The sequence below is a fragment of the Nakamurella lactea DSM 19367 genome, from assembly GCF_000426645.1.
In the GTDB taxonomy this organism is placed as follows: Bacteria; Actinomycetota; Actinomycetes; order Mycobacteriales; family Nakamurellaceae; genus Nakamurella; species Nakamurella lactea.
In genome coordinates, this window is sequence record NZ_AUFT01000015.1 from 57,672 (window position 1) to 115,342 (window position 57,671).

General features: G+C 69.3%; 51 protein-coding genes and 1 pseudogene (2 of these 52 cut by a window edge). 16 read left to right on the forward strand and 36 right to left on the reverse strand.

All coding sequences use genetic code 11. The features are described from left to right. From K340_RS30235 to mmsB, 5 genes and pseudogenes are all read right to left on the reverse strand, one after another. On the reverse strand, positions 1–772 hold the 5' portion of the coding sequence (locus K340_RS30235) for a replication-associated recombination protein A (protein WP_084614500.1). The gene continues 521 nt to the left of window position 1, outside the view; the window shows 772 of its 1,293 coding nt (coding positions 1–772); the start codon lies at positions 770–772; its stop codon lies off the left edge, out of view. Between the two features lie 134 nt (positions 773–906). Beyond that, entirely contained in the window at positions 907–1,473 is a 567-nt protein-coding gene (locus K340_RS0114645; protein WP_029137264.1) for a GNAT family N-acetyltransferase, read from the reverse strand. A gap of 83 nt (positions 1,474–1,556) precedes the next feature. After that, on the reverse strand, positions 1,557–3,065 hold the full coding sequence (locus tag K340_RS0114650) for an aldehyde dehydrogenase family protein (protein WP_051266384.1): 1,509 nt from the start codon (positions 3,063–3,065) through the stop codon (positions 1,557–1,559). Positions 3,066–3,104: 39 nt separating this feature from the next. After that, a complete protein-coding gene (locus K340_RS0114655; protein ID WP_084614482.1) occupies positions 3,105–4,583 on the reverse strand; it encodes an MFS transporter in 1,479 nt (492 codons plus the stop codon). After that, positions 4,580–5,503, reverse strand: a pseudogene (gene mmsB, locus K340_RS0114660) (3-hydroxyisobutyrate dehydrogenase); the annotation flags it as partial. The pseudogene mmsB and the gene K340_RS0114655, both read right to left, overlap by 4 nt. Before the next feature lie 157 nt (positions 5,504–5,660). Here mmsB and K340_RS0114665 point away from each other — a divergent pair. Further along, a complete protein-coding gene (locus K340_RS0114665) occupies positions 5,661–6,566 on the forward strand; it encodes a LysR family transcriptional regulator (RefSeq protein WP_211229448.1) in 906 nt (301 codons plus the stop codon). A 13-nt stretch (positions 6,567–6,579) separates the two neighbouring features. Here K340_RS0114665 and K340_RS0114670 read toward each other — a convergent pair whose 3' ends face one another. Continuing rightward, on the reverse strand, positions 6,580–7,011 hold the full coding sequence (locus K340_RS0114670; RefSeq protein WP_154674273.1) for a hypothetical protein: 432 nt from the start codon (positions 7,009–7,011) through the stop codon (positions 6,580–6,582). Positions 7,012–7,035: 24 nt separating this feature from the next. Continuing rightward, a complete protein-coding gene (gene aspS, locus K340_RS0114675) occupies positions 7,036–8,862 on the reverse strand; it encodes an aspartate--tRNA ligase (protein ID WP_029137270.1) in 1,827 nt (608 codons plus the stop codon). 156 nt (positions 8,863–9,018) lie between these two features. On the opposite strand from aspS, the gene K340_RS30240 reads away from it, so the two are divergent. Continuing rightward, entirely contained in the window at positions 9,019–9,624 is a 606-nt protein-coding gene (locus K340_RS30240; protein ID WP_037364929.1) for a GNAT family N-acetyltransferase, read from the forward strand. A 7-nt stretch (positions 9,625–9,631) separates the two neighbouring features. Here K340_RS30240 and K340_RS0114685 read toward each other — a convergent pair whose 3' ends face one another. Then, on the reverse strand, positions 9,632–10,129 hold the full coding sequence (locus tag K340_RS0114685) for a beta-class carbonic anhydrase (protein WP_029137271.1): 498 nt from the start codon (positions 10,127–10,129) through the stop codon (positions 9,632–9,634). Between the two features lie 42 nt (positions 10,130–10,171). After that, positions 10,172–11,296: an alcohol dehydrogenase catalytic domain-containing protein gene (locus K340_RS0114690; protein WP_029137272.1), complete on the reverse strand. Its 1,125-nt coding sequence runs from the start codon at positions 11,294–11,296 to the stop codon at positions 10,172–10,174. Positions 11,297–11,776: 480 nt separating this feature from the next. On the opposite strand from K340_RS0114690, the gene K340_RS30245 reads away from it, so the two are divergent. Continuing rightward, the gene (locus K340_RS30245; protein ID WP_084614483.1) at positions 11,777–13,573 is read left to right on the forward strand and encodes a DEAD/DEAH box helicase; all 1,797 of its coding nucleotides are present in this window, start codon (positions 11,777–11,779) and stop codon (positions 13,571–13,573) included. 99 nt (positions 13,574–13,672) lie between these two features. Here the strand turns inward: K340_RS30245 and K340_RS0114700 are convergent, their stop codons facing one another. The 8 genes from K340_RS0114700 to K340_RS0114735 all read right to left on the reverse strand — a co-directional run bounded on the left by K340_RS0114700 (position 13,673) and on the right by K340_RS0114735 (position 22,498). After that, positions 13,673–15,202 carry a glycoside hydrolase family 3 protein gene (locus K340_RS0114700; RefSeq protein WP_029137273.1) on the reverse strand — a complete coding sequence of 510 codons (1,530 nt, stop codon included), beginning with the start codon at positions 15,200–15,202 and terminating at the stop codon, positions 13,673–13,675. A gap of 122 nt (positions 15,203–15,324) precedes the next feature. Next, entirely contained in the window at positions 15,325–16,161 is an 837-nt protein-coding gene (locus K340_RS0114705; RefSeq protein ID WP_245599568.1) for a carbohydrate ABC transporter permease, read from the reverse strand. Further along, complete coding sequence (locus K340_RS0114710; RefSeq protein WP_084614484.1) at positions 16,158–17,153, reverse strand: carbohydrate ABC transporter permease; 996 nt, start codon at positions 17,151–17,153, stop codon at positions 16,158–16,160. Before K340_RS0114710 ends, K340_RS0114705 begins: the two co-directional genes overlap by 4 nt. Positions 17,154–17,161: 8 nt before the next feature. Then, a complete protein-coding gene (locus K340_RS30250; protein WP_084614485.1) occupies positions 17,162–18,628 on the reverse strand; it encodes a sugar ABC transporter substrate-binding protein in 1,467 nt (488 codons plus the stop codon). Between the two features lie 135 nt (positions 18,629–18,763). Beyond that, complete coding sequence (locus K340_RS35955) at positions 18,764–19,129, reverse strand: putative glycolipid-binding domain-containing protein (protein WP_154674274.1); 366 nt, start codon at positions 19,127–19,129, stop codon at positions 18,764–18,766. Positions 19,130–19,144: 15 nt separating this feature from the next. Continuing rightward, a complete protein-coding gene (locus K340_RS0114725) occupies positions 19,145–20,236 on the reverse strand; it encodes an Rv2578c family radical SAM protein (protein ID WP_029137277.1) in 1,092 nt (363 codons plus the stop codon). Between the two features lie 133 nt (positions 20,237–20,369). Beyond that, positions 20,370–21,716, reverse strand: coding sequence for a histidine--tRNA ligase (gene hisS / locus K340_RS0114730; RefSeq protein ID WP_029137278.1), 1,347 nt, complete (start codon positions 21,714–21,716; stop codon positions 20,370–20,372). Positions 21,717–21,820: 104 nt separating this feature from the next. Then, complete coding sequence (locus tag K340_RS0114735) at positions 21,821–22,498, reverse strand: MBL fold metallo-hydrolase (protein ID WP_029137279.1); 678 nt, start codon at positions 22,496–22,498, stop codon at positions 21,821–21,823. 171 nt (positions 22,499–22,669) lie between these two features. Between K340_RS0114735 and K340_RS30255 the strand changes: the two genes are divergently transcribed. Then, entirely contained in the window at positions 22,670–23,650 is a 981-nt protein-coding gene (locus tag K340_RS30255) for a peptidylprolyl isomerase (RefSeq protein ID WP_051266388.1), read from the forward strand. Positions 23,651–23,745: 95 nt separating this feature from the next. Here the strand turns inward: K340_RS30255 and K340_RS0114745 are convergent, their stop codons facing one another. The 9 genes from K340_RS0114745 to K340_RS0114785 all read right to left on the reverse strand — a co-directional run bounded on the left by K340_RS0114745 (position 23,746) and on the right by K340_RS0114785 (position 33,792). Next, positions 23,746–26,058, reverse strand: coding sequence for a RelA/SpoT family protein (locus tag K340_RS0114745; RefSeq protein WP_029137280.1), 2,313 nt, complete (start codon positions 26,056–26,058; stop codon positions 23,746–23,748). A gap of 209 nt (positions 26,059–26,267) precedes the next feature. Continuing rightward, complete coding sequence (gene secF / locus K340_RS0114750) at positions 26,268–27,551, reverse strand: protein translocase subunit SecF (protein ID WP_029137281.1); 1,284 nt, start codon at positions 27,549–27,551, stop codon at positions 26,268–26,270. A gap of 1 nt (position 27,552) precedes the next feature. Then, positions 27,553–29,490, reverse strand: coding sequence for a protein translocase subunit SecD (gene secD / locus K340_RS0114755; RefSeq protein ID WP_029137282.1), 1,938 nt, complete (start codon positions 29,488–29,490; stop codon positions 27,553–27,555). Positions 29,491–29,618: 128 nt separating this feature from the next. Beyond that, positions 29,619–30,029 carry a preprotein translocase subunit YajC gene (yajC, locus tag K340_RS0114760; protein WP_029137283.1) on the reverse strand — a complete coding sequence of 137 codons (411 nt, stop codon included), beginning with the start codon at positions 30,027–30,029 and terminating at the stop codon, positions 29,619–29,621. 135 nt (positions 30,030–30,164) lie between these two features. After that, a complete protein-coding gene (ruvB, locus tag K340_RS0114765; RefSeq protein ID WP_029137284.1) occupies positions 30,165–31,301 on the reverse strand; it encodes a Holliday junction branch migration DNA helicase RuvB in 1,137 nt (378 codons plus the stop codon). Next, entirely contained in the window at positions 31,298–31,930 is a 633-nt protein-coding gene (gene ruvA, locus K340_RS0114770; protein WP_029137285.1) for a Holliday junction branch migration protein RuvA, read from the reverse strand. Before ruvA ends, ruvB begins: the two co-directional genes overlap by 4 nt. Then, positions 31,927–32,454: a crossover junction endodeoxyribonuclease RuvC gene (gene ruvC, locus K340_RS0114775; RefSeq protein WP_029137286.1), complete on the reverse strand. Its 528-nt coding sequence runs from the start codon at positions 32,452–32,454 to the stop codon at positions 31,927–31,929. Before ruvC ends, ruvA begins: the two co-directional genes overlap by 4 nt. A gap of 143 nt (positions 32,455–32,597) precedes the next feature. After that, entirely contained in the window at positions 32,598–33,356 is a 759-nt protein-coding gene (locus tag K340_RS0114780) for a YebC/PmpR family DNA-binding transcriptional regulator (protein WP_029137287.1), read from the reverse strand. 10 nt (positions 33,357–33,366) lie between these two features. Then, positions 33,367–33,792 carry a DUF2269 family protein gene (locus K340_RS0114785; RefSeq protein ID WP_245599569.1) on the reverse strand — a complete coding sequence of 142 codons (426 nt, stop codon included), beginning with the start codon at positions 33,790–33,792 and terminating at the stop codon, positions 33,367–33,369. A 98-nt stretch (positions 33,793–33,890) separates the two neighbouring features. On the opposite strand from K340_RS0114785, the gene K340_RS30260 reads away from it, so the two are divergent. After that, the gene (locus K340_RS30260) at positions 33,891–35,129 is read left to right on the forward strand and encodes an inorganic phosphate transporter (RefSeq protein WP_051266390.1); all 1,239 of its coding nucleotides are present in this window, start codon (positions 33,891–33,893) and stop codon (positions 35,127–35,129) included. Further along, positions 35,126–35,380, forward strand: coding sequence for a hypothetical protein (locus tag K340_RS0114795; protein WP_029137289.1), 255 nt, complete (start codon positions 35,126–35,128; stop codon positions 35,378–35,380). Before K340_RS30260 ends, K340_RS0114795 begins: the two co-directional genes overlap by 4 nt. Here K340_RS0114795 and yczE read toward each other — a convergent pair. After that, a complete protein-coding gene (yczE, locus tag K340_RS30265; protein ID WP_084614502.1) occupies positions 35,300–35,914 on the reverse strand; it encodes a membrane protein YczE in 615 nt (204 codons plus the stop codon). The genes K340_RS0114795 and yczE overlap by 81 nt on opposite strands. A 212-nt stretch (positions 35,915–36,126) precedes the next feature. Between yczE and yczR the strand changes: the two genes are divergently transcribed. Further along, complete coding sequence (yczR, locus tag K340_RS30270; protein ID WP_051266391.1) at positions 36,127–37,635, forward strand: MocR-like transcription factor YczR; 1,509 nt, start codon at positions 36,127–36,129, stop codon at positions 37,633–37,635. A 62-nt stretch (positions 37,636–37,697) separates the two neighbouring features. Further along, positions 37,698–39,089, forward strand: a complete 1,392-nt coding sequence (locus K340_RS0114810) for a M20 family metallopeptidase (RefSeq protein WP_029137290.1) — start codon at positions 37,698–37,700, stop codon at positions 39,087–39,089. 10 nt (positions 39,090–39,099) lie between these two features. Here K340_RS0114810 and K340_RS30275 read toward each other — a convergent pair whose 3' ends face one another. From K340_RS30275 to K340_RS30300, 9 genes are all read right to left on the reverse strand, one after another. Beyond that, positions 39,100–40,206, reverse strand: coding sequence for a DUF3048 domain-containing protein (locus K340_RS30275; protein ID WP_154674275.1), 1,107 nt, complete (start codon positions 40,204–40,206; stop codon positions 39,100–39,102). Between the two features lie 123 nt (positions 40,207–40,329). Continuing rightward, positions 40,330–41,616, reverse strand: coding sequence for a DUF3048 domain-containing protein (locus K340_RS30280; RefSeq protein WP_051266394.1), 1,287 nt, complete (start codon positions 41,614–41,616; stop codon positions 40,330–40,332). Between the two features lie 80 nt (positions 41,617–41,696). Next, on the reverse strand, positions 41,697–42,794 hold the full coding sequence (locus K340_RS0114825; RefSeq protein WP_029137291.1) for an NUDIX hydrolase: 1,098 nt from the start codon (positions 42,792–42,794) through the stop codon (positions 41,697–41,699). A 67-nt stretch (positions 42,795–42,861) separates the two neighbouring features. After that, on the reverse strand, positions 42,862–43,992 hold the full coding sequence (locus K340_RS0114830) for a glycosyltransferase family 4 protein (protein ID WP_029137292.1): 1,131 nt from the start codon (positions 43,990–43,992) through the stop codon (positions 42,862–42,864). After that, entirely contained in the window at positions 43,989–44,960 is a 972-nt protein-coding gene (locus K340_RS30290; RefSeq protein ID WP_051266396.1) for a phosphatidylinositol mannoside acyltransferase, read from the reverse strand. The genes K340_RS0114830 and K340_RS30290 overlap by 4 nt, the downstream gene beginning before the upstream one ends. Continuing rightward, positions 44,957–45,616, reverse strand: a complete 660-nt coding sequence (pgsA, locus tag K340_RS0114840; protein ID WP_029137293.1) for a phosphatidylinositol phosphate synthase — start codon at positions 45,614–45,616, stop codon at positions 44,957–44,959. Before pgsA ends, K340_RS30290 begins: the two co-directional genes overlap by 4 nt. Before the next feature lie 6 nt (positions 45,617–45,622). Next, complete coding sequence (locus tag K340_RS0114845; RefSeq protein ID WP_037364852.1) at positions 45,623–46,186, reverse strand: HIT family protein; 564 nt, start codon at positions 46,184–46,186, stop codon at positions 45,623–45,625. Next, entirely contained in the window at positions 46,183–48,309 is a 2,127-nt protein-coding gene (thrS, locus tag K340_RS30295) for a threonine--tRNA ligase (protein ID WP_084614487.1), read from the reverse strand. The genes K340_RS0114845 and thrS overlap by 4 nt, the downstream gene beginning before the upstream one ends. 56 nt (positions 48,310–48,365) lie before the next feature. Beyond that, complete coding sequence (locus K340_RS30300; RefSeq protein WP_051266464.1) at positions 48,366–49,664, reverse strand: low temperature requirement protein A; 1,299 nt, start codon at positions 49,662–49,664, stop codon at positions 48,366–48,368. A 170-nt stretch (positions 49,665–49,834) separates the two neighbouring features. Between K340_RS30300 and K340_RS36260 the strand changes: the two genes are divergently transcribed. The 8 genes from K340_RS36260 to K340_RS0114895 all read left to right on the forward strand — a co-directional run. Next, positions 49,835–50,749 carry an acyltransferase domain-containing protein gene (locus K340_RS36260; RefSeq protein WP_029137295.1) on the forward strand — a complete coding sequence of 305 codons (915 nt, stop codon included), beginning with the start codon at positions 49,835–49,837 and terminating at the stop codon, positions 50,747–50,749. Positions 50,750–50,822: 73 nt separating this feature from the next. Next, positions 50,823–51,428 carry a TetR family transcriptional regulator gene (locus K340_RS35210; protein WP_211229450.1) on the forward strand — a complete coding sequence of 202 codons (606 nt, stop codon included), beginning with the start codon at positions 50,823–50,825 and terminating at the stop codon, positions 51,426–51,428. A gap of 83 nt (positions 51,429–51,511) precedes the next feature. Further along, positions 51,512–53,269: an MDR family MFS transporter gene (locus K340_RS30310; protein ID WP_084614489.1), complete on the forward strand. Its 1,758-nt coding sequence runs from the start codon at positions 51,512–51,514 to the stop codon at positions 53,267–53,269. A gap of 10 nt (positions 53,270–53,279) precedes the next feature. After that, a complete protein-coding gene (locus K340_RS0114875) occupies positions 53,280–53,750 on the forward strand; it encodes a hypothetical protein (protein ID WP_029137296.1) in 471 nt (156 codons plus the stop codon). Between the two features lie 105 nt (positions 53,751–53,855). Continuing rightward, the gene (locus K340_RS34380) at positions 53,856–54,713 is read left to right on the forward strand and encodes a hypothetical protein (RefSeq protein WP_029137297.1); all 858 of its coding nucleotides are present in this window, start codon (positions 53,856–53,858) and stop codon (positions 54,711–54,713) included. A gap of 80 nt (positions 54,714–54,793) precedes the next feature. Further along, positions 54,794–55,573 (forward strand): MerR family transcriptional regulator, encoded by a 780-nt coding sequence (locus K340_RS0114885; RefSeq protein WP_037364862.1) that lies wholly within the window; start codon positions 54,794–54,796, stop codon positions 55,571–55,573. Positions 55,574–55,696: 123 nt separating this feature from the next. Beyond that, complete coding sequence (locus tag K340_RS30325; protein WP_051266400.1) at positions 55,697–57,484, forward strand: aminotransferase class V-fold PLP-dependent enzyme; 1,788 nt, start codon at positions 55,697–55,699, stop codon at positions 57,482–57,484. Between the two features lie 109 nt (positions 57,485–57,593). Beyond that, positions 57,594–57,671 carry the beginning of a dihydrofolate reductase family protein gene (locus tag K340_RS0114895; RefSeq protein WP_029137299.1) on the forward strand. The gene runs 507 nt beyond the window's last position, so the window shows 78 of its 585 coding nt (coding positions 1–78); its start codon is at positions 57,594–57,596; its stop codon lies beyond the right edge, outside the window.

The following is a 57,671-nucleotide window of genomic DNA, read 5'->3' on the forward strand; positions in this document are numbered from 1 at the left end:
CGTCGACGTCGCTCCCCCGGATCGACTTGATGAAGGCACTGATCACGTCGTAGTGCTGGTCGCCGTCCCGGTCGTAGCGCACCGCCGCGCGGTCGACCGCGCGCTCAACGGCGGCCAGGTCGATGATGCCGTCGTCGGCCGGAGCGGCGCCGTCACGTGGGTCGAGAACGCTGTCGGCGGCCGCCTCCAGCGCGGTCAGCGACCGGCGGGCGTCACCTCCGCCGAGCGCCACCAGGTGCGCCTTCGCATCGTCGGCGATGCCCACCTTCCCGGCCAGGCCGCGCGGGTCCGCCAGCGCCCGGTCGATCAGCGCCTCGACGTCGGCGTCGCCGAGCGGCCGCAACTGCAACACCAGCGACCGGGACAGCAGTGGCGAGACGACCGAGAAGTACGGGTTCTCGGTGGTGGCGCCGATCAGGATGACGGTGCGGTCCTCGACCGCGCCCAGCAATGAATCCTGCTGGGTCTTGGAGAACCGGTGCACCTCGTCGATGAACAGCACGGTTTGTTCACCGGTGCGCCGCAGCGAATCCCGGGCCTCGGCGATCACCGCGCGCACTTCCTTCACCCCGGCGTTCAGTGCGGACAGCTGGGCGAACCGGCGGCCGGTGGCACCGGCCACCAGGGTGGCCAGGGTGGTCTTGCCGGTCCCCGGCGGGCCGTACAGCAGCATCGAGGCCGGCGCCCCGCCCTGCACCAGCCGACGCAGCGGGGCGCCAGGGCCGAGCAGGTGATCCTGCCCCAGCACCTCGTCGAGAGTGGCCGGCCGCATCCGGACGGCCAGCGGCGCGTTGGGGTCCACCGGGTCGGTCGGCAACCGGGTCGCCCTGGCACCCGATGTAGCCCCGCCGCTGTCGGTCGCCGGCTCGGCGAACAGTCCCGGATCGTTGCTCACGTTTCCCGACGCTACCGGCTGGCTGCCGGCGACCGGAGCCGCAGTTGCACCATCGCCGCATCCTCCGGGTCGATCCCTTCGTCCACGAAGCCGGCGCGCCGCGCCACATGCCGGGCGACCGCGTTCTGCGGACGGGTCCTGACCACCAGATCGGTGCCGGTCAGGTTCACCGCGGCCCATTCCACCGCGGCGTCGACCAGCCGGCCGGCCAGCCGCCGCCCCTGGACCGGCGGGGCCAGCCGGTAATACACATTGAGCACCTGCACGCCGGCGCACCGATGGAACCGGATCCCGCCCATACCGGCGACCACCCGGCCGGCATCCGCCGGCCCGCTGCCCGGCGGACCGGCTGGCCACCAGTCGAGCGGAACCAGCACGGTCCAGTAGCCGAAGCCGTGGTCGGTCCAGTGCTGCAGGATCGGCTGCAGCCAGCGTTCGGTGTAGCCGAGATCGACGTGCCGCTCCTGTGGATCGAAGAGGTAGGCCAGCGGATCCCCGTGCACGGCCAGCAGTCCTGGCGCGTCCGACAGGCTCGGCCGGCGCAGCAGGACGTCATCGCCCGGGGTCAGCGATTCCATCCAGGTCCCTTCGCCATCCCCGGCCCCGGTGCACCGAAAGCGCTGTTGTCGCTCGCTTTCGGTGCACCGCTACACATGCGCAACTAGCCGATCTTGACGTTGATCTGCTTGACCTGGGTGAAGCCGTCCATCGCACCTTCCAGGGAAACCTCGCGGCCGATTCCGGAGGTCTTGTAGCCCCCATAGGCCTGCCCGATCACCTGGCCGCCGCCCTGGTTCACCTGTACCCAGCCGGATTCGATCCGGTGCGCTGTGTCCAGCGCCTCGGTCAGATCGTTGGACCAGACGAAAGCAGCCAACCCGTAGTGCGAGTCGTTGGCCATCCGGATCGCCTCGTCCCGATCGGAGAACGGGATCGCCACCAGCACCGGGCCGAAGATCTCCTCGCGGGCGATCCGCCAGGAGTTGTCGCCCATCGAGAAGATGGTCGGCCCCTGATAGAAGCCGTCCAGTCCGTCCGGGATGTCCAGCGCACAGTCCAGGGCGAGCTCGACGCCCTTCTGGCTCTTGCCGTCGGCGATGTAGTTGTTGATCTGGTCGAACTGCTTCTGGTTGATGATCGCGCCCATGTCGGTGGACTCGTCCAACGGGTTGCCGACCTTCATCGCCTTGGCCTTGGCGGCGACCGCGGCCAGTACGTCGTCGTACACGTCGGTGTGCACGAACAGCCGGGAGCCGGCCGTGCACGACTGGCCCTGCCGGGCGAACCTGGTGGACAGCAACAGGTTCGATGCCAGCGCGTCGACCTGGTCGGCGTCCCTGGCGGCAGACGGGAAGACGATCGACGGGCTCTTGCCGCCCAGCTCGAGCGAAATGTGGCTGATCCGCTCGCCCGCTGTCGAGGCGACGTGTTTGCCCACCCTGGTCGATCCGGTGAACGACACCTTGTCGACGTCCGGGTGCTGGACCAGTGCCTCGCCGACCTCGGTGCCGTAGCCGGTGACCACGTTCAGCACACCGTCCGGCAGGAACTGCTGGCAGATCTCGGCCATCTTCAGGATGGTCAGCGGCGCGTCCTCGGCCGCCTTGAGCACCACCGTGTTGCCGGCCGCCAGCGCCGCCGGGGTCTTGAATCCGGCGATCATCAGCGGCGAGTTCCACGGCAGGATCCCGGCCACCACGCCGAGCGGCTCCCGCCGGGTGTACTGCAGTTGCCCGTCGCCGGCCGGCAGGTTGACGCCCTTGAACTCGCCGGCCACCCCACCGAAGTAGCGGAACAGGTCGACCAGGGTCTGCGACTCCGGGCGGGCCTGGGTGCGGATCGCGTTGCCGGTGTCCTTGGCGGTGAGCACCGCCAGTTCCTCGGCGGCGTCGGCCAGCGCGTCGGCGATCTTCAACAACGCCTGCTGACGTTCCTTGAAGTGCACCGCGCGCCAGCCGGGGAAGGCCGCCCTGGCGGCCTTGACGGCCCGGTCCGCGTCGGCCTCCCGCCCGCGCGGCACCCTGGCCAGGGTCGCCGACCGTTCGCCCGCCGAGACCACGTCGATCCACTCGCCGGCCACCGCCGGCACCCACTGCCCGCCGATCAACATCGGTGCCTCAGCCACCTCGGTGGCGGTGGCGGTCGTGCTCTGCTCAGTCGTTGAACTCATTGCTCTTCCCTCGATCTCGTGATCTCGGCCGCCGCACCGTCACGGTTCGGGGACCGGGACCAACTCGTAGCGGCGGTCGTTGGCGTCCAGTTCGGCCAGGTCGTTGCCCTTGGTCTCTTTGTACAGAATGGCACCGATGAACGAGACGAGGCCCATCGCGGCGATGTAGACCGCCACCCAGCCCCAGCCGGAGTTCGCCGAGGTGATGTCGGCGACCGGGGTGTCCTTGGCGGCGACGTTGGTCAGCAGTGCGACACCGATCAACGGTGCGACGGACCCGGAGACCACACTCGTCAGCTGGGCGCCGATGGATACCGCGGTGTAGCGCATCTTGGTCGGGAACATCTCGCTCATGATCGCCGGCTGCACCGAGTACATCAGGCCGTGGACGAACACACCGACCACCAGTCCGAGGGTGAACCACAACGACGATCCGCCGTTGCGACTGCCATCGAACAGCAGGAAACCGACCCAGGCGTACACGACCATCAGTGCCGAGCCCACCAGGTAGATCGGCCGACGGCCGATCTTGTCCGCCCAGCCGGCGACGTACGGGATCCAGAACATCTCCAGGAAATGGGCGATCAGCATGAAGCCGAGAATCGGTACGGCCTTGATGCCGATGCCGGTGAGGTAGGTGATCGAGAAGGTGACGACGATGTAGTAGAGGACGTTCTCGCCGGCCCGGATCATCATCGACACGATGATCTCCCGGGGGTAGAGCCGGAACACGTCGATGAAGGCCGGCCGGGTGCTGACCATCTCCTCCTCGCGCTCGGTCGCCTCCTTGAAGATCGGCGCGTCCTCGACGCTGCGCCGGATGTACCAGCCGACCAGCACGATCACCGCGGAGAGCCAGAACGCGACCCGCCAGCCCCAGGTGAAGAAGTCTTCCTTGGACAGGGTGGCGTTCAGCACCAGCATCACTGCCGTGGCGATCAGGTTGCCCAGCGGCACACCGACCTGCGGCCAGCTGCCCCAGAAGGCCCGCCGATCATTCGGCGAGTGCTCGGAGATCAGCAACACCGCGCCGCCCCACTCGCCGCCGACCGCGAAACCCTGGATGAAGCGCAGGATCACCAGCAGCAGCGGCGCACCGAAGCCGATCACCGCGTGTGACGGGATGCACCCCATCAGGAACGTGGCGACACCGACGATGACGATCGACAATTGCAAAAGCCTTTTGCGGCCGAACTTGTCGCCGAAATGACCGAACACCAGACCGCCGAGCGGGCGGGCGATGAAGCCGATGGCGTAGGTCGAGAAGGCGTAGATGAGACCGGTCTTCGCGGTCTCACCGGGGAAGAACACCGCGCCGAAGACCCCGAGCGCGGTCGCGGTGCCGTAGACGAAGAATTCGTACCACTCCACCACCGTGCCGGCCATCGAGGCGGCGACCACCTTGCGCAGCGTCTTCCAGCCGACGACCTCCTTCGGCTCACCGCCCGCCGGTTCTGCGTTCTTGGACAGCTCAGGCGGATTCCCCGCCGAGGCACCGGTTCCTGGGATGTCGCTCATCCGTCAACTCCCTTGCGAGCGGATTCGGAGTCGACGCCGTCCTGCAGCAGGGTGACCAGGATCGAGCAGTCACGCTCGGACAGGCCCCGTTCGACCAGCGTGTCCAGCCGCTTCGCGACGCCGGCCGCGAAACTCACATCGGTGCCGGTGCTTTCGCCCGCCTGCAACGCCAGGCCGAGGTCCTTGCGCAGCAGTGCGGTGGAGAACCCGTCGGCGAAATCACGGTTCACCGCGGCGGTCTCCACCACGCCGGGGATCGGGTACCAGGTGCGCAGAGCCCAGCTGTCGCCAGACGACACGGTGGCCAGCTGCTGGAAGGTGGCGCTGTCCAGACCGAGCCGCTCGGCCAGCACCGCGCCCTCGCAGGTGGCCTGCAGGCAGATCGCCAGCATCATGTTGTTGGTGATCTTCGCCGCCTGACCGTTGCCGGGTCCGCCGCAGTGGAAGATCCTGCCCGCCATCACCTCGATCACCTCGCGAACGCGCTCCAGGATCTCCGGCTCACCGCCGACCATGAAGGTCAGCGTGCCGGCTGCCGCACCGGACACCCCGCCGGACACCGGAGCATCCAGGAACGCGAAACCCGCGGCCTCGGCGGTGGTGTGCAGCTCCCGGGCGGTGTCGATGTCGATGGTGGAGGAATCGATCACCACGGCGGTCTTCGGCGCGTTGGCCAGCACGCCGTCGTCGCCGGTGATCACCGCCTTGGCGTGGCTTCCGGCCGGCAGCATGGTGAACACCACGTCGGCCCCGTCCACCGCCTCGGCGATCGAGCCGACAACGGTGACCCCGTGCTCGGCTGCCGCGGCCGTCGCCGGCTCGCTCAGATCGAAACCTTTGACCTGATGCCCCGCCTTGACCAGGTTGGTCGTCATCGGGTCACCCATGTGCCCGAGGCCTATCCATCCAACGTTCATCGTCGAACGCTCCCTTGCTCGTCAGTCCGGATGTTGCCGCCTGCCCTCCGACAGGGAACCGCCCCATCTTGCGCCGCCGTGACCCGACATGCCAGAACCGAACACGCACACTGTCTGTGCAGATTTGCACAACCGGAGGCGGCCGGCGGATGCTGTCGTCATGGTGAAGGCGGACGATCTGCTCATCTTGCTGGAAGTGGCGCGTTCCGGCACCTTGATCGGGGCGGCAGCCAGCATCGGACTTGATCACACCACGATCTCGCGGCGGATCAGCGCCCTGGAGGTGGCGGTCGGATCTCCGGTGATGGTGCGTTCGGCCCGGGGTTGCGAACTGACCGAATTGGGTAGATCGCTGTTGGCCGCGTCCGAATCCGTGGAGCGGGCCATCGGGCAAGTACGCACTCTCGCACAACCAGGAGGCGTCAGCGAGCTGTCCGGACTGGTGCGGATCGCCGCCCCGGACGCGTTCGCCGCCGAGTTCGTCGGGCCGGCGATGGCCCGGATGGTCCGGACCCACCCGAAGGTCACCCTCGAGTTGACCTCGGCCACCCGGCCGGTGGTCCAGGGACACGGCGCCGACATCGAGATCGGCGTCGGATCCTCGGTGCCGCGCTGGGAGACCGTGGTGCTGAGCCCGTACGTGCTGGGTCTGTATGCCAGCAGCGACTACCTCGCCGACCACGGAGCCCCGACGTCGATCGACGAGCTCCGCGAGCACCGGCTGGTCTACTACGTCGAGTCACTGCTGCGGGTGGCAGACCTGGACGTGTTCGAGGGCCTGTTCGGCGGTCGTCCGGTTCAGGTGAGCTCGACCAGCGTCCACGCCCAGCTGCGGGCGACCGTGGCCGGAGCCGGCATCGGACTGCTGCCGGCCTTCCTCGCCGACGCCCAGGTCACCCTGCGACGGGTGCTGCGCGCCGAGGTGGACGTGAGCAACGACTACGTCGCCGCCCTGGCGCCGCGGGCGCTGCGCCGCCCGGCCACCACCGTGGTGATGCAGGAATTGCGGGCCGAGGTGCGCTCGCGCGAGCACGAGCTACTCGGCCGCAGCTCCCCCGCCGGCTGACCCGGCCGGCTGCTCAACCGACAGCGGCCAGGAACTCCGGATCGGGCAGACGTACCACCCGTCCGGGCGCGGCAACGTAGGTTCCGAGCAGTCGCGCGCCGACCCCGCGGCTGGCATCGACAAACGTTTGGTGCCAGGCGCGATCGGTGTCGGTCACCAGGGAGCCGGCGCGGGCGAAGGCGACGATCAAGCTTCCGTCGAACATGGCCGTTGCCGTCAACAGATTCGCCGCCATCACCATCCGATCCTGCGCCGGGCACGCCCACTGCATCTCGTCGACCAGCACGGGTTGCACCATGCGGCCCGCGGAGTCGCAGATCAGCACTGCGAGAGCGCCGTCGTTCCTGACGTCCTCGCAGCAAAACAGGTCGACGACGTCGGCGGCCAGCACCGGGTCGTCGAGCGACAGGTCACGGATGTTGTCCGGCAGGTCTCGAAAGGTCATGCCGCCGAGCATGGCCGAACGGGCTCAGCTCGCCGTCGAGTTGTCCACAACGGCTGACGCCGGAACGGAGTTGTCCACCACGGGCTTGCCGGGCTTGACATCCACGCCGGCCTCCTTGCGCTGCTCCGGCGTGATCGGCGCGGGCGCCGAGGTCAGTGGGTCGAAGCCGCCGCCGGACTTCGGGAAGGCGATCACCTCGCGCAGCGACGGTGCACCGGCCAGCAGCATCACGATCCGGTCCCAGCCGAAGGCGATCCCGCCGTGCGGCGGCGCACCGAAGGCGAAGGCGTCCAACAGGAATCCGAACTTCTCCCTGGCCTCGTCCTGGCTCAGGCCCATCACCTTGAACACCCGCTCCTGCACGTCGGCGCGGTGGATACGGATCGAACCGCCGCCGATCTCGTTGCCGTTGCAGACGATGTCGTAGGCGTAGGCCAGCGCATGCTCGGGATCGGTGTCGAAGGTGTCCATGCTGTCCGGCTTGGGCGAGGTGAACGCGTGGTGCACCGCCGTCCAGGCCCCAGATCCGACGGCGACGTCTCCGGCCGCCGTGGCGTCTGCCGACCGCTCGAACAGCGGCGCGTCCACCACCCAGACGAACGACCACTGCGATTCGTCGATCAGGTTGTCCCGCTTGGCGATCTCGTTGCGGGCGGCGCCGAGCAGCTCCTGGCTCGCCTTGCGGGCACCGGCGGCGAAGAACACCGCGTCGCCCGGCTTGGCACCGACCGCGGCGGCCAGGCCGGCCCTTTCGTCATCCGAGATGTTCTTGGAAACCGGCCCGCCCAGGGTGCCGTCTTCGGCGACGGTGACGTAGGCCAATCCCTTGGCACCACGCTGTTTTGCCCACTCCTGCCAGGCGTCGAAGCCGCGGCGCGGGGTGGCGGCACCGCCGGGCTGCACGACGGCGCCGACGTAGGGCGCCTGGAAGACCCGGAACGGGGTCGAGGCGAAGAAGTCGGTGAGCTCGGTGAGCGGCAGCCCGAATCGCAGGTCCGGCTTGTCGCTGCCATAGGCGTCCATCGCCTCGCGGAAAGTGATCCGCGGGATGGGGGTGACGATGTCGTGCCCGATCAGCTTCCAGATGGCAACCAGCACCTCTTCGGCGAGGGCGATGACATCATCCTGGTCGACGAAGCTCATCTCGACGTCGAGCTGGGTGAACTCCGGCTGCCGGTCGGCCCGGAAGTCCTCGTCCCGGTAGCAGCGGGCGATCTGGTAGTACCGCTCGAGGCCGGCCACCATCAGTAACTGCTTGAACAGTTGCGGCGACTGCGGCAGCGCATACCAGCTGCCCGGGTGCAGCCTGGCCGGCACCAGGAAGTCGCGGGCGCCCTCCGGGGTGGACCTGGTGAGCGTCGGGGTCTCGATCTCGACGAAGTCGTGCGCATCCAGGGTGCTGCGGGCCGCCCGGTTCACCTGCGAGCGCAGCCGCATCGCGGCGGCCGCCTTCGGCCGACGCAGGTCCAGATAGCGGTACTTCAGCCGGGTCTCCTCGCCGACGGCGACGTCGTCGTCGAGTTGGAACGGCAGCGGCGCCGACTCGTTGAGCACCTCGAACGCGGTGACGGAGACCTCGATCTGCCCGGTCGGCAGCTCGGCGTTCTCGTTGCCGTCGGGGCGGCGCTCCACCACGCCGGTGATCTGCAGGCAGAACTCGCTGCGCAGCCGGTGTGCCCGCTCGGCCACCTCGCCCTCGCGGAAGACCACCTGCACCAGGCCGGAGGCGTCCCGGAAGTCGATGAAGATGACCCCGCCGTGATCACGCCGGCGGGAGACCCAGCCGGCCAACTGCACAGTGGCGCCCTCGTCGGCGATGGTCAGGGTTCCGGCGTCACGGTCACGCAGCACGAGAGAAAGTCCTTGTCGTTCGAGGTTGCGGGGCATTCGAAGGTAGGGCCCAGCGGGCAGCTGCCCGCGCAGCTGATCCTACGGCGAGCAGCGCCGACCGGTTTCAACAGGGAAATGGGGGTGACCGGGATGGCGGGACAGGGCAAGCTGAGGACGATGATTTCCCCTGTTGTGCTGCGCCGCGAGTCGCTCTCGGACGCCGGCGCCGTCGAGCAGATCGTCGGCGCGGCCTTCGGCGCTGACGAGCCGATGCTGCCCACCCTGGTCAGGGCGCTCCGGCCGTACAGCCGCTTCGCCGCACAGAGTCCGCCCGGGTCGGATCCGTTGGCGCTGGTCGCCGAGCTCGACGGCGCCGCGGTCGGGCACGTGATGCTGACCGTCGGCCACATCGACGCCTGGGAATCGATGGTGCCGGTCCTGGTGCTGTCGCCGCTGGCGGTGCTGCCGGATCACCAGGGCGCCGGCATCGGGACCGACCTGGTCGCCGGCGCCGTCGAGCTGGCGGCGTCTACCGGGGCACCGGCGGTGTTCCTCGAGGGCTCGCCGACGTATTACGGGGCGAGAGGATTCACCGCCGCCGAGCCGCTGGGATTTCGCCGACCGTCCCTGCGGATTCCGGCTCCGGCGTTCCAGGTGGCGTTGCTGCCCGGCTACCGCCCCTGGATGACGGGAACTCTGGTGTACCCAGCGCCGTTCTGGGAGCTGGATTGTGTCGGGCTCCGGGACCGAGCGTTGGTGCAGCAGATCGAGGCAGCCGGCTGACGACCGGTCAGCAGACCTGATCGAGCAGGCCGGTGTCGACGTCGTAGAGGAAGCCGCCGACGCTCACCCGATCACCCAGCAGGGGGTGGTGGCGCACCTTGGACACCTCGTCGAGGATGTCGGCCCGCTGGTCGGTGATCACGCCGAACGTCATCCAGGAGGCATCCTCGCCGCTGGCGGCGGCGACCTTCGCCCGCAGCTCGGCCTCATCGGCGCCGGCCATCGCGCACCTGGTGTGTTCGACCACCAGCACCCGTTCGACGTTCAGCAGGTTCACCCCCAGCACCAGGGCAACCAGCACCTGGTCGGTGACCCGGCCACCGGGGTTGCGCAGGATCTTGGCGTCACCGGCCTGCAGACCGATCATCCGCAGCGGATCGATCCGGGAGTCCATGCAGGTCACCATGGCTACCCCGGCCCTGGCGACACCGTCGAAGCCGGCCAGTTCGAACGAGTCGGCGAATTCACGATTGGCGGCGATCAGATCGTCGAAGGCACTGGGCACTCCCTCACCGTAGCGTCGGGCCGGCCGGCGGCGGCCAGCGGCTCAGCCGGTGCCGTCCGACTCGTCGAAGACGATCACCTGACGCAGCGCCAGCCCGTCGGACAGCGCGTCCATCGCCTCGTTCACCTGATCCAGCCCGATCCTGGACGAGATCAGCTTCTCGACCGGAAGTTTGCCGTCCCGCCAGAGCTCCACGTACTTCGGAATGTCCCGCTCCGGCACCGCGGAGCCGAGGTAGCTGCCGGTGATGGTGCGGGCGCCTGCCACCAGGCCGAGCGGCGCGATCTGCGCCCGCGCGTCCGGCGAGGGCAGTCCGACCGTGACCATGATGCCGCCCGGAGCCGTTGCGGCAACCGCGGTCTCGAAGGCGCGAGCGTTGCCGGCCGCCTCGATCACCACCGGCGCGCTGATGCCCTTTTCGACCAGCTCCGCCGGTGTGTAGACGGCGGTGGCACCCAACTCTCTTGCGGTGGCCAGCTTCTCCGGCACCGCGTCGACTCCGATCACCTCGCCGAGGCCCAGCGATACGGCGGTCAGTACAGCGGCCATCCCGACGCCTCCGAGCCCGACCACCATCACCGCGTCACCCTGCTCGGGTTTGCCGGCGTTGAGCACGGCGCCGCCGCCGGTCAGCACGGCGCAGCCGAGGACCGCTGCCACGTCGGCCGGCACGTCGGCCGGCACGGCGACAACGGACTTGCGGTTCACCACCGCATGAGTGGCGAAGCCGGAGACACCCAGGTGATGATTGACGTCATTGCCGTTGCGGTGCAGTCGCATCCCGCCGTCCAGCAGGGTTCCGTCGTTGTTCGCCGTTGTGCCGGTCTCGCAGGGCAGCCGGCCGTCGGTGGCGCAGCCCGCGCACTCGCCGCAGCGCGGCAGGAACGTCATCACCACCCGGTCGCCGATCTCCAGGTCGTCGACTCCGTCACCGAGTTGTTCGACGATGCCCGCGGCCTCGTGACCCAGCAGCATCGGCACCGGCCGGACCCGGTTGCCGTCGACCACCGACAGGTCCGAGTGGCACAGACCGGCCGCCTCGATCCGCACCAGCAGTTCGCCCCGCCCCGGCCCGTCCAGGTCCAGCTCGGAGATGCTGATGGGTGTCGATTCGGCGAACGGCCGCGGCCGGCCGATCTCCTCCAATACCGCGCCACGGATCTTCATAGACCTCGTCCTTCCTGTTGGTGCTGGAACTGAATTTCAGTCTGCCACCGGCCCTGCCGCCGCCCCTGACCCTCCCCCAGATCCAGCTCCCAGATCCAGCTCCCAGATCCAGCTCCCAGATCCAGCTTTGTGATGGCAATCGGTGGTTGGGCGGCATCACAACCACGGATTGCCAGCTCAATGCAGACGCAGGTGTGGCCAGCTCAACGCATGCGCACGGCCAGCTCAACGCATGCGCCTGGCCAGCTCAACGCAGACGCACGGGGGCGGCGGTGTGGGTGAACTCACCGGCAAACCGGTCGGCGCCGGTCCCAGCATCGGTTACGCTGAGTGGGAACTTGGAGTGCGTTCGCTCGGCTCGACAAGGAATGTCGGCCGTCAAAGTCGTTTATCGGAAGTCTCGATCTCAGGCGGCAGCGATCGATGCCGCCAAACCTGGCGCCCATCACGTCTCCTGCCTCGAGCACCGATTGGTATCCCATGGCGTCCGCCCCTGCCCTGCTGTCTTCTGCTGCCCTTGATACGGACAGCTCCGATTCCCCGTCTTCCGACTCGCCCCGCGCCGACGTCACCAGCACGTTTGCCGACCTGGCACTGCCGGCTCCGCTGCAGCGAGCCATCGACGGGCTCGGCTTCGTCACCCCGTCACCGATCCAGGAGCGTGCGATCCCGGCGCTGCTGGACGGCCGCGACATCACCGGCGTCGCGCAGACCGGCACCGGCAAGACCGCCGCCTTCGGCGTCCCGCTGCTGGCCGCTGTCGATCCGTCCGAGCGTCGCGTGCAGGCGTTGGTGCTGACCCCGACCCGCGAACTGGCCATGCAGGTGGCCGCCGCGATCACCAGCTTTGCGGTGCATCTGCCTGGCCTGCAGGTGGTTTCGGTCTACGGCGGCGCACCGTTCCTGCCGCAGAAGTCGGCGCTGGCACGCGGCGCACAGGTCGTGGTCGGCACCCCCGGACGGATCATCGATCACCTGGAGCGCAAGACCCTCGACCTGCACGGCGTCAAATTCCTGGTACTGGACGAGGCCGACGAAATGCTCCGGATGGGCTTCGCCGAGGACGTCGACCGGATCCTGTCCGACGCGCCGCAGCAGCGGCAGACCGCGCTGTTCTCCGCGACCATGCCGGCCGCCATCCGTCGGGTCGCCCAGACCCACCTGACCGACCCGGTCGACATCACCGTCAAGGCGAAGGCCAAGACCACCGCAGCGATCTCGCAGTCCTACGCGGTGGTGCCGTTCCGGCAGAAGGTCGACGCGCTGTGCCGGGTGCTGGAGATGAGCACCGGCGACGCCACCATCGTGTTCGTCCGGACCAAGTCCGCCTGCGACGAGGTCGGCGCCGCCCTGGCCGCCCGCGGCGTCTCTGCCGCCGCCCTCAACGGTGACGTACCGCAGAAGGACCGCGAGCGGATCGTCGAGAAGCTGCGATCCGGCGCCATCGACGTGCTGGTCGCCACCGACGTCGCCGCCCGCGGGCTCGACGTCGAACGCATCGACCTGGTGGTCAACTTCGACGCGCCGCGCGAGACCGAGAGCTACACCCACCGGATCGGCCGCACCGGCCGGGCCGGCCGCACCGGCCGTGCGCTGACCTTCTTCACCCCGCGGGAGATCTTCCAGGTCAGGGTGATCGAGCGGGCCACCGGCTCCACCATGGAGAAGATCAGCCCGCCGACCGCGGCCGACGTCGCCAAGCACCGGATGACGACGGTCCTTGCGGCAGCAGCGAAGCGGGTCGCCAGGCCGCGGCTCGACGACTTCCGCAGCTCGCTGGTGAGCTTCGCCGAGGAGAACTCGCTGAGCATCTACGACGTGGCGGCGGCCGTACTGGCCAACGCTTCCGGGGATGACGGCGCTCCCGCCGAGCGCGAGATCGACACCGAGGCATTCACCCGGCAACAGCACCGCGCCGACCGATCTGACCGTGGCGCAACGGCTTCCGGCCGCGGCGACACCCGGCGCGACAAGTTCGGTGCCCGCGACTCCCGTGACGACCGAACCCGGCCAGAACCGCGCCGGCGCAAGAGCGAAGGCCCGGCCGGCCCGCGCTGGCGGGTGGCGGTCGGCCGCAACCACGGCGTGCGTCCCGCCGGCATCGTCGGTGCGATCACCGGCGAGGGCGGCATCGCCGGCCGCGATCTGGGCCGGATCGACATCTTCGACACCTACAGCGTGGTCGAGATCGCCGCCAACCTGTCCCCCGCCGCCGTCGGCAAGATCGCGTCGGCGACCGTCAGCGGCCAGAAGCTGCGGATCCGCCGCGAGGCCTGACCTTCCCGGTTCACCAACCTCACAGTGACACTGGCGGCCGGCGCGCTGCTTCTCACGACACGGAACCCGCGAACTCTTGGTTCGCGGGTTCCGCTGTCGTTATCGACCGAGCCCGGTGAGTCGTTCACAGACGAGCCGGATGTTCACCGCTGCGCTGCCGTAGCTGAACACCGTCCGTCGATGACCGGTCGGCGTCGGCCATCCGGTGTCGATCACCACGGCGTCCGGTCGCAGGCGCAGCAGTGCATCGAGGGCTTTCCCACCGGCCGAGTCGCGAACCGGCGAGCGGACCAGAATCAGCACCGGTCGCGGGTCCGCAGGCAGCAAGGCGGGCGCATCGGGCCCGCCGATCGAGGTGGAGCCCGGCCAGGTCCGCTGCAGCGCGTCGGTCAGCCGGGCCGAGGTCGGACCGGCCGCCATCGTCCTGCCGTGCCGCAGGTCGACGATCACCGGTCGGCTGTCGGCCGGCAGCGGCGACAGCTCGGGCGGCCAGCCGGGGCCGATCGCCAGTTCCGCCGCCTTCCGCCCGATGCTCCGCAGGTCGGCCACCGCGGAGGCGATGTCGACGACCGGGGTGACGTCGACGGCGGCCATCGCCGTCACCCGGCGTGTAGCCGAGTCCTGCAGCTGCTGCTCGCTGATCAGGCCGTCCCGCACCGCGGCCACGATCGCGTCCAGACAGCTGGTGAACATCAGTTCGTCGTCGATACCCCTGGTGTTGCCAAGGCACAGCAGATCGATGCCGGCCTGCAGGCCGCGCACCGCCGCCCCCGGCACACCGTAGGTCGCGGCGACGGCCGCCATGTCGAGCGCATCGCTGATCACCAGAGCGTCGAAACCCAGTTCCGCGCGCAGGATCTGGATCCATCGCCGGCTGATCGACGCCGGTAGCTCGTCCACCGCCGGCACCACCAGATGTCCGGGCATCACCGCTGCCACCCCGGCGTCGATGGCCGCCCGGAACGGCACCAGCTCGCGGCCGGCCAGGTCCTCGAGCGTCTCGTCGAGGTACGGCAGGGCGTGGTGGGAGTCGACCGCCGAGTCCCCATGACCCGGAAAGTGCTTGACGCAGGCCATGATCCCGGCGTCCTGCAGGCCGGCCGAGTACGCCACCACCTGCTGTGCGACGCCGACGGCATCGGCACCGAAGGAACGGACGCCGATCACCGGGTTGCCCGGATTGGAGTTCACGTCCGCCACCGGCGCCAGCGCGCAGTCGATGCCCAGCGCACGCAACAGGCGACCGTGCGCCGCGGCCACATCGGCGGTCAGCCCGACGTCGCCGATCGCGCCGAGTGCCGCGGCCCCCGGCAGCGAGGAACCGCCGGTCACCTCGATCCGGCTGACGTCGCCGCCCTCCTCGTCGGAGGCGATCAGTAGGTCGACGCGCTCGGCGCGCAATTGCGTTGTCAGCCCGGCGATCCGGCTGAAGTGCTCGACCGGCTCGCCGGGCCCGATCTGCTCGTCCGGCTCGATGGGCGCTTCCCCGTCGAACTGCAGGTTGTGGCCGAAGAGCACCACCGAACCGAGCCCGCCGTCGATCGCCGAGCGGAGCCAGGCCGGAACCGCGGTCCCGTTGAATCCGGGCGCCAGCACGCCGGCGACCAGCCGCCGCAGCCGATCCGTCATTCCGCTCCTGCCCTTCCGCGTTGCTCATGGTGTTCAGCCCGCTCTTGCTGGACATTTGTCCGGTACACCGTGCAGTGCCCCACGATCATCGGGAGTGGGCGCGACATCGGGAGCGGGGCCCGTCAGCCCTTGACCGCGCCGGAGGTCAGCCCCTGGGCGAGCCGGCGCTGCACCACGGTGAAGAAGATGACCACCGGCAGGCTGAGCAGGGTGGAGGCGGCCATGATCGGTCCCCACTCGGCGGTGTTCTGGCCGAAGAACTTCTGCAGGCCGACGGTCGCGGTGTACTTGCTGTCGTCGGACATGAAGGTGAGCGCGAAGATGAACTCGTTCCAGGCGGTGATGAACGAGAACACGCTGGTGGCCACCAGTCCGGGCGCGACCAACGGGAGCAGCACGGAGAAGAACATCCGCCACCAGCCGGCCCCGTCGACGTAGGCCGCTTCCTCGATCTCCTTCGGCACCGCGGCGACGAAACCGCGCATCATCCAGATCCCGAACGGCAGCGAGAAGGCCAGGTACACCACGCTGAGCGCCAGCAGGCTGTTCAATGCGTGGTACTGCCGCATCTGCAGGAACAATGGGATGACGAGTGCCTCCAGCGGCACCATCTGCACGATCAGGATCATCACCACGACCGAGGTGCGGAAGCGGAACCGGAAGCGGGCCACCGCCACCGATGCCAGCAGGGCGACCATCGCGCTGAGCACCACCGTGATCACCGCCACCAGCAGCGAGTTCCGCAGGTAATGACCGAAGCCGCCGTCGTTGATCACCGTGGAGAAATTCTTCAGCGTGAGCGACTGCGGAAGCAGTTGCGAGCCACGGGATGCGGCCTTACCGTCCAGCGCGGTCGAGACCATCCAGTAGGCCGGGAAAAGGGCGAAGATCAGCAGCGCGATCACCGCGACCGTGATGCCCACCTTCGCAGCCGGCGTGCGCCGGATTGCGCGGCTCACAGCTCACGCTCCTTGAACAGGGTGCGCAGGTACACGCCGGTGATCAACAACAGGATCACCGTCAGCAGCACCGCGATCGCCGAACCCTTCCCGTAGGAGCCTTGAGCGAACGACTCCAGGTACGACCAGACGCCGAGATTGAGCACGTCGTCGTTGCCGCCACTGCCTCCCGGCATCAGATAGATCTGGGTGAACACCTTGAAGTCCCAGATCGTCGACAGGATGGTGACGACCGCGAACACCGGACGCAGCATCGGCACCGTGATCGACCAGAACCGTTTGCCGGCACCGGCTCCGTCGATCTCGGCCGCCTCGTGCAGTTCGCGCGGGATCGTCGTCAGCCCTGCCATGATGGTGATCGCGACGAACGGGAACCCCTGATGGATCACGTTCAGGGCGGCGATCGAATAGAAACCGACCCGGTCGGTGAACCAGTTCGAGGTCGCCGGATCGATCAGCCCCAGGCCGGCGAAGACCTTGCTCATCAGCCCGTCGAACGGATCGAAAAGCCAGACCCAGACATAGGTTCCGGTCAATGCCGGCACGGCCCAGGCGATCATCACCGCGGTCGAACAGATCCACTTCCAGGCCGGGCCGAGCAGGTTCAACAGCAGGGCGACCAAGGTGCCGAGCGCGACCGTGCCGACCACACAGACCAACGCGAAGACGACGGTGTTGGGCAGCACCGTCCGCCACAACAGCGGGTCCGAGAGCAGTTCGGTGTAATTCTCGAAGCCGATGTAATTGTCCTTGCCGGAGACGATCTGCTCCAGCCCGTAGTCCTGCAGCGACAGCTGGCCGACCCGGATCAGCGGCCAGACCAGCAGCAGGGCAAGGACGATCAGCGCCGGAGCCAGCAACAACCAGGGGCGGACGCCCCGGCCGAAACTGACACCCAGGGGTACGCGCCGCGGCGCCCGTGAGCTGCCAGGAATCCCGCCTCCGGGACGAGCAGCGGCGGGCGCCGCGACGATCTGGTGCGGGTCGGGCATCGAGTTCGTCAGCCGCCGAAGGAGTCGTTCATCTCGCCGGCAGCCGTCTTGGTGGCATCGGCAACGGAGGCCTTCCCGGTCAAGACGCTCTGCAGCATTTTCGTCAGCACCTTGGCGCCCTCGATCTTGCCCCAATCCGGGGTCACCGGCATGCTCTTACCGGCCTCGACCATCTGCTTGGCGAACGGGGCGATCAGCGGGTCGGCACTCTTGGCGGTTTCGTCCAGCAGCGACTTGATGCCCGGGAAGAAGTTCGACGACTGCGCCCACTGCTGCGCGTACTTGTCGCTGGACATCAGCTCGATGAACTTCCAGGCGAGCTCCTTGTTCTGGCTGGCCTTGAAGATGCCGAGGTGCGAACCACCGAGGAACGACGGTGACAGCTTGTCGGCGGTCTTGCCCGGGATCGCGAAGGCACCGAGATTGCCCTTCATGTCCGGGGCGTCGGTGGTGATCTTGGTGATCGTCCAGTTGCCGGTGATCACCATCGCGAGCTTGCCGGACTCGAAGTTCTTCAGCAGGTCGGTCTCCTTCCAGGTGGCCGCCGCCGGGGTCGACAAGCCCTGCTTCAGCGCGAGGTCGGTGTAGAAGGTCAGGCCCGCCTGCGATTCCGGAGAGTCGATCGTCGAGGTCCACTTACCGTCCTGCTGAGTAGCGACGTCGCCGCCGGCGCCCCAGATGAACGGCATCATGCAGTAGGAGCAGTCACCGGCCACCGCGAACGGCACCACGTCGGGAACCGCACTCTTGATCTTCTCGCCGGCCGCGACCAGCTCGTCCCAGGTGGTCGGCGGCTGCACGCCGGCCTTCTCGAACACGTCCTTGTTGTAGACGAACGAGCGAACACCCGCGTACCAGGGCATGCCGTAGAGCTTGCCGTCCATGGTCCCGGCATCCACCAGGCCCTGGACCAGGTTGTCCTTCATCGGCGCCACCTGTTGGGTGAGGTCCTCCAGTGCGCCGGCCTGGGCGAACTCCGGCGTCCAGGTGGTGCCGATCTCCGCCACGTCCGGAGTGGTGCCGCCGGCGATCGCGGTGGTGAACTTGTCGTGCGCGTCGGCCCACGGCTGGAACTGCACGTCCAGGTCGGCCCCGGTCTGCGCCTTGAAGTCCTTCGCCACGTCGGCGAAGAACGGGGTGGCATCCGGGTTGGTGCCCTCCATGATCCAGACGGTCAGCTTCTTGCCGGCGAAGTCCTGCGAGCCGGACTCAGCCGGAGCGGAACCCGCGGTGTCCGAACCGGCGGTGTCGGAGCCGGCGGTGTCCGAACCCGCCGTGCCCGAAGCCGCGGTGTCCGAGCCTGCGGTGTCCGCACCCGTCGTTTCCGCGCCGGCCGCGGAACTTCCGGCGGCGGCCGCAGTGTCGGCGGCACTGGTCCCTTCGCCGTTGTTGTCCGAGCCGCAGGCTCCGAGCGTGAGCAGCAGGGCGATCCCGGCCGCCGTCACCGCCGTGGTTCTGCGCGTTCTGATCCTCATCGTGCCGCCTTTCCTAGGAGGTGCCCGATCGACGGTCTGTGCGTCACGATCCGCGACACCGTCGGCGTGGAATTTTCACTTGAACGGACGTTAGCAGGGACTTTTCCCACAGAACAGGGCCGACGCACCGTAATTTCAATCGTGACCTTCGACCGGCGGGACGATCCGATGAGCCAGTCCCGGATAGTCGATCACCACGCCGTTCGGATCGACCGTCAACACCGCCGTGACGTCACGATGTTCACCGGTATAGCGGACCCGGAAGCCCTCGCCGGTCGCCGAGAGCAACCGGTAGAGCTGCCCGCTGGTCTGCAACCGCCGGGTGACGAACCCCTGCACCGTGTCGAGTTGCCAACGCAGCCGGTAGTCGGGGTGACGCTCTCCCCCTCGGCCGCGAACGGCTCGGCCGAGCCCGGCTCGATCGCGAAGGTCGCCCGATCGATGCGGTCCGGGTCGTCGATGCCCTGCCACCACACGGTGCTCATGCCAGACGGTGCTCATGCCAGCGATCCTCCGTCAGATGAGCCTGAGTTGCTCGCCGGCCGAGGCAGCGCGGTCGGGTTCGGTGGGCGGGGCGACCGTCGGCAGGCTGCCGGCCGGGAACGAGGCCCGAGCATCCCCCGGCACTCCCCCTCGGCCCTGCATGGCTGCGCCGAAGCCGCCCAGTCCGGCAGCGCGACGGGCCGTGCGGATCCGGTCGGAGACGATGTCCCGATAGTCCCTGGGGAGGTAGGCGCCGCGCCGGTAGAGTCGCTCGTACACCGGCAGCAGCTCAGCTCGTTCGCCGGAGAGCCATTGCAGGAACCACTCTTTGGTGCCGGGGCGCAGGTGGAGCGGAATGCCGCTGACGCCCGTCGCCCCGGCCGCCGCGAGCTCACCGCACAACTCGGTGATCTGCTCGAGCGAGTCGGTCAGGTGCGGCAGCAGTGGGGCGACGAACACCCCGCAGGGCAGCCCGGCATCGCGCACCCGGCGGATCAGGTTGAGCCTGGCCTTCGGTGACGGGGTGCCGGGTTCCAGGTTCGCCTGCAGCTCCGGATCCAGCAACGCCAATGAGATCCCTATCCCCACCGGCACTTTCGTCGCCGCCCGCGCCAGCCGGTCGAGGTCGCGACTGAGCACGGTGCCCTTGGTGAGGATCGAGAACGGAGTGCCGGAGTCGGCCAGCGCATCGATGATCCTCGGCATCAACGCATAGCGACCCTCGGCGCGTTGGTAGGGATCGGTGTTGGTGCCCAAGGCGACGTGTTCCCGCTGCCACCCCGGCCTCGCCAGTTCCCGGCGCAGGACCTGCCCGACGTTGGTCTTGACGACGATCTGGGAGTCGAAGTCGTGCCCGGCGTCCAGCTCCAGGTAGGTGTGGGTGTTGCGGGCGAAGCAATATGCACAGGCGTGGGTGCAGCCCCGGTACGGATTGACGGTCCAGCCGAACGGCATGGCCGATGATCCGGGCACCTTGTTCAGCGCCGACTTGGCCAACACCTCGTGGAAGGTGACGCCGGCGAACTCCGGCGGCCGGACCGAGCGGACGAGTCCCGCCAGCAATGGCATCCCCGGCAACGTCGGTTCGTCGTCCTGCCGATCCGCTCGTTGCGCGTCCCATCGCATCCATTCATCGAACGCCTGTTCGATAGCTTGGTCAAGTCGATCTACCCAAAACGTTCGTTCACACTGCCAGGTCGTACTGATCGAGGACAGGCGATCTGTGTCGAGCCGGCACGGGGCTGACGGGACAACCCCGCTACGCCCGCGGTGAGGTGTGCACCACCGGACGCAGGTCGGCGGCCGGTGGCTGCCAGCTCGATGCCGAAACCGGCAGCTGTTCTCCACTGCGGATGTCCTTGACCTCACCGGCGAGCGCGTCGCCGGTGTCGCCGGGGAACCAGACGAACGGAATCCCGCGCCGCTCCGCATACCGGATCTGTTTGCCGAACTTCGCCGCAGCCGGTGCCACCTCGCAGGCGATCCCCCTGTCCCGCAGGGCTTTCGCCACGGCTGACGAGTTGCTTCGCTGGTCTTCCGACACCAGAGCGACCAGTACGCAGGCCGGGGTCGACCGGGATGACGTCACCAGCCCCTTGCCGATCAGCAGCCCGAGCAGCCGCGACACCCCGATCGAGATGCCGACCCCCGGATAGGTGTGACGGCCGTCGGAGGCCAGCGCGTCGTACCGGCCGCCGGAGCAGAAGCTGCCCCACGACTCGTATCCGATCAGCTGCGTCTCGTAGACGGTGCCGGTGTAGTAGTCCAGCCCGCGGGCGATCCGCAGGTCGGCGACGATCCGCCCGGGTGCGTTCGCGGCCCCCGCCTCGATCACCGCGGACAATGCCGTCAGCCCGTCATCCAGGGTCGGGTGTGACACCCCCAGTTCCCGGACCCGGTCGACGAAAGAGGTGTCGGCGGTGCGGATCCCGGCCAGCGCCAGGCACTGCGCGGCCTGCTGGTCGGTGGCCCCGGCCGCCACCAGCATGGTGCGCACCGCGTCCGGCCCGACCTTGTCCAGCTTGTCGACGATCCGCAGGGTTCCCGGCACGTCGTCGAGCCCGATGCCCAGGTAGAAGCCCTCGGGGATCTTGCGGTTGTTCACCTGAATCACGTACTCGCCGATCGGCAACTTGCCGAAGGCATCTGCCACCACCAGTGGCATCTCCGCCTCGAAGTGCGGCGACAGCTCGCCGACGTCGACCACGTCGATGTCGGCCTGGGTGAACTCGCGGTAGCGACCCTCCTGCGGCCGCTCCCCCCGCCAGGCCTTCTGGATCTGGTAGCGACGGAACGGGAAGTTGAGCTTGCCGGCATTCTCCAGCACGTAACGGGCGAAGGGCACCGTCATGTCGAAGTGCAGCCCCAGGCTCGGTTCGCGGCTGTTGTCGCCGCCACCGGCCAGCCGGGAGATCGCATAGATCTCCTTGTCGGTGTCCTCACCCTGGGCCGAGAGCCGCTCGATCGGCTCCACCGATCGAGTCTCGATCGAGCAGAACCCGTGCAGCTCAAAGGTTTCCCGAATCACGTCCAGAAAGTGCTGCTCGACGATCCGGTCGGCAGGCAGGAACTCGGGGAACCCGCTGATCGGGCTGACTCTGCTCAATTGTTCGCCTCCGCGGTCGTTCCGGGCCGTCCGGCGTATCTCGTCCCTCGACGCACCAGACGTTTCCTCGCTCCCTGTCGGCTCATCCTCATCCTCTAATACTCTCAGCCGATCAGGAACGGGTTGCCGCCGCGTTCGGTCCCGATGGTGCTGCTCGGCCCGTGACCGGGCAGCACCACTGCGTCGTCCGCCCGGGTCAACAGCACCGATCTGAGCGAGTGCCGCAGCTCGTCCCAGGAGCCGCCGGGCAGATCGGTACGGCCGACGGAGCCGGCGAACAGGGTGTCGCCGGTGAACAGCAGTTCCGGCCGTCCGCCGTTCGGATCGACCGCTGCTGCCAACCGGAACACCACCGAGCCGGGGGTGTGGCCGGGCACCGGATCGACCGCGACCCGCAGGCCGGCCAGCTCGAGGGTCGCTGAGTCGTCGAACGAACGGACCTCCGGCGGCCGCAGCCCGGTCAGGTCCATCCCGGCCAGCTGTCGGCGCAGCGGCTCGCTCAGGCCGGCCAACGGGTCGTCCAGCAGGTGCTGGTCGGCCGCGTGCAGGTAGGCCGGGACGCCGGCGGACCGACACAGTTCGTTCGCTCCCGCGACGTGGTCGAGGTGCCCGTGGGTGAGCAGCACGGCCGCCGGGGTCAGCCGATGCTGCCGCAGCACCTCGGCCAGCGGTTCGGCGGAGTTCTCCCCCGGATCGATCACCGCGCATTCCCCGCCGGGCTCGGCTGCGATGACGTAGCAATTGGCCTGGAACGAACCGGCCGGGAACCCTGCGATCAGCACCCGGTCACCCTAGCGGCCGGCCGGTCGCGATCCACCGGGATCGGCTGCACAGGGTTTTCTCAGACGATCCTCGCATCATTGGCCGGCGGCGGTCACCTAGACTCGGCCGCCGGGGCCCGACATCGTTTCCGTTGGACCCGCGAGCGCTCACGACCCCCAGGAGGACACCCGGTGCCGAGCAATCAGCAGCGACGCGAGGCGGCCAAGCGGAAGCTGCAGCGTCAGCTCGCCCGTCGCGAGCAGGAGCGCACCCGTCGGCGCCGCAACACCCTGATTGCCGGCGCCGTCGCCGTGGTACTCGTCGCCGCCGGTGTCGTCTGGCTGGTCACCGCGAACAAGAACAGCACCACCACCGCGGCCCCTGACGCCAACGCCACCGCGTCTGACGCCACCGGGACCGACAGCACCGCGACCTCCACCGCGCCGGCCACCCCGTGCACCTACCCGGCCAGTGGCACTGCCGCGAAGAAGGTCGACCCGCCATCGAACATCTCCCCGGCCAAGACCGGCAAGGTGGACGCCACCATCGCCCTGAACGGCGAGTCGGTGCCGGTGACGCTGGACCGCAGCCTCGCCCCCTGCTCGGTGAACTCGTTCCTGTCGCTGGCCGCGCAGGGCTTCTACGACAACACCAACTGCCACCGGCTGACCAAGAGCGCCGAGCTGAACATCCTGCAGTGCGGGGATCCGTCCGGCAAGGGCAACGGCGGACCCGGCTACGAGTACGCCACCCAGGTGGCCGACCAGGCCAAGTACCCGGTCGGCACGCTGGCCATGGCCAACACCGGTACCACCGGCGAGGGTTCGCAGTTCTTCATCGTCTACGGCAAGACCACGATTGCGCCGAGCTACACCATCATCGGCACGGTGTCCGACGCCGGCATGAAGGTGGTCCAGTCGATCGCCGAGAAGGGCGTCAAGGACGACCGGCAGGACGGCGCGCCGAATGCCGCCGCCAAGATCGAGTCGGTCAAGGTGCCGGCCGAGGCCGTCGTGGCCTCCACCGCGTGGCCGAGTTCGTCGGCCGACAGCGGCGCGGCGCCGACCGACGAGCTGCCTGCCGACACCGGCGCGGCCGACACCGGCGCAGCGGACACCGGTGCGGCCCCGACCAGCGAGTCGGCGCCGGTGTCCAAGACGACCACCAACTGACGCCTGGCGCTGCGGCGTGCGGCGCCAGCCCACCTGACCAACCCGGACACCTCCGCGCCCCGACACACCAGCCGGCCGATCCGCGAAACTGCCGGTCAGGCGCTCGTCACCCGGTAGACGTCGTAGACGCCGTCAACGGCCCTGACGACCCGTAGCAGGTGCCCGAGGTGCTTCGGGTCGGCCATCTCGAAGCTGAACCGGCTGATCGCCATCCGGTCCTTGGACATCGACAGGTTGGCGGACAGGATGTTGACCTTCTCGTCGGCCAGCATCTTGGTGATGTCCGAGAGCAGCCGGTGCCGATCCAGCGCCTCGACCTGGATGGTGACCAGGAAGACCGAGGCAGAGCTCGGATCCCAGGACACCGGGACCAGCCGGGCCTGCTCGGCCCGCAGCGCGTCGGCGTTGGTGCAGTCGGTGCGGTGCACCGAGATCGCCCCGCCCTTGGTGACGAAGCCGAGGATGTCGTCGCCGGGAACCGGGGTGCAGCACCGGGCGAGCTTGACCTGGACGTCGGAGATGCCCTCGACCAGTACCCCGGAGGATCCCTTCGGGGTGCGCCGCCGGACCACCAGCGGGGTGGCCTTCTCGGCGATCTGCTCGCCGGCCGCCTCGTCGCCGCCGAGGAACCCGACGACCTTGGCGATCACCGTCTTCGCCGACACATGGCTCTCGCCGACGGCCGCGTACAGCGCGGCGATGTCCCGATAGCCCAGGTCGTGCGCAGCCTCCGCCATTGCCTGGTGCGAGATCAGTCGTTGGACCGGAAGTCCTTCCCGCCGAACGGCTTTCGCGATCGCGTCCTTGCCGACCTCGATGGCTTCCTCGCGCCGCTCCTTGGCGAAGTACTGGCGGATCTTGGTCTTCGCCCGCGACGAGGCGACGAAGGAGAGCCAGTCGCGGCTGGGGCCGGCGCCCTGGGCCTTCGAGGTGAAGATCTCGACGATCTGGCCGCTGGCCAGGGTACGTTCCAGCGCGACCAGCCGGCCGTCGACCTTGGCGCCGATGCAGCGGTGGCCGACCTCGGTGTGCACCGAGTAGGCGAAGTCCACCGGGGTGGATCCGACCGGCAGCGTGTGGATGTCGCCCTTCGGCGTGAAGACGAAGATCTCCGACGACGCCATCTCGAACCGCAGGTTGTCCAGGAACTCACCGGGGTCGCCTGCCTCCCGCTGCCAGTCGAGCAGCTGCCGCATCCAGGCCATCTCGTCGACCGTGGTCGCCGACCCGGTGTGGGTGCCCTTGGTCTCCTTGTAGCGCCAGTGCGCGGCGATGCCGTACTCGGCCGTGTGGTGCATCTCCGCCGTCCGGATCTGCACCTCCAGCGGCTTGCCCTCCGGCCCGATCACCGTGGTGTGCAGCGATTGGTAGACGCCGAACCGGGGCTGCGCGATGTAGTCCTTGAACCGGCCGGGCATCGGCGCCCACATGGCGTGCACCACGCCCATCGCCGCGTAACACTCGCGGACCGATCCGACGATGATCCGCACCGCCACCAGGTCGTGGATCTCGTCGAAGTCGCGGCCGCGGACCTGCATCTTCTGGTAGATCGAGTAGTAGTGCTTGCCGCGGCCGACCACCTCGGCCGAGATCTTCGCCGCCGACAGCTCGGCGTCGATCTGCTGGGTGACGGCGGCCAGGTAGGTGTCCCGGGACGGGGCCCGGTCGGCCACCAGCCGAACGATCTCGTCGTAGCGTTTGGCGTGCAGGATGGCGAACGCCAGGTCCTCGAGCTCCCACTTGATCGTCGACATGCCGAGCCGATGCGCAAGCGGCGCAAGGACTTCCAGCGTCTCCCTGGCCTTGCGGGCCTGCTTGTCCGGCGGCAGGAAGCGCATGGTGCGCATGTTGTGCAGCCGGTCGGCGAGCTTGATCACCAGCACCCGCGGGTCCTGTGCCATCGCGATGATCATCTTGCGGATGGTCTCGGCCTCGGTGGCGTCGCCGAACCGGACCTTGTCCAGCTTGGTCACCCCGTCGACCAGGTGCGCCACCTCCGAACCGAACTCCCGCTCGACATCGGCGTAGGTGTACGGGGTGTCCTCGACGGTGTCGTGCAGCAGCGCGGCGACCAGCGTGGTCGAGTCCATCCCCAGGTCGGCCAGGATGGTGGCCACCGCCAGCGGGTGGGTGATGTACGGATCGCCGGACTTGCGGAACTGTCCACGGTGGGCCTTCTCGGCCACCTCGTAGGCCCGCTGCAGCAGTTTCAGGTCGGCCTTGGGGTGCAGCGTGCGGTGCGTCGCGAACAGCGGCTCCAGCACCGTGCGCTGCGGCCCGGACTGCCGCTGCCCGCTCATCCGGCGGGCCAGCCTGGCCCGGACCCGTCTGGTCGCCGACGGTGCGACCTCGGCACCTGGCGGCACCACCGGGGCTGACGCGGCGACGGCCGCCGACGACGGCGTCAGCGGAGCCGCCGCCCGATCGGTGTCGGCCGGTTCCGCCGGCTCGGTCGTGACCGAGGCAGCCGGGGCCGCCGGCGTCCCGTCGATGTCGGGAACTGCCACGGCTCACCTCCGGCTGGGTTCGATCGCGGGGTAACCCCCGCCAGGCCCCACGCGACCGCAGGGTCCAGACCCTTCAGCTTAGCCAGCCGGCGGGGCCGGCGAAGACCGCGTCAGCGGCCGCGCTTGCCCGTCGGTCGCGCCGCCTTGCCGGACGGCCGCTTCGGCCTGGCACCGGCCGGACGCACACCGGGTCGCGGGGCCTCCCCCGGCGCCATGTCCGGAACCACCGGGCTGACGGCCGGCTTCGCCGGCTTGACCGGGGCCTCGGCGACGACGGTCGCCGCCGCTCCGCCGGCCTTCGCCAGGGTCTTGTGTGACTTCGCGCCCTTGGCCGCGACCACCGGAGCCCGGCTGCCGATCGGGTCGCCGACGGCGTCAACGATCAGGCCCTCGGCGGCCCGCTTCGCCTCGACCCGCTTGGTGTGGGCCCGCAGCTGCGGCTCGCGGATCCGCAGGTCGACCGCGAGCGGCACCGCGACGAACAGCGACGAGTAGGCGCCGACGAGCATGCCGACCAGCTGTACGAGGGCGAGGTCCTTGAGCGTGCCGGAACCCAGCAGGGCGATGCCGGCGATCAGCAGCCCGGCGACCGGCAGCAGCGCGATCAGCGAGGTGTTGATCGAACGCATCAGCGTCTGGTTGACGGCCAGGTTCGCCGCCTCGGCGTAGGTGCGTCTGGTCAGCGAGGTGAGGCCCCGGGTGTTCTCCTGCACCTTGTCGAACACCACCACGGTGTCGTACAGCGAGAAGCCGAGGATGGTCAGCATGCCGATCACGGTGGCCGGGCTCAGTTCGAAGCCGACCAGCGAATAGATGCCGGCGGTGATGATCAGTACCTGCACCGTCGAGACCACGGCGGCGACGGCGGATCTTCGTTCGTAGCGGATCCAGATGAACAGCGCGACCGCCACCAGGAAGACGATCACCGAGATGATCGCCTGTTTGGACACCTCGGCCCCCCAGGTGCCGGACACCGCGGTGTCGACCACGTTGCCGGGCAGGGCGAACGCCGACTTGAGCGCGGCGGCGGCGGTCTGGATCTGGTTCGGCTGCAGTTCGGCGGAGACCACCTGCAACGACTGGCCGACCCGCTGCACGGTGACGTCGCTGACACCGATCGAATCGGACATCACCTCGCCGACCTGCGCATCGCTCGGCACGCTGGTCGCTGCCGGAGTGAAGGTGAGCTTGGTGCCGCCGGCGAAGTCGATACCCAGGTTGAAGCCGCGGAAGATGATCAGCAGGATCGACGCCACCACCAGCACGATGCCGACGGTGTAGTAGACCTTCCTGGGCCGCAGGATGTCGAAAGCGCCGGTGCCGGTGGACAGCCGGTTGAAGAACCCGGCCTTCTTCGCGGGCTTGTGCTCGGGCTTGCTGAGGCTGGTCGTCATCTCAGGCCTCCTTCGTCGCGAAGCGGGCGGTGGCGGCCCGGTGCTTGGCACCGGCGGCGGCGACCGCACCGAGACCGGAGAGCGCCGGCGACCGGAACGCCTTCGAGTCGGCGGCCAGGGACACCAGCGGGTGCGTCACCAGGAACACCACCACCAGGTCGAGGACGGTGGACAGACCCAGGGTGAACGCGAAGCCCTTGACGTCGCCGACCGCGAAGATGTACAGGATGACGGCGGACATGAAGGTCACCGCGTCGGCCGACAGGATGGTGTGTTTGGCCCGTTCCCAGCCGCGTGGCACCGCGGACCGGAAGGTTCTGCCCTCCCGGACCTCGTCCTTGAGTCTCTCGAAGTAGACGACGAAGGAATCGGCGGTGATGCCGATCGCGATGATCAGACCGGCGATGCCGGCCATGTCCAGCGACAGGTCGATCCAGCGCCCGAGCAGCACCATCACGGCGTAGACGAGCATTCCGGACAGCACCAGCGACAACACGGTGATGGCACCGAGCAGCCGGTAGTAGAACAGGCAGTAGACGACCACCAGCAGCAGCCCGATACCGCCGGCGATCATGCCGGCCTGCAGCGACTCGGCGCCGACCTCGGCGCTGACCGATTCGGTTTTGTCCAGGGTGAACACCAGTGGCAGCGCACCGAACTTCAGCGAGTTGGCCAGCGCGGTCGCCGATTCTTGGTTGAAGGAGCCGGACACCTCGGTGGTCGGGGTGTTGATCGGGCCGCGGATCACCGGAGCCGAGAGCACCTGGCCGTCAAGGGTGAAGGCGGTCTGGGTGCCGACGTGGGCCGCGGTGTAGGCGGCCCAGGTGTTGAAGCCGGTGGTGTCGAACTTGACGTTGACCGCCCAGCCGCCGTCGCTGCCGATGCCGGCGGAGGCGGTGCTGATCTGGTCGCCGGGGATCAGCGTCTTCTCCAGCACGTACATCTCGGTGCCGTCTTCGTTGCACGCCAGCAGCGGCTTCTCGGCCTTGTCCAGGCCCTGGATGTCCTTGCCATTGTGCGTCTTCAGATCGGCGCAGGTCAGGTCGCCGTTCTGGATGCTGGTGGTGGCGGCGGTCTGCCAGGCGGTGAAGGCGGCCTCGTCGTTGCCGGCGGGCTGAGTGGGGATCGTCGGGTCGCTGCCCTCGGGGAAGGTCCCGCCCTTGGCGGCCGCGGCAGTTCCGGTCGCCGTCCCGGTGGCTCCGGTCGCGGTCCCGGCGGTGTCGGTCGCAGTGCCGGTTGCGTCGGTCGCGGAACCGGTGGCCGCGGCGGAACCCGTCGTCGTGCCGGTGGTCTTGGGCGCGGAGCTCGTTGCCGTGGTTCCGGAGGGGGTGCTGGCGGCGGCGCCGGCAGCGCGCAACCCCTGCCCGCTGCTGGTCGCCGAGCCGGTGGTCGCCGCGCTCGTGGTCGCCGAATCGGTGGTCGCCGCATCGCTCTCGGCCGTCCCGCTGCCGGTGTCAACCGGCGAGGGCGGCGTCGCCTGCGTCTCACCGATGGCCGGCGCGGTCGTCAGGGTGGGAGTGGTGGTGGCACCGGTGGTGGCTGTGCCGTCCGACGGAGGCGTGATGCCCACCGCGGAAACCACCGGCCGGATGTTCATCCGGGCGCTGCGGGCCAGATCGCGGAGGTCCTTCTCGCCGGGGAACGTCACCACCAGCTGGCGGGAGCCGTCGATCTGCACCTGGGCGCCGACCACACCGGAGCCGTTGACGCGGGTCTCCATGATGTTGCGGGCCTGCTGCATCGACTCGCGGGACGGCGCGTCGCCGGTCTCGGTCTGCGCGGCCAGGGTGATCCGGGTGCCGCCCTGCAGATCGATGCCCAGCTTGGGGGTGTTTTCACCCGGAGTCAGGAACACCAGCCCGTAGAGCAGGATGACCAGTCCGGCGAACACGCCGATGTGCAACCAGGGCCGGAACTTCCCGGCGTTGGGACTCGCCACGTCTAGCCTTTTCTTCTTGAAACGCGAGTCACCCAGACACGGACGGGCACTCTCGCCACCGGTGGGCGATCAAGTCACCCGGGATGTGCTCCGGCGGCGCAGGGCGCCGCCGGGTGCGATCGAGGAGCCTAGCCGATGTCGCTGCGGCCGGGCTGACGCTTCTCCAGGCTGACCTCGCCGGACTGCTCGTAGGCATCGGCGTCGTAGCTGTCTGCGTCGTCATAGCTGTCCGCGTCATACGCGTCATCGGCGTACTCGGTCTCGTCGAGACCGGGCGCGCTCTCCACCACCACCTCGCGGACGGCGGCTCGCACCCAGGTGGTGCGCACCCCCGGTGCGATCTCGAGCTCGATGGTGTCGTCGGCGACGGCGGTGATCTCACCGTGCAGGCCGGAAGTGGTCATCACCCGGGTGCCCGGGATCAGCTTCTCCTGCATCTTCTGCGTCTCGGCGACCTGGCGCTTCTGCTTGCGCATGCCGAAATACATCATCGCGCCGAGTGCCGCGAACATCAGGATCGGCAGCAACATCTGTTCCATGGGTCTCGCATCTCCTCTTGGGCACGTCTTCCGGGAGGACCCGCCGTTCAGCGGTCCCGGGAGGACGGTCCGCGCCGGCCCTACCACAGCGGGCGTGGCTCAACGACGAACCGAATTCGCGCAAGTCCCCCAAGACTACCGGAGGTGACGGGTGTCTCCCGCATCCCGCGCTGGCGGTCCCGCGGAGTCCTCGTCGGGGCCGCCGAATAGCGACAGGGCGTTCCGACCGCTCGGACGCGCGCCGGGCGTGAGACCCAGGTGATCCCACGCCGCCGGGGTGGCCACCCGGCCGGTCGAAGTGCGGGCCAGCATGCCCGCCCGCACCAGGAACGGCTCGCAAACCTCCTCGACGGTGGTCGGCTCCTCGCCGACGGCGACGGCCAGCGACTTCAGGCCGACCGGGCCGCCGCCGAAGGTCCGGCAGAGCGCGCCGAGCACGGCGCGGTCCAGCCGGTCGAGGCCGAGCTCGTCGACGTCGTAGACCGTGAGCGCCTGCCTGGCCACCGCTCGGGTCACCCTGCCGTCGGCCCGCACCTGGGCGAAGTCCCTGACCCGGCGCAGCAACCGGTTGGCGATCCGCGGGGTTCCCCGCGACCGCCCGGCGATCTCCCGCGCACCGTCCGGAAGCAGATCGACGTCCAGGATCCGGCCGCTGCGGGTGAGCACCGTTGTCAGCTCGTCGGCGGAATAGAACTCCATGTGCGCGGTGAAGCCGAACCGGTCCCGCAGCGGCGAGGTGAGCTGCCCCGATCGGGTGGTGGCACCGACCAGGGTGAACGGGGCGATGTCCAGCGGGATCGAGGTGGCGCCGGGGCCCTTGCCGACGATGATGTCCACCCGGAAGTCCTCCATCGCCAGGTACAGCATCTCCTCCGCCGGGCGGGCGATCCGGTGGATCTCGTCGATGAACAGCACGTCGCCCTCGACCAGGTTGGACAGGATCGCGGCCAGGTCGCCGGCCCGTTCCAGCGCCGGGCCCGAGGTGATCCTGATGGCCGAGCCGAGCTCGCCGGCGATGATCATCGCCAGCGACGTCTTACCCAGCCCGGGCGGACCGGCCAGCAGCACGTGATCGGGCACCGCGCCGCGCAACTTGGCCCCGGTCAGCACCAGCTCGAGTTGCTCCCTGACCCGCTCCTGGCCGACGAACTCGGTCAGCGACTGCGGCCGGAGCGACGCCTCGATGTCGGCATCGCCGAGTGACTCGTCCGGCGAGACCAGATCGTCGGTCGCCGGCTCCGGCCACGGATCGGGCGGTGGGGCGCCGGTCATCGGGACCGGCCGAGGATTGCCAGGGCTCGCCGCAACAACACGGCCACGTCACCGGTGGCCGGCGTCGGATCGGCGGCGTCCTGCATGTCCGCGGCCACCCGGTCGACCGCGTCGGTCGCCTGCTTGGCGGCAAAACCCAAGCCGCCCAACGCATCCACCAGCTGCTCCTGCCAGGGCGCGCCAGCTACAGCGCCGTTCGCTCCCCCACCGCCGGTGGCGCCGGCACCGATCGCACCGACCTTGTCCTTGAGCTCGAGCACCAGCCGCTCGGCACCCTTCTTGCCGATGCCCGGCGCCCTGGTCAGCGCGGTGGTGTCGCCGGCGGACAGCGCCCGGCGCAGGTCGTCCGGCTCCAGGACGGCCAGCAGCGCGAGCGCGATCTTGGGCCCGACGCCGGACACCGACTGCACCAGTTCGAACAGCTGCTTGGCGTCGTCGGAGGCGAAGCCGAACAGCGTCAGCGAATCCTCCCGGACCACCAGTGTGGTGAACAGCCGGGCGGACTCGCCGCGGCGCAGCCCGGCGAGGGTGCCGGGGGCGGCGCGGACCGCCAGCCCCACCCCGCCGACCTCGATCACGGCCTGGTCGAGCGCCACCGTCAGCACGGTGCCGCGCACGGAGGCGATCATCGGCGACCGGCCTTCGCCGCCGCCACCGCGGACGCCAACCGGGAGGCCATCGGCGCCCGCCACAGGTGGCAGATGGCCAGCGCCAGCGCATCGGCGGCGTCGGCCGGTTTCGGTGCGGTGTCCAGTCGCAGCAGCCTGGTCACCATCATCGTCACCTGAGCCTTGTCGGCGGCGCCGTTGCCGGACACCGCGGCTTTCACCTCGGTCGGGGTGTGCCAGGCGACCGGGATGCCGCGTCGGGCGGCGGCCACCGCGACCACACCAGCGGCCTGAGCCGTCCCCATGATGGTGGATACGTTGTGCCGGTTGAACATTCGCTCCAATGCCACCCGATCGGGACGGTAGCTGTCCATCAGCTGCTCGACGTGTTCGGCGACCGCCAGCAGCCGCACGGCGACCTCGTCGGTCGGCGGCGTCCGCACCACGCCGACGTGCACCATGGTCGGCCGGCCGCCGCCGCCGGTGCCGTCGACGATGCCGACGCCGCATCTGGTGAGGCCGGGGTCGACGCCGAGCACCCGCACGTCTGCCCTCCCGCCGTCGGCCGTCGGTCCGAATCACCCGATCCGAACACCTGTACGCCAACGGTACCGGGCGGAGCCACGCTGCCGGCACCGCCACGCCGGGGCCAGGGATCTGGTCGGCTCACCGGGGCCAGGCGGGCGGGTCAGTCTTCCTGGAGCTGCTCCATCACTTCGTCCGGGATGTCGGCGTTGGTGTAGACGTTCTGCACGTCGTCCAGGTCCTCGATGGCGTCGATCAGCTTGAGCACCTTGCGGGCTCCTTCGTCGTCCAACGGGACCGGCACCGAACCGATGAAGCTCTGCTCGGCCGAGTCGTAGTCCAGGCCGGCATCGACAACGGCCGTCCGCACCGCGACCAGGTCGGTCGGCTCGGACACCACCTCGAAGGCCTCACCGAGATCGTTGATCTCGTCCGCCCCGGCATCCATCACCGCCAGCAGCAGGTCGTCCTCCGTCAGCCCGTCGGCCTTCGGCACGATCACCAAACCCTTGCGGGAGAACATGTACGAGACGCTGCCCGGATCGGCCATGTTGCCGCCGTTGCGGGTGACGGCGACCCGGACATCGGTGGCCGCCCGGTTCCGGTTGTCGGTGAGGCACTCGATCATCATCGCGACACCATTCGGGCCGTAGGCCTCGTAGGTGATGGACTGGTAGTCGGCGCCGCCGCCCTCGGTGCCGCCACCGCGCTTGACCGCGCGCTCGATGTTGTCGTTCGGCACCGAGGACTTCTTGGCCTTCTGGACCGCGTCGTACAGCGTCGGGTTACCGGCCAGATCTGCCCCGCCGGTGCGCGCCGCCACCTCGATGTTCTTGATCATCTTGGCGAACAACTTGCCGCGCTTGGCGTCGATCGCCGCCTTCTTGTGCTTGGTCGTCGCCCACTTGGAATGCCCGCTCATGCAGGTAATCCTACGGTTTCGTCACCATCAGGACGACCACGGCCACCAGCAGCAGGGTGGCGACGCCGCTGCCGGCGGCCACCTTCGAGTAGCCGCTCTGCACGCTGTCGGCCGCGCTGCGCAGCCCGTCAGCGGCGGCGCGCATCGTCGGCACCACCAGGCCGAGCATCAGGCCGAGCGCCACCAGGTAGAGCACGATCGACAGCCAGATCCACAGCGATCCGAACGACCAGTCCCGCTGCTCCGGCGCCGTCCCGAGAGCACCGAAGCCGAAGATCACCACCGCCAACGACACCAGCGAGAAGACGAACGTCGACCTGGCCATCGAATCGACCAGTGGCGCCTGCTTCTCCCGGATGCCGCGCAGTGCGATCATCGGCAGGATCGCCATCGGGCCGACGGCGAAGACGGCAACGAGCACGTGGATTGCAGTCATCACATCGAACATTGGTTCAATGTATCCGCCGACCGTCCACACCAGGCGCGGCAGGATCATCATCCGACCCCATTCGGGCCAGATCATGGAAGGACCGGATGACAGCCGCACTGTTCACCGTGATCCTCGTCGTGATCACCGCACTGATCTTCGATTTCACCAACGGCTTCCACGACAGCGCCAACGCCGTCGCCACGGCGGTGGCCACCAAGGCGATGAGCCCGCGGGTCGCGGTGGTGCTGGCAGCGGTGCTGAACGTGACCGGGGCGTTCCTGTCCACCGAGGTGGCCAAGACCATCTCCGGCGGGATCGTCGACGATGCCCTGGTCACGCCGGCGATCGTGTTCGCCGGGCTGGTCGGCGCCATCCTGTGGAATCTGGTCACCTGGCTGCTCGGCCTGCCCTCCAGCTCGTCGCACGCCCTTTTCGGCGGGCTGATCGGGGCGGTGCTGGTCGGCGCCGGGTTCGCCGGTGTCCACTTCGACGTGGTGGTGGCGAAGGTGCTGGTACCGGCGGTCGCCGCGCCGTTGGTCGCCGGCCTGGTGGCAGCCCTGGCCACCCGACTCGGCTACTGGATCTCCGGACGCGGCGACCAGAAGCAGATGAACGTCGGGTTCCGCTACGGGCAGGCGGTCTCGTCGTCACTGGTGGCGCTCGCGCACGGCACCTCCGATGGTCAGAAGACGATGGGGGTGATCACCCTGGTGCTGATCGTCAGCGGCTACCAGGCCTCCGGCACCGGACCCGCCTTCTGGGTGGTGATAACGGCCGGTCTGGCGATCGGGCTCGGCACCGCGTCCGGCGGCTGGCGGATCATGCGCACCCTCGGGCACGGGCTGACGTCGATGGCGCCGCTGCAGGGCTTCGCCGCCTCCACCGCCTCGACCGCGGCGATCCTGTCGTCGGCGCACATGGGCTTCGGCCTGTCCACAACGCAGGTCAGCACGGGGGCGATCGTCGGCGCCGGCCTCGGCCGTCGCGGCGGCAAGGTCAGCTGGAAGACCGCACGCCGGATGGTCTGGGCGTGGCTGGTCACCCTGCCGGCGGCAGCGGCCGTCGGAGCCGTCGCGGCGTTCGTCATTCAGATCGGCACCGCAGGCGTGGTGGCGATGTTCGTGGTGTTGCTGCTGGCCTCGCTGGCGATCTGGCTGATCGCCCGCCGTAACCCGGTGCACGCCGGCAATGTCGGTGAGACCGAGCCGCCGCCGTTGCCGACCATGCCGCCGGCCGCGCCGGCCGCGTTGGTGATGCCCAAGAAGCGGAAGAAAAAGAAGAAGGGCAAGAAGAAGAAGGGCAAGAAAAAAGGCAAGAACCGCAGCGGACCGGGGACCCGATGATCCACTGGAACGCCCTCGCACAGGTCACCATTGCGACCCTGATCAGCACCGTACTGGTGGTGGTCGCGGTGTCGTTCGGGATCCTGGCCCTGAACAGATCGACCGGGAAGACCCTGGACGAAACCGAACCCGGCGAGGTGTCCACCCCAGGCCGGCCGCTCTGGTGGCGGCTAGTGGGCTACGGGTGCCTGACCTTCGCCGGCGCGGTGGTGCTGTTCGGCATCTACCTGATCGTGCCGCAGTTCCACTGACCGGCGGCCCGTTGCCGGCCGCACCGTCATCCGCGGGAGAAGGACGTGCAGCAGCGGGCCGATGCACAGCGCGTACAACACCGTTCCGATCCCGACCGTGCCGCCCAGCAGCCAACCGGCGGCCAGCACGGTCAGTTCGATCCCGGTCCGCACCCACCGGATCGAGCTGACGCCCCGCGCCACCAGGCCGGTCATCAGCCCGTCCCGCGGGCCGGGCCCGAGGCCGGCGCCGATGTAGAGCGCTCCGGCGAACGCGTTGCCGACGATCGCCAGCACCATCATCGGGATCCGCACGGCCAGCGTGTCGACCGGCGGGATCAGCGCCAGGGTGGCGTCGGTGGTCCAGCCGATCACCAGCGCGTTCGCGATGGTGCCGAAGCCCGGCCGCTGGCGCAGCGGGATCCACAGCAGCAGCACCAGCACCGACACCCCGGTGATCACCGTGCCGAAGGACAGCGGCACCACCGACGTCAGTCCCTGGTGGAAGACATCCCACGGGTCGAGGCCGAGGACCGCCCTGACCATCAGGCCCATCGTGATGCCGTAGAGGAAGAGCCCGGCGAACAGCTGACTGAACCGACGCGACCGGCGATCCACCGGAATCGGCGACAGCAGCCGCAACGGCGAGAACCGGTGGTGCGTGGGCAGAGCGCCGGCCTGCGGTGCTGGGGGGATCGAGGTCACCGGACCATCGTCGCCACCGACCGGCCTGGACTTCCATAGCCAATTGAGAGAAAGTGGCCTCTATGACCAGTGCCACTGCCACAACTGGCCGGGTATCGGCGACGAGCCTGGTCCGGCGGCTCGGGCCGGTCACCGGCGAGGGACCGACCTATCGTCGGGTGGCCGACCGGATTCGCGCGGCCACCCTCAACGGCCGGCTGACGGTCGGCATCGGCCTACCCAGCGAGCGCGACCTGGCCATGGCCCTCGGGGTGTCCCGGACGACGGTGGCCGCGGCCTACCAACAACTACGGGATGACGGGTGGCTCAGCTCCCGCCGTGGGTCCGGCAGCCGGCTGGCCATCCCGCGGGAGCACGCGGCCTGGCGCTCGGACATCTTCGGTGCGCCGGCGATCGCTGACGAGCCGGCGCTGATCGACCTCACCACCGCCAGCCTGCCGGCGCCGGCCGAGCCGTTGCAGCGCGCGGTCGAGGCGGCGACGGGCGAGCTGCCCGGCTACGCCGCCGGCAGTGGGTACTTCCCGTTCGGGCTGCCGGTGCTGCGCGACCAGGTCGCCCAGCGGTACTGCGACGCCGGGGTGCCGACCACGGCCGAGCACATCCTGATCACCGGCGGCGCGCAACACGCGTTCGGGCTGGCGTTGAGTTCGTTGACCTCCCCGGGCGACCGGGTGTTGCTTGAGTGCCCGACATACCCGGTGGCACTGGACGCGATCCGGGCCGCCCACCGGGTGCCCACTCCACTGCCGCTCGGCGACAATGCCGACACCGCTTGGGATCTCGAGCTGTTCGGGGCGATTCTGCGCCAGTCGGCCGCGCGGGTGTCGTACCTGATCCCCGACTTCCAGAATCCGACCGGTGCCCTGATGTCGGCCGCCGACCGGGAGCGGGCGGTCGAGCAGGCGAGGCGTACCGGGGGCACCCTGCTGGTCGACGAGTCGTTCCGCGACGTGCCGTTCGGCGTCGCCGGATCGGACCAGCTACCGCCGCCGATGTCCGCGTTCGGTGACGGGGCGACCGGGCGTGGACGGGGCGGGTCGGGGTGTCCGGTGATCAGCCTGGGGTCGGTGTCCAAGGCGTTCTGGGGCGGACTCCGGATCGGCTGGGTGCGGGCCACCCCGGCCATCGTGGAGCGGCTGGCGGTGACCCGCTCGCTCGGCGACATGGCCGGGCCGGTGCTCGACCAGTTGATCGTCAGCCACCTGCTGGCCGATCCGGCCGCCGCCCTCGAGCAGCAGTCCGCCCGGCTCGCGGCCGGAGCTGCCGCCGTCCGGGCGGCGCTGGCCGAATACCTGCCGGACTGGTCGGCCACCGATCCGGCCGGCGGCGCCTCGCTCTGGGTCCGGCTCCCCGGGCCGTACGCCACCGAGCTGGCACGGCTGGCGCCGGCCGCCGGGGTGCGGGTGGTGCCGGGCCCGCGGTTCGGCCCGGACGGCACCATGGAAGCCTGCTTACGACTGCCGTTCACCGCACCACCAGAACAGCTGACGGAGGCCATTCGGCGGCTGTCGCAGATCGACCGGACCGCTGCGCAAGGTGCGGTGACCGCCTTCCCCGGCTGGCTGGCCTAGCCGGGCGTGCCCAGCCGGGCACGGGTACCGACCACAGACCCAGACATGCTTGGAGCCCGAAGTTGAACCGCAGCACCGCGATTGCCGCCGCCACCGAGTACTTCGACTCCGGCCGGTTCCGGCTCGATCTGGAGCGCCGCGTCGCGCATCGGACCGAGAGCCAGGATCCGGCGGCCGGCCCTCGGCTGCGGGCCTACCTCAGCGATGCGATCGTCGCCGACGTCGAGCGGATGGGGTTCACCGCCCGGATCGTCGACAACCCGGTGTCCGCCGCGCACCCGTTCCTGATCGCGCATCGCCACGAGGGTGACGAGCTGCCGACCGTGCTCACCTACGGGCACGGTGACGTCCAGCTCGCGCATCCCGAGCAGTGGCGCGAGGGCCTCGATCCCTGGCGGCTGACCGTCGAGGGCGACCGCTGGTACGGCCGGGGCAGCGCGGACAACAAGGGCCAGCACACGGTCAACCTCGGTGCCCTCGAGCAGGTGCTGACCGTTCGCGCCGGGAAGCTCGGCTACAACGTCACGTTGCTCATCGACATGGGCGAGGAATCCGGCTCACCTGGCCTGAACGAGCTCTGTGCGCAGCATCGCGACGAGCTGGCCGCCGACCTGCTGCTGGCCTCGGACGGTCCACGGCTGTCCGCCGATCTGCCGACCGTCTTCCTCGGCTCCCGAGGCGTCTGCAACTTCGAGCTCAGCTACCGGGCCAGGCCGGAGAGCCACCACTCGGGCAACTGGGGCGGCGTGCTCAGCAATCCGGCGGTGGTCCTCGCCAATGCCCTGGCCGGCATGGTCGACCAGCGGGGCCGGTTGCTGGTCGACGGGCTGCGGCCGGCCGCGATTCCGGACTCCGTCCGCAGCGCGCTGGCACAGCTCTCGGTCGATTCGTCCGCCGGCAGCCCGGCCGTCGATCCCGGCTGGGGCGAGCCCGGCCTGTCCCCCACCGAACGGCTCTTCGGCTGGAACACGCTGGAGATCCTGGCGATGGTCGCCGGGGATCCGGACGGTCCGGTCAACGCCATACCGGCTGACGCCAGGGCCTTCTGCCAGCTCCGGTTCGTGGTCGGCACCGACCCGGCGACGATCGGGACCGTGCTGCGCGGACACCTCGACGCCCACGGATTCGAGATGGTCGCCGTCACCGTCGAGCACGGGATGAACGCCACCCGGCTGGATCCGGACGACCCATGGGTGCGCTGGGCACTGGCGTCGATGCGCGCCACCACGGGTAAGGAGCCTGGGCTGCTACCGAATCTCGGCGGCTCGCTGCCCAACGAGGCGTTCGCCGACGTGCTCGGCCTGCCGACCATCTGGATCCCGCATTCCTACCCCGGCTGCGCCCAGCACGCACCCGACGAACACCTGCTGGCCCCGCTGATGCGGGAGTCGCTGCAGATCATGGCCGGGCTCTTCTGGGACCTCGGCGAACTCCGCGACGGCCGGCCCGAGTAGCGGCGGCAGGTCAGCCGGCGGAACCGGCGACGTCGACCTGGGCGCTCTGCGGCGCCAGCAGCACCCAGGTTTTGCCCGGCTTGAACGGCACCGGCTTGCCGGCCTTGTCCAGGAAGCTGGTCGGATCGGCTGCGGCGGCCCGCTTCCAGGTCCCGGAGATCTGGTGGCCGTCACGGAACAGGGTGAAGCTGCCGGTGCCGATGGTGTGCGACAGATAGGACGGAGAGCCGACCGAGTCCACCGTGCCGTCCGGCTCGTCGGTGACGTGCTGCACCAGCACGTTGTCGGCGAGTACCGCGGTTCCGTCGTGGTCGACGTACGGACTGTCCTTGTGGCTCACCACGTACCGGCCGTCGGTGAACGCGAACCCGGTGCGCCCGGCCTGCATGGTGACCGACACGGCGGGCGCCTTCGGCGCCGCTGCCACCCGCGGATCCGTTGCGGCGAAATGGAATCCGGGCGACTTCGGCGCGCCAAGCTCGCTGATGTTGTCGTTGGCCAGTCTGGCCAGATCGACGTGCAGGTTGTGCGTACCGTCGCCGACGTCCGAGCGCCAGTAGGCGCTGCCCGCCCGGTCGGGCGACAGGTCGACGACCGGCGTCGCGGCCAGCGCGGCCAGCGGACCACCGGCACCCCCGGAGAAGGCGAGACCCGGTGTGCCGTAGCTGGTCAGCAGTTCGGCGTCGGTCGACCGGACGCTCCGGATCGGACCCACCTCGGCGGGCAGCGTCGAGTGGAACACCGCGATCAACCTGGTCAGCCCGCCCTCCACCTGCTCCACGTAGACGATGTCGGCATCGGCGACGCCGAACTGCGGGAAGCCGGCGCTGGTGTTGTCGATCTTGGCGGCGATCACCGGACCGCCGTTCGGCTTGAGTCCGGTCAGCAGGTCCTTGGCCGCGGTCGGCGGGCGGCTGACGGTGCTCTTGGCCACCGGCTTCGGCCGGGTGGTGGCCGTCACCGTCTTGGCCGGTGTCGTCGGGGTCGCCGAGCTGGCGACCGGCGGCGTGCTGGCCGCCACGTTGGTGACCGAGGTAACGGTCTCGGGCGCCGGGGTATCCGAGCTACACGCACTGAGGGACGCGAGCAACCAGGTCACGCCAGCAAGAGCCGTCACGAGACGGACATTCTTCCGAGAAGTCACGGCTCACACGGTAGAGCACCGAACCGAGACTTCCTCGCGAGACGCCCCGTCGCGTGTCGCCGGTTCGGGCGGCGCCGGTTGGGGCGGCGAAGCCGGTCAGCGACCGTTGACCGCGCCGCTCTGCGGGACCAACAGCACCCAGGTCTTGCCCGGGGCAAATTTCACCTGCCGGCCGGCGCTGTCGCGGTAGCCGGTCGGCGATTCCGCGGTACCACGCGACCAACGTCCGGTGGTCGCCCGCCCGTTGCGGTAGAGGACGAACTCGCCGCCGCCGACCGTCCTGGTCAGCATCGAGGGCGACCCGACCGAGTCGACCGTCCCGTCCGGGTCGTCGTGCACCCGCTGCACCAGCACGTTCTGGGCGATCAGTGGAGTGCCGTTCGCGGCAGTGCCCGGAGCGCCGGCGGGCATCACCCGGTACCCCTTGCCGGTCCATTGGAACGCGGTGTGTACGTTGCCGATCCGGACATCGACGGACGGCCCTGAGGTCCACTTCTGGTCCTTCGGAAACCCGGACTGGAACTGCATCCCCGGCGCCTGTAGCGCCGGGTCGTGACCGGCTGCCGCACGGTACGCGGACGCCACCTGCTGCAGGTTGGCGTGCAAGTTGTACGGCGCCGGTTTCGCGCCGGACCGCCAGGTCGCGGCGTACGGCGCCGCATCGGTCACCCGGCTGGCGGCCAGCATGCTCAACGGGCCACCGGCGCCACCCGAATACACCAACAGCGGGCGGCCGTAGGCGGGCAGCAGCTGGGTGTCGGTGCTCCGCACACTGCGGACCGGTCCGACCTCGGTGGGCAGTGTCGTGTGGAACAGCGCGATCAGCCGGGTGAGCCCGCCCTCGACCTCTTCGACGTAGACGATGTCGGCCGAATCGACGCCGAACTGCGGGCGGCCGGCGGACGTGTTGTCCAGCTTGACCGCGATCACGGGGTTCCGGCTGCGGGCCCGACCGGTCAACGGGTCTATCCGCGCGGCCGCCGCCTTGGCGGCCGCCGCGCGGCTGCGCGCGGCCGCGGCTCTGGCCTTCGCCGCAGCGAGCTTCGCGGCCTTCGCCTTCGCCGCCGCTGCCTTCTCGGCCTTCGCCTTCGCGAGCTGGGCGGCCTTCGCCTTCGCCGCGGCCTTCGCCGCCGCCGCCTTGGTGGCCTTCGCCTTCGCTGCCGCCGCCCTGGCCTTTGCCGCGGCGATCGCCCTCGCCGCGGCCTCCTGCCTGGCCGCCAGGGCCGCCCGCGACTGCTCCGCCGCCGACGAGGCCGAGGCGGCAAGTGCGGCGAGGTCGCCGGGTGCGGCGGCCCCGGAACCTCCGGTCGCGGTGGTACATCCGGCCAGTACGGCGACGGCGATCAGCACGATCAGCGCCCGGGCGATCAGACGGCGTTGCACGGTCGGCAGCTCCTGTCCCTCGGCGTGTCAGTTCCCGACCGGAATTCCCGAACTGCCTCCGGTCCGGGGCCCACCGTAGGTCAATCGATGGCCGCAGGGGTGGAGGTACGGACCATCGTCGGCAGCATGTCGGCGACCTCCCCCAGCCGGGCCGGCAGCTCCACCGGGTACACGATCTCGCCGGACTCGACGAGCTCGGCGGCGCTCCACCAGCGGTGGCCGTCGACGGTGTTGCATTCCAGCTCGGTGAATCCGGAGATGTCGATGTCGACCTGGCCGCCGGGCAACCGCAGGGTGAAGAATGTCTCCTCGGAGAACAGCAACTCCCCCATGAACTCGAACTGCACCTTGCGGATCCAGATCGGCCCGCCGAGTTCGGCCGGCTCGACCACGATGCCGGTCTCCTCGCGCAATTCGCGCACCGCGCAGGCCAGTTCGTCCTCGCCCGGTTCGGTGCCGCCCCCGGGGGTCACCCAGAAGCCGGACTCGCCCGGCCGCCCGGGGTCGGTCCCGTGGAACAGCAGCACCCGGCCGGCCTCGTCGAGCACCACGACCCGGCCGGACCGCCGGACGCCGCTGATCGGGTCGATGGTCTGCGGGTCGACTCCCGGCCCGGAAACCGGACCGGTGGACAGCGGTGACGACCCATCGGGCTGCCTGTTGCCGGCGACGCTGGTCTTGCGCAGATCGACGGTCGGGTACTCCGTCACCTGGAAGTACTCGGGCATCGCGGCGCTGCCGGCCAACCGGAACAGCCGGGTGAACCACGCCTCCCGCAATGCCCTGGTGTCGCGGACGGCGTCGTTGTAGAAGCGCTTGGCCAGGGTCATCCGCTCCTGCGCATCGTCGAGTTCGCCGTGCAGGTCGGCCGGTACCGTCGGCGGCAGCTCGGCCAGTGCGTGGGACAGTTCGTTCTCGGCGGCCGCCCGCCTGGCCCGGTCCGCGTCGTCGGCCTGCCGGGCGATGCCGCGCAGCAGCGCCGCCCGCTCCGGCGGCAGGCCGCCGGCGGCGGCCACCGCCCTGGCCGCCACCACCCGGCGGGACAGGGCGCCCTCCAGTGCCGCCCAGGCGGCCTCGGTACGAACGTGCAGCCGGTCGAGTCGGTTGGCCGTGAGCCACAGTCGCAATGCCGCGATCAGCAACAACACGACGACTACGGCGATAATGGTCGTCGTCATCCTGAAAGGATGGCATGGACCGGCGACGTCCGGATCCAACGGCGACGTCAGGATCCAACAGCCGGGGTCAGTCCACTTCCACCACGTGCCGCGGATCGGCGGCGATCACCGTCTCGTAGACCTTGACCACGGTCCTGGCCACCGTCTTCCAGTCGTAGGCCGCGACCACCTCCCGGCCGTGCTCGGCCAACGCCTGTGCCTTGTCGGGCTGGTCGAGCAGGTCGGCCAGGCCGGCGGCCAGGCCGGCAGAGTCGCCCACCGGGGTGAGCAGCCCGGCGCTGCCGCCGTCGAGCACGCTGGCGAAGGCGTCCAGGTCGCTGGCCACCACCGGCGTCCCTGCGCTCATCGCCTCGGTGAGGATGATGCCGAAGCTCTCGCCGCCGGTGTTCGGCGCACAGTAGACATCCACCGAGCGCAGCAGCCTGGCCTTCTCCGCATCGCTCACCCTGCCCAGGTTCACCAGGTGCGGCGCCACCAGCGGCCCGGCAGCCTTGATGAGGTCGTCGTGGTCACCGCTGCCGGCCACCAGCAGTTGCAGGTCGGGATGACGGGGCAGCAGCCGCCGCACCGCCTGCAGCAGGATCGTCATCCCCTTGCGCGGTTCGTCGAACCGGCCGACGAAACCGATGGTGCCGCCGGGCCTGGGATACCCGGGCAGCGGTTCGGCATTGGCGAAGAAGTCGACGTCCACCCCGTTCGGAATGATCACCGCGTCGCCGTCCAGGTGCTCGACCTGGACCTGCCTGGCCAGTTCGCTGACGGCGATCCGACCGGTGATCTTCTCCAGGAAAGGTTGCAGCACCGGCTGGAACGCGGCCAGCATCCGCGACCGCGGGTTCGAGGTGTGGAAGGTGGCGACGATCGGCCCATCGGCGACCATGGTGGCCAGCAACGACAGGCTGGGTGCCACCGGCTCGTGCACGTGCAGCACGTCGAAATCGGCCGCCCTGATCCACCGCCGCACCCTGGCATAGGACACCGGGCCGAAGGCCAGCCTGGCCACCGAGCCGTTGTAGGGAATGCCGACGCTGCGGCCGGCCGGCACGACGAAATCCGGATAGTCACCGTCGTCATCGCCGGGGGCGAGCACCGAGACCTCGTGGCCCATCCCGATGAGAGTCCTCGCCAGGTCGGCGACATGTGCCTGGACGCCGCCGGGAATGTCCAGCGAGTACGGGCAGACCAGCCCGACCCTCACGAGAGCTCTCCGAGCTCACTCGCGACGGCGCCACGGGTTCGTCCGGTCGGCGAGGTCTGCTCCGGAGTTGCCCGCAGATCGGCGGTCCACAGTGGCTGCATCATGTGCCAGTCTGCCGGATACTCGGCGATGGCCGCTTGGAATATGTCGGCCATCGCCTGGGTGGCGCCGGCGACCTTGTCCCGCAGGCGGACCCCGGTCGGCTCCACCGGGGGAAAGACCCGCTGCCGCCACCCCGTTCCGTCGTAACTGAGGTGGACCGGGCACAGCGCCGCACCGGTCAGCGATGCGAGCATGGCCGGCCCGGGCGGCATCCTGGTCCGTTCACCGAAGAAGTCGACGTCGATCCCGCTCCGGGACAGGTCGCGGTCGGCCAGCAGACAGACGATGCCGCCGGCGTTCAGCCGGTCCTTGAGGATCCCGGACACCGAGGCGCCGGCGCCGGTGAGCGGCAGCACCTCCATTCCCAACGACTCCCGGAAATCGACGAACCGGCGGAACAACGACTCCGGCTCCAGCCGTTCGGCGACCGTCGTCATCGCGCCGTGCAACCGGCAGATCATCAGGCCGGCGATGTCCCAGTTTCCGCTGTGCGGCAGCGCCAGAATCACCCCGCGGCCCTGCTCCCTGGCCAGTTCAAGGTGCTCCAGCCCGGTGGTGCCGGCCACCGCCCTGCGGTGCACCTCGTCCAGGTCCATCGATTCCAGCCGCAGGGTCTCCTTCCAATACCGGGCGTAGGAGCGGACGGCCTCGTGCACCACGGCCGAGAGTGTCTCCGGGGTAGCCGCCTCGCCCAGCACCCGGGCGAGATTCTTCGCCAGCTGGATCACCGGAGGTCCCTGCCGCCGGAAGATCCGGTCGGCCGCGGCCCGGAAAACGGTGTCGGCGACCGGTTCCGGCAGCAGTTGGGCCGCTCGCCAGCCGACCGTCAGGCCGGTGCCGACCAGCCGGTCTCGGCCGCTGGTCACGGCTGCTGGCCAGGTGCCCGGTCCGGTGCCGGACCAGTGGCCGCGGTCGATTCCCGGTCCAGGTAGGCCTTCCGCACCTGCAGCAGTCGCTGCACCACGGTGGCGGCGCTGGCCGCGGCCAGGATCCACAGCAGGATCGCCAGGACGTGCGGGATGCCCATGCCGGCGAGACCCGTGCCGAAGAGCGCCAACAGGTTTCGTTCGGCACGTTCGGCCAGTGCGCCGCCGATCTTCAGGTTCACCGAGTCGGCCCTGGCCTTGACGTAGGAAATGACCTGCGCGGTGACCAGGCAGATCAGCGCGGCCACGCCGATCTCCGGTGCGTCGCCCCTGGTGAAGCAGTAGTAGGCGATGGCGCCGAACACGGCGCCATCGGCGATCCGGTCGCAGGTGGCATCCAGCACCACGCCGAAGTCGGTGCCGTGCCCGCGGGCTCTGGCCATCGCGCCGTCGATCAGGTCGAACAGCACGAAGGCGGTGATCACCAGGGTGCCGGCGAGTAGGTGCCCGAGCGGGAACAGCACGACGGCGCCGATCACCACCCCGGCGGTGCCGATCAGGGTGACGGCATCCGGCGTCAGCCCGATCCGCAGGAACGCGCGGCCGATCGGGTCGACCACCTTGGACACCGCGGAGCGGGCAACGGAATTGAGCATCTGCGGCTACCAGGCCTTGGCGAGTTGGTCGCGGGTCTCACCGAGCAGCTGCGGCAACACCTTGGTGTGACCGACCACCGGCATGAAGTTGGCGTCGCCGGACCACCGCGGCACCACGTGCTGGTGCAGGTGCGGCGCGATTCCGGCGCCGCCGGCAGCACCGACGTTGATCCCGATGTTGAAGCCGTCCGGCGCCGACACCGAACGGATCACGGTCAGTGCCCGCCTGGTGAAGTCGGAGAACTCGGCCAGCTCGGCGGCGTCGAGATCGGTGTAGTCCGGGATGTGCCGGTAGGGCACCAGCATCAGGTGACCGGGGTTGTACGGATACAGATTGAGCACCGCGTACACCCGCTGGCCGCGGGCGACGATCAGCGCCTCGGCATCCGGCAGGGACGGGATCTGGCAGAACGGGCAGGCCCTGCCGGCATCGGTGGCGGCCGGCGCCGGGTCGGCGGCACCGCCCTGGATGTACGCCAACCGGTGCGGGGTCCACAGCCTGGCGAACCCGTCGGGTTCGCCGATTCCCTGCTGCGGCACCAGTTCAGGCTTTGCCGGATCGTCCGTCACCCGCGGTGTTGTCCTTCGGCCGCCGGACCGTCCGCCGCGTCAGACGCGGTGGCCGCGGTGGCCGCGAGCGCGTCGAACGCCTCTGCGGTCGGCTCGCGGTTCTCCCGGCGCGCCACCCAGTCGACGATTGCGTCGACGGCAGCGGCGACCGGGATCCCGTTGATCTGGCCGCCGTCGCGGAACCTGAAGGACACCGCCGCTGCTTCGACGTCCTTGGCGCCGGCGAGCAGCTGGAACGGGATCTTCTGCGTGGTGTGGGTACGGATCTTCTTCTGCATCCGCTCGTCCGAGTGATCGACATCCACCCGGATTCCCTTGCCGCGCAGCAGCTCCGCCACCGAGTCGAGGTGTTCGGCGAACTGCTCGGCGACCGGGATGCCGACCACCTGCACCGGCGCCAGCCAGGCCGGGAACGCTCCGGCGTAGTGCTCGGTGAGCACCCCGATGAAGCGCTCGATGGAGCCGAACTTCGCCGAATGGATCATCACCGGTTGTTTCCGGGTGCCATCGGCCGCCTGGTAGGTCAGGTCGAAACCCTGCGGCTGGTTGAAGTCGTACTGCACGGTCGACATCTGCCAGGTCCGGCCGATCGCGTCCCGCGCCTGCACCGAGATCTTCGGCCCGTAGTAGGCGGCGCCGCCCGGATCGGGCACCAGCTCGAGACCGGATTCGCGGGCCACCGACTCCAGCAACGCGGTCGCATCCGCCCACTGCTCGTCGCTGCCGATGAACTTGTTCGAGGTGTCGTCCCTGGTCGACAGCTCCAGGTAGAAGTCGTCGAGACCGAAGTCCCGCAGCAGACTCAACACGAAATTGAGCAGCTTCTTGACCTCGTCGCCGGCCTGTTCGTGCGCGCAGTAGCTGTGCGAGTCGTCCTGCGTCATCCCGCGGACCCTGGTCAGTCCGTGCACCACGCCGGACAGCTCGTTGCGGTAGACGCTGCCGAACTCGAACAGCCGCAGCGGCAGCTCACGGTACGAACGGTTGCGGGAGCGGTAGATCAGGTTGTGCATCGGGCAGTTCATCGCCTTGAGGTAGTACCGGCTGCCCTCCATCTCCATCGGCGGGAACATGCCGTCGGCGTAGTACGGCAGGTGCCCGGAGAGATGGAACAGCCCCTCCTTGGAGATGTGCGGGGTGTTGACGAAGTCGAAACCCTCGTCGATGTGCCGCTGCCGGACGTAACCCTCCAACTCGCGGCGCAGGATTCCGCCTTTCGGATGGAAGACCACCAGGCCGGAGCCCAGCTCGTCCGGGAAGCTGAAGAGGTCGAGCTCGACGCCCAGCTTGCGGTGGTCGCGGCGCTCGGCCTCGGCGAGTCGCTCCAGATGGGCGTCGAGGGCTTCCTGCGACTCCCAGGCGGTTCCGTAGATCCGCTGCAGGTCGGCGTTGTTCTGATCACCCCGCCAGTACGCCGCCGACGAGCGGGTCAACGTGAACGCCGGGATGTATTTGGTCGTTGGCAGGTGCGGTCCGCGGCACAGGTCGCTCCAGACCGTCTCCCCGGTGTGCGCGTGCACGTTGTCGTAGATGGTCAGGTCGGCGCCGCCGACCTCCACCGAGCTGGCGTCGTCCTCCGCAGTGTCCGCCGAAGCGGCGTCGGCCTCGGTGCTGTCGGTGCCCTTGAGGTCGATCAGCTCGAGCTTGTACGGCTCGCCGGCCAGCTCCGCCCGCGCCTGCTCCCTGGAGTCGAACACCCTGCGGGAGAACCGCTGCCCGGACTTGATGATCTTGTTCATCCGCTTCTCGAGGGCGACCAGATCCTCGGGGGTGAACGGCGTTTCGACATCGAAGTCGTAGTAGAAGCCGTCGCGGATCGGCGGCCCGATACCGAGCTTGGCCTCCGGGAACTGCTGTTGCACCGCCTGGGCAAGCACGTGCGCGGTCGAGTGCCTGATCACACTGCGGCCGTCGTCGGTGTCGGCCGCCACCGGTTCGACCTCGGCGTCGGACTCGGGTGTCCAGGCCAGGTCGCGGAGCCGTCCGTCGGCGTCCCTGACCACGACGATCGCCTGCGGGCCGGTCCGCGGCAGCCCGGCCTCCCCGATCGCGGCCGAGGCGGTAGTGCCCGCCGGCACCCTCACGCTGGCAGGCGCGGTGGGCTGGGCTGCGGGCACGGACACGACTGGCTCCTGTTCGACATGCGGCCTGCAGGGGCGCAGGTCGCGGTTCGGTCAGCCTAGCGGGGCGCCGGGCGAGGTTCTGCCGCCGCCGGGCGATCGGCCACCCCGCTCCGAAGCCGTTCGAGCACCCGCTCCTGATGGGCATGGCCGACCGTTTCGTACCCGACGACGGTCACCGCGGGTGCCAGCGCCAGCAGCAACAGACAGATCGGCAGCGGCACACCGGTGGTGGCCAGCAGCACCGCGAGTGCCAGCACGACGACGGTGCCGCCGAGCAGCAGCAGATGGAACCGGTCGAACTGTCCCACCAGGTAGGTGTACAGCCCGTACAGCGCAACGGTGAACACGGCCACCGGGACCGCAACCGCCAGCACCGCAGCGCTGACGCCGACGTGCGCCTCGGCCGCCGCGGCCCCGCCCGCCGCCGCCTCGCCCGCGGCGGTTGGCTGCTCCATCTGCAGGGCGGCAACGTGCAGCCCGGCGCCGGTCGCGGCGATCGCCGCGAACACCAGGATCTGGCCATAGCCCCAGACGAAGCCCTTGCCGCGGGCCACCTGCAGCGCCTCCCCGGACGGCAGGGTGAAGTACGACCACCACATGCCCAGCGTCAGCCCGATCCCGGCCAGGCCCACCGACGCGACCTCCCAGGTCCAGCCGTGCTCGACCTCGATCACCGCGGACAGCGCGGCAGCGGCGCCGACGACGCCCTCACCGAGCGCGATGATCGCCAGCGCGCTGTACCGGTCGGCGATGTGCTCGGCGTGCCACGGGGTCGGTTGCCGGCGTTCGGCGATCACCGGCCCGAGTCCCTCCACGATGTCCAGCGCCAGTGCGCACAGCAGCAGCGGGAGCACCGTGATGTCCAGGAATATCAGTGTTACCCAACCGATCTGGGCCGCCACGATGGCGACCACGTAGGTGAGGGCGGCCCGCCGGTTCGCCGGGCATTGTCGGGCGGCTCGCAGCCACTGGACGACCATCGCGATCCGCATCACCACGTAACCGATCACGATGCCGGTGATGTTGAGATGCGCGCCGGCGACCAATGAGCTGAACAGCGGCGGAATGCCCAGCGCCAGAATCAGCACGCCGACCATCTGCACCATGGTGACGATCCGGTAGAGCCAGTCGTCGGTGTCGAAGGCGGAGGCGAACCAGGAGAAATTGATCCAGGCCCAGCAGGTGGCGAACATGGCGACCGCGAAGCCGATCAACCCGGCGCCGACGTGACCGGTGACGATGGTGTGCGCCAGCTCGTTGCCGGCGAACCCGAAGGCGACCACGAAGGTCAGGTCGAACAGCAGCTCGAGCGGCGTGGCCACCCGGTGCTGCTCATCGGTGCGGCGACCGGACATCCGGATCAGCCGGTGCGTGCCGGCCGGCCGCGACGGCGCAACCGGTGGTGCTGTTTCAGGCATCTGGTCATCTTGCCGGGATCGGGGAGGATTCGGCCGCGACTACCCGGCGGTTTCTCGCCCGATCAGCGACGGGCGGTCGGCGGACGGACGGATGACACACTGCTGAGGTGTCCGACCTACCGCTGCCCACCGGCACCGACCTGGCCGAACGGCTGGCCGAGCTGACCGTGCCGTACGACGCCATCGCCGCCGCGCTGTCCGTGGCCGACCGGCTGGACACCGACCGACGAGAGTTCCTGCGGGCGGCAGCTTCGAGGGTGCGGGACGGGATGGGAGCGGGGCTCGAGGACTTCGACCTGCCGCTGCCGCCGGCCGGCACCGAGTTCGGCCGGCTCGGCTACCTGATCTGCTACGCGGCGCTGCTCCCGTCGATCCGTGACCTGCATCGCCGGTTCGGCGTGCCCGACCGCATCGGACGGGCCACCCTCGCCGACCTCGGCCGCCAGGCCTACGTCTTCGGGAAGCGATACGGCACACCGGGTTTCGACAAGCAGAACTGGCTGACGCTGCACTTCACCGGCCGGCTTTACCAGCTTGGCAGACTGCAGTTCGAACGCTTCTCGGCGGGCGCGGATGTCGCCGCATCGGCCGGCGCCGCAGGCCTGTCCGTGCAGCAGGGCGATCCAGTGCTGTTCGTGCACATCCCCCGGTTCCTCGGTGGGCTCACACCGGCCGCCTGCGACGCGTCGATCCGGGCCGCGCGGGACTTCTTCGCCGCACATTTTCCCGACGAGCGGCATCCGATCGCCGTCTGTGCCTCCTGGCTGTTGGATCCGCAGCTGACCGGGTATCTGGACGAGCGGTCCAACATCGTGGCGTTCCAACGCCGGTTCACCCTCGCCGGCCCGCCACGGGTGGATGACGTCTCGGCGCTGGAATTCACCTTCGACGAGCCCGACCGTCCCCTCGACGAGCTGCCCAGGACGTCCCGCCTGGAACGCGCGATCGCCGACGTGCTCGCGGCCGGCGGGCATTGGCACAGCGCCACCGGCTGGTTCCGCTGGCAGCATCCCGGTAGCTGAGGCCCGTCGCTGTGCGCAGGGACACAGCGGAGAATATTTGCACTCCAATCGCCAGAGTGCAAGACTGCACTTTGTGATCGATAGTGCAATCGCGACCCCTGAGCGCGGTCTTCGCGAGACCAAACGCCGCGAGACCGGCCACCGGATAGCGCTGGCCGCCCTCCGGTTGACCGCCGAACACGGCTTCGACGGCTTCACCGTCGACGAACTGGCGGCCAGCGCCGGGGTCTCCCGCCGCACCTTCTTCAACTACTTCCCGACCAAGGAAGATGCGTTGTTCAACGACCCGGAGACGCCGAGCGCCGAGCTCCGGGCCCGGTTCCTGTCCGGAGGACCGAGCGGCAACCTGATCGAAGATCTGGTCGCGCTGCTGATCGACAGCACGCCGGACGGTCTCGACGTGGAACGGCTTCGGTTGTTCCGGCAGATCGTCGAGACCGAACACCGGCTGATCACGCTGTTCCGCAAGCGGATCGCCGCCCGTTCCGAGGAACTCGCCGAGCTGGTCGCCGAACGCGAGCACCTCGACCGGACTGCTCCACGGGTCCAACTCGCGGTCGACCTGGTGGGCTCGGTGACCGGCCGCAGCTTCCAGCGGTTCGCCGACGAGCACAACGGTGCATCGTTCGCCGATCTGATGGCGCAGAACCTGTCCATCGCCAGGGATCTGCTCGGCTGAGCGGTTCGTCACCGGAATCGCGCCGCGCCCTTTCTTTCCAGTCCGTCACCTCTCCATCACCCGAACTCTGCCAAGGATCTGTCATGACCACCGCTGTCTCCCCCGCCGGCCCCGTGTCGGTGAACAAGGATGCGCCGATGCTGCTGGACAAGCGCCGCATCTGGATCATCTTCTCCGCGCTGCTCGCCGGCATGCTGCTGTCCAGCCTGGACCAGACCATCGTCTCGACCGCGTTGCCGACCATCGTCGGCAAGCTCGGTGGCGTCGAGCATCAGGCCTGGGTCACCACCGCGTACCTGCTGGCCACCACTCTGGTGATGCCGATCTACGGCAAGCTCGGCGATGTGCTCGGCCGCCGCCGGCTGTTCCTGTTCGCGATCGCCATCTTCACCCTCGGCTCGGCCGGCGCCGCCTTCTCCGGCAGCTTCTGGACGTTCATCATCTCCCGGGCCGTCCAGGGCCTCGGCGGTGGCGGCATGATGATCCTGTCCCAGGCGATCATCGCCGACATCGTGCCGGCCAAGGACCGCGGCAAGTACATGGGCCCGCTCGGCGCGCTGTTCGGCATCTCGGCGGTGGCCGGCCCGCTGCTCGGCGGGCTGTTCGTCGACCACCTCACCTGGGAATGGTGCTTCTACATCAACCTGCCGATCGGCGTGATCGCCTTTGCCGTCGCCTATTTCGCGCTGAAGCTGCCGAACAAGCGGCCGGCGCACCGGATCGACTACGCGGGCATCGTGGCGCTGTCGCTGGCCACCACCGGCTTGATCTTCTTCACCGACTTCGGCGGCAACGAAAACTTCGGCTGGGGCAGCCCGGTCACCTGGCTGATCTTCGCCGGGATGTTCATCGCGGCGCTGGCGTTCATCGCCATCGAGCGGCGGGCGGCCGATCCGGTGATCCCGCTGTCGCTGTTCCGCAGCCGGATCTTCGTCAATGCCACCGCGATCGGCTTCGTGTTGGGGCTGGGCATGTTCGCCGCGCTGGCCTTCTTGCCGACCTTCCTGCAGATGTCCTCAGGCACCTCGGCCGCGGCCTCCGGGCTGCTGATGCTGCCGTTGATGGGTGGCCTGATGATCACTGCGATCGGCAGCGGTATCGCGATCAGCCGGACCGGCAGGTACCGGATGTACCCGATCGTCGGGTCCGCCATCACTGCGGTGGCGCTGATCTGGATGACGACGCTGGCGGCCGACACGCCGATCTGGCTGGTCTGCGTGATGATGTTCATCTTCGGCCTCGGCCTGGGGTGCATCATGCAGGTGATCGTGCTGATCGTGCAGAACTCGGTGGGCGCCAAGGACATCGGTTCCGCAACCAGCACGAACAACTACTTCCGAGAGGTCGGCGCATCGCTCGGTGTGGCCATCTTCGGCTCGATCTTCACCACGAACCTGGCGACCAAGTTGCAGCAGGTGTTCGTCGATGCCGGAGCGTCGCCGGAGCAGGCCGGCGCCGCCGGCGCCTCGCTGGATCCGTCCGCACTCAAGACGCTGCCGCAACCGGTCCGCGATGGCATCGTGACCGCCTACGCAGATTCGCTGGCGCCGGTGTTCTGGTACCTGGTGCCGTTCGTGCTGATCGCGTTGGTGCTGGCCTTCTTCATCAAGGAGATCCCGCTGTCCGACGTGTCCGGCATGGTCGCCAGAGGCGAGGCGGTCACCTCGCTGGACGACCTCGACGATCCGGCGGCGACCGCAGCCGCCGCCGCGGGTGTCGGGGTCTCGTCGGATCCGGACGCCGTTCTCACCGGAGTGGCCCCGGACGGCCGTTCGCAGCCGGGGCGTGGGGAGCCGGGGCGGGGGGAGCCGGGGCCCGGCGCACCGGCACCGACCGACTAACGTCGGTCCGATGAGCAGACTCGACGAGGTGGGCGAACGGGACGGCTGGCGGTGTTGGCTGTGCGACGAGCCCGTCGATCCGCAGAAGTCGGTGAACGATGCCCGCGGGCCGAGCGTCGACAGCCTCCAGTCCGATGCCAAGTCGCGCAAGGCGACCAAGGGCAGGGGCGGCGATCAGGATGCCGGCGAGCGGCTGGCGCATCGCGCCTGCAACACCCGCAAGGGTGCAGTGAAACCGGTGGTCCCGTGGCCGACACGGCTGTTCGTCTCCGATCCGGCGCCGCTGATCGCGGTGGCGGATCGGTTGGGCCGCAAGGGCGGACGCGAGGTGGTGGCCCGTTGCCCCAGCCGCGACGATGCCCGGCAGACCGCCGACTGGCTGGTCGACCGGTTCTCCCGACTGGCGCCGCAGCTCGACGTCGACACCGACATCACTCCCGGCGGCGGACAGTTCCTGGTGGCGCTGGTCGCTTCCCGGTAGCCGCCGGCCGGCCGGTGTCGCTGCCGCCGACTGTCGGTGGACCCGGTCAGACTGACAGGGCCGATGGTAGGAACACACCGAACGAACCGTGAAGGGATCCCAGCGATGCCGCGTACCAACCCCGGGCTGACGGACGAGCAGGTTGCGAAGCTCCGGACCGCCGCCGCCGGCCCCCGGAAGCCACGGGTGACGTTGCTGGACACCCAGTTCGGGGCCGACGCCACCGGGCAGGTGGTCACGGTCGGCGACCCGGCCACCGACGGCGACGACTTCATCACCGTCCGGGTCAGGATCGGCGGCGTCGCCGACACCCTCACCTTCGGCCCTGGCGAACTCGCGGTGCCGACCCGGGCGGGCAAGGCCGCCCCGAAGGCCAAGCGGGTCCCCCCGACGGCGCCGACCAGGCAGCCGGCGGCACCGAAGCCGACCGTTGCCGCACCGACCCCGGCCACGCCCGCACCGGCCGCTACCGCACCGGCCGCCACCACCCGGCCCCCGGCGTCTGCCACCCAGCCCCCGGCGACTGCCACCCAGCCGGCGGCCGCCGGCGTCCCGACCGGATCGACGACCCGGCCCACCCGGCAAGCCGTCCGTCAGCCGAAAGCCGTTGCTGCACCGTCGGTCCCGGCTGCTGCTCGTCCGCAGCGTTCAGCGGCCGCCCGGCGACGCGCACCCGCCCAGGTCACCGTCACGGTGACCTCGTCCGGGCATTCCTGGACGATGGCGGCAACCCGCGGCGGCCGGTCGCTGGTCAAATCGGCGCCGGTTCCTGCCGGCGTGATCACGGCGGCCGTCGAGCTGTTCGACGACGCCGCGCTGCGCGAGGCGGTCGCCGAGATCAACGATGTGGCGCTGAGCGAGGCTCAGGAGCGCGCCGACCAACTGCGCGAGGAACTGGCGAAGGTCGAATCCCTGCTCAAGTCGCACCAGCGGCCCGCGCGGCAGCCAGGTCGGCGTTCTTGACGCCGACGCCTGACCTCACCGCTTGACGTGACCAGTCACCGCTTGACCCTCACATCGTGTGAGGCTGCATCGTGGTCGGTATGACGACGACGGAATTCACCGTTGGTGCCCTGGCGGAGCTGTCCGGAGTGTCGGTCCGGCGGCTGCACCACTACGACGAGATCGGGCTGCTGGTGCCAACGGCCCGCAGCTCGGCCGGCTATCGGCTCTATTCGCCGGACGATCTGCAGCGCCTGCAGCGGATCCTGTTCTACCGGGAGCTGGGATTCGAACTGGCGGCGATCGCCACCATCCTGTCCGATCCAGCCACCACTGCGGAGGAACACCTGCAGCGCCAGCACGGGCTACTGACCGAGTCAATCGCCCGCCGCAGGGCCATGCTGGCGCTGATCGAGCGGGAGCTGTCCGCCCGCAGGATGGGGATCTCGTTGACCGCGCAGGAACGCCTCGAGGTGTTCGGCGGCACCCGGCTCGAGGACCATGCGGATCGCGCGGAACAGCAGTGGGGCGGCGACAGCGAGCAGTGGTCGCAGCGGCAGCAGCGCACCGCGCGGTACACCAAGCAGGATTGGCTTGCGCTGCGTTCCGAGCAGGCTGACATCCATCAGCGGCTGCTGGACGCGATGTGCGCCGGCATCCCGCCCGACGACAGCACGGTCACCGATCTGGCCGAGGAGCATCGGCGGCACCTGGAACGCTGGCACCACGACTGCGACTATTCGGTGCACCGCCGGCTCGCAGAGGCCTACCGCAACAACGAGCGAATCGGCCGCAACTTCGACGATATGGCGCCGGGGCTGTCCCGGTATATCCACGATGCGATCGTCGCCAACTGTGAGCTGAGGCGACCAAAGATCTGAACGGCGCTGCCGCGACCGTTGGATGCCACGTTCTGCCCCGGCAATCTACCCATTTGGCCGATTCCGGCCCACACTGTCAGTGAACAGTTCCTCCGATCCTTCGAGGGGTGGGCATCGTCAGCCATGGTCGACAGCGTCGTCAACCGATCCGGCAGCGCAACCGGGACCGAACGCGAGACCGACCCCGAGCCGCCGATCATCAAGCGGATCCGGGAAGCGGTGATCGGCGACGACCAGCCGATGTGGGGCCCGTACGGTCCCCGGCGGGTGACGTACGCCGACTACACCGCGTCCGGCCGCAGTCTGACCTTCATCGAGGACTTCATCCGAGCCGAGGTACTCCCCCGGTACGCCAATACACACACCGAGTCGAGTGGGACCGGCCTGCAGACCACCAGGCTGCGGGAGGACGCCCGACGGATCATCCGGGACGCGCTCGGCGGTGACGACGAGGTCGGCGTCATCTTCTGCGGGTCCGGCTCGACCGGGGCGATCGACAAGATGGTCGGCATTCTCGGGCTGCGGATCCCGTCGGCTCTCGAGGATCGGCACCGGCTGAGCCGGCACATCGCGCCGCAGGAACGGCCGGTGGTCTTCATCGGCCCGTTCGAGCACCACTCCAACGAACTGCCTTGGCGGGAGTCGATCGCCGACGTGGTGACGATCGGCGAGGACGCCGACGGCCGGATCGACATCGACGCGCTGGAACGCGAACTCGACGCCTACGCCGATCGGCCGCTGTTGATCGGGTCCTTCTCGGCGGCCTCCAACGTGACCGGCATCGTGTCGGACACCTCCCGGATCTCGTCGGTGCTGCACGCGCACGGGGCACTGTCGCTGTGGGACTGCGCGGCTGCCGCGCCGTACACCAGGATCCGGATGGGGCGGCCCGGCGGCGACGACGAACACGGGCCGGGCGACTACAAGGACGCGGTGTTCATCTCGCCGCACAAGTTCATCGGCGGGCCGGGGACACCCGGGGTGTTGGCGGTGCGCACAGAGCTGCTGAGCCAACGGGTTCCGGTGGTGCCCGGTGGGGGCACGGTGATGTTCGTCAACTCCGACGAGCATCGATATGTCCAGGACCGGGTGCATCGGGAGGAGGGCGGAACCCCGGCGATCATCGAATCGATCCGCGCCGGACTGGTGTTCCAACTGCAGCAGGCTGTCGGGATCGAGCGGATCCGGGAACGCGAGGCCGGCTTCCTGGCCAGGGCCGTCACTTCGTGGAAAGAGCACCCGAACATCAACATTCTCGGAAACCTGGACGCCGAAAGGCTTTCCATCGTGTCCTTCACCGTCCGCAGTCCGGGCGGCCGGTTCCTGCACCACAACCTGGTGGTGGCGCTGCTCAACGACGTGTTCGGCATCCAAGCCCGCGGCGGCTGCTCCTGCGCGGGTCCGTACGGACATCGGCTGCTGGGCATCGACCTGGCGCAGTCACACGAGTTCGAGGACGAGATCGTCGGCGGCTGCGAGGGAATCAAGCCCGGCTGGGTGCGGGTCAACTTCAACTATTTCCTGTCGGAGGCGGTGTTCGACTACATCGTGCAGGCGGTCGAGCTGATCGCCGACGAGGGCTGGCGGCTGGCCGGCGACTACCTGTTCGATCCGACCAGCGGGCTCTGGCGGCACCGGAACGGACCTGTGGAGCCGCCGCTGCGACTGGCACAACTCGGCTACGACACCGAAGGCCGCCTCAGCTATCCCCGTCACTCGGACCGGGCCACCGAATCCGCGCTCGCCAGCTATCTGCTGCAGGCCCGGCACCTGTTCGACCGGCAGGTCGCGCCGGCCGAGGACGAGCCGCTCGGCGCCCGGGTGTCGGCCAGCTTCGAACACCTGCGCTGGTTCGAGTTGTCCGGCCGCTCGCTGGCCGACGACGAGGAGCCAGCCCCCGGCAACCGGTGAGCGTGGGAGCCCGGGATCCCTTCCGACCCGATGTCGATCCGGGCCACCACCGTTCGTGTAGGTGTCGACGGCCGCGAAACGGTGGCCTCCTTGACGGAAGGAATTCGGCATGCGCACGATCAGCGTCACCATGAACCTCACCCTGGACGGAGTCGTCCAGGGGCCGGGCCGCGCCGACGAGGACACT

Bases quoted from the DNA above. Each gene is read 5' to 3' on its own strand.
- K340_RS0114710 (WP_084614484.1), bottom strand. From the start codon at position 17,153: ATGCCCGACCCGCACCAGATCGTCGCGGCGCCCGCCGCTGCTCGTCCC.
- K340_RS0114785 (WP_245599569.1), bottom strand. From the start codon at position 33,792: ATGACTGCAATCCACGTGCTCGTTGCCGTCTTCGCCGTCGGCCCGATG.
- K340_RS30300 (WP_051266464.1), bottom strand. From the start codon at position 49,664: ATGTCCGGTCGCCGCACCGATGAGCAGCACCGGGTGGCCACGCCGCTC.
- K340_RS0114725 (WP_029137277.1), bottom strand. From the start codon at position 20,236: ATGCGATGGGACGCGCAACGAGCGGATCGGCAGGACGACGAACCGACG.
- K340_RS0114670 (WP_154674273.1), bottom strand. From the start codon at position 7,011: ATGACCTTTCGAGACCTGCCGGACAACATCCGTGACCTGTCGCTCGAC.
- ruvA (WP_029137285.1), bottom strand. From the start codon at position 31,930: ATGATCGCCTCCGTGCGCGGCACCGTGCTGACGGTGGCGCTCGACCAG.
- K340_RS0114645 (WP_029137264.1), bottom strand. From the start codon at position 1,473: ATGGAATCGCTGACCCCGGGCGATGACGTCCTGCTGCGCCGGCCGAGC.
- K340_RS0114875 (WP_029137296.1), top strand. From the start codon at position 53,280: ATGAGCAGACTCGACGAGGTGGGCGAACGGGACGGCTGGCGGTGTTGG.
- secF (WP_029137281.1), bottom strand. From the start codon at position 27,551: ATGACGACCAGCCTCAGCAAGCCCGAGCACAAGCCCGCGAAGAAGGCC.
- K340_RS0114780 (WP_029137287.1), bottom strand. From the start codon at position 33,356: ATGAGCGGGCATTCCAAGTGGGCGACGACCAAGCACAAGAAGGCGGCG.
- K340_RS30310 (WP_084614489.1), top strand. From the start codon at position 51,512: ATGACCACCGCTGTCTCCCCCGCCGGCCCCGTGTCGGTGAACAAGGAT.
- pgsA (WP_029137293.1), bottom strand. From the start codon at position 45,616: ATGCTCAATTCCGTTGCCCGCTCCGCGGTGTCCAAGGTGGTCGACCCG.
- yczR (WP_051266391.1), top strand. From the start codon at position 36,127: ATGACCAGTGCCACTGCCACAACTGGCCGGGTATCGGCGACGAGCCTG.
- K340_RS30260 (WP_051266390.1), top strand. From the start codon at position 33,891: ATGACAGCCGCACTGTTCACCGTGATCCTCGTCGTGATCACCGCACTG.
- K340_RS0114690 (WP_029137272.1), bottom strand. From the start codon at position 11,296: ATGAAGATCCGTGGCGCGGTATTGGAGGAGATCGGCCGGCCGCGGCCG.
- K340_RS34380 (WP_029137297.1), top strand. From the start codon at position 53,856: ATGCCGCGTACCAACCCCGGGCTGACGGACGAGCAGGTTGCGAAGCTC.
- K340_RS0114885 (WP_037364862.1), top strand. From the start codon at position 54,794: ATGACGACGACGGAATTCACCGTTGGTGCCCTGGCGGAGCTGTCCGGA.
- K340_RS0114650 (WP_051266384.1), bottom strand. From the start codon at position 3,065: ATGAGTTCAACGACTGAGCAGAGCACGACCGCCACCGCCACCGAGGTG.
- K340_RS30325 (WP_051266400.1), top strand. From the start codon at position 55,697: ATGGTCGACAGCGTCGTCAACCGATCCGGCAGCGCAACCGGGACCGAA.
- K340_RS0114665 (WP_211229448.1), top strand. From the start codon at position 5,661: ATGGTGAAGGCGGACGATCTGCTCATCTTGCTGGAAGTGGCGCGTTCC.
- K340_RS35955 (WP_154674274.1), bottom strand. From the start codon at position 19,129: ATGAGCACCGTCTGGCATGAGCACCGTGTGGTGGCAGGGCATCGACGA.
- K340_RS30240 (WP_037364929.1), top strand. From the start codon at position 9,019: ATGATTTCCCCTGTTGTGCTGCGCCGCGAGTCGCTCTCGGACGCCGGC.
- K340_RS0114825 (WP_029137291.1), bottom strand. From the start codon at position 42,794: ATGACGACGACCATTATCGCCGTAGTCGTCGTGTTGTTGCTGATCGCG.
- yajC (WP_029137283.1), bottom strand. From the start codon at position 30,029: ATGGAACAGATGTTGCTGCCGATCCTGATGTTCGCGGCACTCGGCGCG.
- K340_RS0114700 (WP_029137273.1), bottom strand. From the start codon at position 15,202: ATGACGGATCGGCTGCGGCGGCTGGTCGCCGGCGTGCTGGCGCCCGGA.
- K340_RS30245 (WP_084614483.1), top strand. From the start codon at position 11,777: ATGGCGTCCGCCCCTGCCCTGCTGTCTTCTGCTGCCCTTGATACGGAC.
- K340_RS0114795 (WP_029137289.1), top strand. From the start codon at position 35,126: ATGATCCACTGGAACGCCCTCGCACAGGTCACCATTGCGACCCTGATC.
- K340_RS0114655 (WP_084614482.1), bottom strand. From the start codon at position 4,583: ATGAGCGACATCCCAGGAACCGGTGCCTCGGCGGGGAATCCGCCTGAG.
- yczE (WP_084614502.1), bottom strand. From the start codon at position 35,914: ATGGGCCTGATGGTCAGGGCGGTCCTCGGCCTCGACCCGTGGGATGTC.
- ruvB (WP_029137284.1), bottom strand. From the start codon at position 31,301: ATGACCGGCGCCCCACCGCCCGATCCGTGGCCGGAGCCGGCGACCGAC.
- K340_RS30250 (WP_084614485.1), bottom strand. From the start codon at position 18,628: ATGAGGATCAGAACGCGCAGAACCACGGCGGTGACGGCGGCCGGGATC.